Source organism: Aliivibrio wodanis (assembly GCF_052920805.1).
Window position 1 is genome coordinate 2364524 of sequence record NZ_JBREXA010000002.1, and the last position, 57671, is coordinate 2422194.

At 42.2% G+C, this 57671-nt stretch carries 37 protein-coding genes, 7 tRNA genes, 10 rRNA genes and 2 pseudogenes (1 of these 56 cut by a window edge); 32 read left to right on the forward strand and 24 right to left on the reverse strand.

What is annotated here, in order from left to right; all coding sequences use genetic code 11:
* A protein-coding gene (locus ACU5DF_RS18875; RefSeq protein WP_045103226.1) for a F0F1 ATP synthase subunit epsilon crosses the window boundary here: on the forward strand, nucleotides 1–115 show its end. 308 nt of this gene lie to the left of the window's left edge; only the last 115 of its 423 coding nucleotides appear in the window; its start codon lies beyond the left edge, outside the window; it ends in the stop codon at nucleotides 113–115.
* A 237-nt stretch (nucleotides 116–352) separates the two neighbouring features.
* Nucleotides 353–1714 carry a bifunctional UDP-N-acetylglucosamine diphosphorylase/glucosamine-1-phosphate N-acetyltransferase GlmU gene (gene glmU / locus ACU5DF_RS18880; protein ID WP_446713865.1) on the forward strand — a complete coding sequence of 454 codons (1362 nt, stop codon included), beginning with the start codon at nucleotides 353–355 and terminating at the stop codon, nucleotides 1712–1714.
* Nucleotides 1715–1872: 158 nt separating this feature from the next.
* On the opposite strand, the gene cspE is transcribed toward glmU, so the two are convergent.
* The 5 genes and pseudogenes from cspE to ilvG form a co-directional block, all read right to left on the reverse strand.
* The gene (gene cspE, locus ACU5DF_RS18885) at nucleotides 1873–2082 is read right to left on the reverse strand and encodes a transcription antiterminator/RNA stability regulator CspE (RefSeq protein ID WP_045103224.1); all 210 of its coding nucleotides are present in this window, start codon (nucleotides 2080–2082) and stop codon (nucleotides 1873–1875) included.
* Between the two features lie 276 nt (nucleotides 2083–2358).
* Nucleotides 2359–3892: pseudogene (ilvA, locus tag ACU5DF_RS18890) on the reverse strand (threonine ammonia-lyase, biosynthetic).
* A 4-nt stretch (nucleotides 3893–3896) separates the two neighbouring features.
* On the reverse strand, nucleotides 3897–5753 hold the full coding sequence (gene ilvD, locus ACU5DF_RS18895; protein WP_446713866.1) for a dihydroxy-acid dehydratase: 1857 nt from the start codon (nucleotides 5751–5753) through the stop codon (nucleotides 3897–3899).
* A gap of 26 nt (nucleotides 5754–5779) precedes the next feature.
* Complete coding sequence (gene ilvM / locus ACU5DF_RS18900) at nucleotides 5780–6025, reverse strand: acetolactate synthase 2 small subunit (protein ID WP_045103221.1); 246 nt, start codon at nucleotides 6023–6025, stop codon at nucleotides 5780–5782.
* Nucleotides 6025–7672, reverse strand: a pseudogene (ilvG, locus tag ACU5DF_RS18905) (acetolactate synthase 2 catalytic subunit). The gene ilvM and the pseudogene ilvG overlap by 1 nt, the downstream one beginning before the upstream one ends.
* A 406-nt stretch (nucleotides 7673–8078) precedes the next feature.
* Between ilvG and ACU5DF_RS18910 the strand changes: the two are divergent.
* Nucleotides 8079–9605 carry a YifB family Mg chelatase-like AAA ATPase gene (locus tag ACU5DF_RS18910; protein WP_446713867.1) on the forward strand — a complete coding sequence of 509 codons (1527 nt, stop codon included), beginning with the start codon at nucleotides 8079–8081 and terminating at the stop codon, nucleotides 9603–9605.
* A 99-nt stretch (nucleotides 9606–9704) separates the two neighbouring features.
* Nucleotides 9705–10562, forward strand: coding sequence for a 1-acylglycerol-3-phosphate O-acyltransferase, YihG family (yihG, locus tag ACU5DF_RS18915; protein ID WP_446713868.1), 858 nt, complete (start codon nucleotides 9705–9707; stop codon nucleotides 10560–10562).
* Nucleotides 10563–10626: 64 nt separating this feature from the next.
* Here yihG and ACU5DF_RS18920 read toward each other — a convergent pair whose 3' ends face one another.
* From ACU5DF_RS18920 to ACU5DF_RS18940, 5 genes are all read right to left on the reverse strand, one after another.
* Nucleotides 10627–11226, reverse strand: a complete 600-nt coding sequence (locus ACU5DF_RS18920) for a thiol:disulfide interchange protein DsbA/DsbL (RefSeq protein ID WP_446714279.1) — start codon at nucleotides 11224–11226, stop codon at nucleotides 10627–10629.
* Nucleotides 11227–11270: 44 nt separating this feature from the next.
* Nucleotides 11271–12254, reverse strand: coding sequence for a serine/threonine protein kinase (locus tag ACU5DF_RS18925; protein ID WP_446713869.1), 984 nt, complete (start codon nucleotides 12252–12254; stop codon nucleotides 11271–11273).
* Between the two features lie 58 nt (nucleotides 12255–12312).
* Complete coding sequence (gene ccoG, locus ACU5DF_RS18930) at nucleotides 12313–13731, reverse strand: cytochrome c oxidase accessory protein CcoG (RefSeq protein WP_446713870.1); 1419 nt, start codon at nucleotides 13729–13731, stop codon at nucleotides 12313–12315.
* 210 nt (nucleotides 13732–13941) lie between these two features.
* Entirely contained in the window at nucleotides 13942–14205 is a 264-nt protein-coding gene (locus ACU5DF_RS18935) for a YihD family protein (RefSeq protein WP_045103215.1), read from the reverse strand.
* A gap of 93 nt (nucleotides 14206–14298) precedes the next feature.
* Entirely contained in the window at nucleotides 14299–14466 is a 168-nt protein-coding gene (locus ACU5DF_RS18940) for a hypothetical protein (RefSeq protein ID WP_099047754.1), read from the reverse strand.
* A 243-nt stretch (nucleotides 14467–14709) separates the two neighbouring features.
* On the opposite strand from ACU5DF_RS18940, the gene ACU5DF_RS18945 reads away from it, so the two are divergent.
* Nucleotides 14710–15498, forward strand: coding sequence for a sporulation protein (locus ACU5DF_RS18945; protein WP_446713871.1), 789 nt, complete (start codon nucleotides 14710–14712; stop codon nucleotides 15496–15498).
* Between the two features lie 98 nt (nucleotides 15499–15596).
* Entirely contained in the window at nucleotides 15597–16244 is a 648-nt protein-coding gene (gene trhA, locus ACU5DF_RS18950; RefSeq protein WP_045103213.1) for a PAQR family membrane homeostasis protein TrhA, read from the forward strand.
* 74 nt (nucleotides 16245–16318) lie between these two features.
* On the opposite strand, the gene ACU5DF_RS18955 is transcribed toward trhA, so the two are convergent.
* From ACU5DF_RS18955 to def, 5 genes are all read right to left on the reverse strand, one after another.
* Nucleotides 16319–17764, reverse strand: a complete 1446-nt coding sequence (locus ACU5DF_RS18955; RefSeq protein ID WP_446713872.1) for a TrkH family potassium uptake protein — start codon at nucleotides 17762–17764, stop codon at nucleotides 16319–16321.
* Nucleotides 17765–17766: 2 nt separating this feature from the next.
* Nucleotides 17767–19143: a Trk system potassium transporter TrkA gene (trkA, locus tag ACU5DF_RS18960; protein WP_446713873.1), complete on the reverse strand. Its 1377-nt coding sequence runs from the start codon at nucleotides 19141–19143 to the stop codon at nucleotides 17767–17769.
* 24 nt (nucleotides 19144–19167) lie between these two features.
* Nucleotides 19168–20448 carry a 16S rRNA (cytosine(967)-C(5))-methyltransferase RsmB gene (rsmB, locus tag ACU5DF_RS18965; RefSeq protein WP_446713874.1) on the reverse strand — a complete coding sequence of 427 codons (1281 nt, stop codon included), beginning with the start codon at nucleotides 20446–20448 and terminating at the stop codon, nucleotides 19168–19170.
* 105 nt (nucleotides 20449–20553) lie between these two features.
* Nucleotides 20554–21501 (reverse strand): methionyl-tRNA formyltransferase, encoded by a 948-nt coding sequence (gene fmt, locus ACU5DF_RS18970; protein ID WP_446713875.1) that lies wholly within the window; start codon nucleotides 21499–21501, stop codon nucleotides 20554–20556.
* 65 nt (nucleotides 21502–21566) lie between these two features.
* Nucleotides 21567–22076 carry a peptide deformylase gene (def, locus tag ACU5DF_RS18975; protein WP_446713876.1) on the reverse strand — a complete coding sequence of 170 codons (510 nt, stop codon included), beginning with the start codon at nucleotides 22074–22076 and terminating at the stop codon, nucleotides 21567–21569.
* Between the two features lie 117 nt (nucleotides 22077–22193).
* Between def and ACU5DF_RS18980 the strand changes: the two genes are divergently transcribed.
* From ACU5DF_RS18980 to ACU5DF_RS18995, 4 genes are read left to right on the forward strand one after another with little or no spacing between them, the layout of a single operon-like run.
* Nucleotides 22194–23264: a LysM peptidoglycan-binding domain-containing protein gene (locus tag ACU5DF_RS18980; protein ID WP_446713877.1), complete on the forward strand. Its 1071-nt coding sequence runs from the start codon at nucleotides 22194–22196 to the stop codon at nucleotides 23262–23264.
* Nucleotides 23265–23269: 5 nt separating this feature from the next.
* Nucleotides 23270–24379 (forward strand): DNA-processing protein DprA, encoded by a 1110-nt coding sequence (gene dprA, locus ACU5DF_RS18985; protein ID WP_446713878.1) that lies wholly within the window; start codon nucleotides 23270–23272, stop codon nucleotides 24377–24379.
* 2 nt (nucleotides 24380–24381) lie between these two features.
* Complete coding sequence (locus tag ACU5DF_RS18990; protein WP_446713879.1) at nucleotides 24382–24855, forward strand: DUF494 family protein; 474 nt, start codon at nucleotides 24382–24384, stop codon at nucleotides 24853–24855.
* A gap of 12 nt (nucleotides 24856–24867) precedes the next feature.
* Nucleotides 24868–25440: a DNA topoisomerase family protein gene (locus ACU5DF_RS18995; RefSeq protein ID WP_446713880.1), complete on the forward strand. Its 573-nt coding sequence runs from the start codon at nucleotides 24868–24870 to the stop codon at nucleotides 25438–25440.
* A gap of 52 nt (nucleotides 25441–25492) precedes the next feature.
* Here ACU5DF_RS18995 and ACU5DF_RS19000 read toward each other — a convergent pair whose 3' ends face one another.
* A complete protein-coding gene (locus ACU5DF_RS19000; RefSeq protein WP_446713881.1) occupies nucleotides 25493–26605 on the reverse strand; it encodes a 5-(carboxyamino)imidazole ribonucleotide synthase in 1113 nt (370 codons plus the stop codon).
* 2 nt (nucleotides 26606–26607) lie between these two features.
* A complete protein-coding gene (purE, locus tag ACU5DF_RS19005) occupies nucleotides 26608–27093 on the reverse strand; it encodes a 5-(carboxyamino)imidazole ribonucleotide mutase (protein ID WP_446713882.1) in 486 nt (161 codons plus the stop codon).
* Between the two features lie 200 nt (nucleotides 27094–27293).
* Between purE and tsaC the strand changes: the two genes are divergently transcribed.
* The 3 genes from tsaC (at nucleotide 27294) to ACU5DF_RS19020 (ending at nucleotide 29009) form a co-directional block, all read left to right on the forward strand.
* Nucleotides 27294–27851: an L-threonylcarbamoyladenylate synthase type 1 TsaC gene (tsaC, locus tag ACU5DF_RS19010; protein WP_446713883.1), complete on the forward strand. Its 558-nt coding sequence runs from the start codon at nucleotides 27294–27296 to the stop codon at nucleotides 27849–27851.
* Nucleotides 27852–27924: 73 nt separating this feature from the next.
* The gene (gene aroE / locus ACU5DF_RS19015) at nucleotides 27925–28746 is read left to right on the forward strand and encodes a shikimate dehydrogenase (RefSeq protein ID WP_446713884.1); all 822 of its coding nucleotides are present in this window, start codon (nucleotides 27925–27927) and stop codon (nucleotides 28744–28746) included.
* The gene (locus ACU5DF_RS19020; RefSeq protein WP_446713885.1) at nucleotides 28746–29009 is read left to right on the forward strand and encodes a DUF1488 family protein; all 264 of its coding nucleotides are present in this window, start codon (nucleotides 28746–28748) and stop codon (nucleotides 29007–29009) included. The genes aroE and ACU5DF_RS19020 overlap by 1 nt, the downstream gene beginning before the upstream one ends.
* Here ACU5DF_RS19020 and ACU5DF_RS19025 read toward each other — a convergent pair.
* Complete coding sequence (locus ACU5DF_RS19025; protein WP_446713886.1) at nucleotides 29002–29547, reverse strand: gamma carbonic anhydrase family protein; 546 nt, start codon at nucleotides 29545–29547, stop codon at nucleotides 29002–29004. The genes ACU5DF_RS19020 and ACU5DF_RS19025 overlap by 8 nt on opposite strands.
* Nucleotides 29548–30061: 514 nt before the next feature.
* Between ACU5DF_RS19025 and ACU5DF_RS19030 the strand changes: the two genes are divergently transcribed.
* The 17 genes from ACU5DF_RS19030 (at nucleotide 30062) to rrf (ACU5DF_RS19110) (ending at nucleotide 46778) form a co-directional block, all read left to right on the forward strand.
* Nucleotides 30062–31604, forward strand: a 16S ribosomal RNA gene (locus tag ACU5DF_RS19030).
* Between the two features lie 329 nt (nucleotides 31605–31933).
* Nucleotides 31934–34824, forward strand: a 23S ribosomal RNA gene (locus tag ACU5DF_RS19035).
* Nucleotides 34825–34948: 124 nt separating this feature from the next.
* Nucleotides 34949–35064: ribosomal RNA gene (rrf, locus tag ACU5DF_RS19040) — 5S ribosomal RNA — on the forward strand.
* Between the two features lie 402 nt (nucleotides 35065–35466).
* Nucleotides 35467–37009, forward strand: a 16S ribosomal RNA gene (locus tag ACU5DF_RS19045).
* Between the two features lie 96 nt (nucleotides 37010–37105).
* Nucleotides 37106–37181 (forward strand) — tRNA-Glu (locus tag ACU5DF_RS19050).
* 2 nt (nucleotides 37182–37183) lie between these two features.
* A tRNA-Lys gene (locus ACU5DF_RS19055) sits at nucleotides 37184–37259 on the forward strand.
* Nucleotides 37260–37290: 31 nt separating this feature from the next.
* A tRNA-Val gene (locus ACU5DF_RS19060) sits at nucleotides 37291–37366 on the forward strand.
* Nucleotides 37367–37648: 282 nt separating this feature from the next.
* Nucleotides 37649–40539, forward strand: a 23S ribosomal RNA gene (locus ACU5DF_RS19065).
* Nucleotides 40540–40663: 124 nt separating this feature from the next.
* Nucleotides 40664–40779 (forward strand): 5S ribosomal RNA (gene rrf, locus ACU5DF_RS19070).
* 401 nt (nucleotides 40780–41180) lie between these two features.
* Nucleotides 41181–42723 (forward strand): 16S ribosomal RNA (locus ACU5DF_RS19075).
* Between the two features lie 96 nt (nucleotides 42724–42819).
* Nucleotides 42820–42895: transfer RNA gene (locus ACU5DF_RS19080), tRNA-Glu, on the forward strand.
* A 2-nt stretch (nucleotides 42896–42897) separates the two neighbouring features.
* Nucleotides 42898–42973: transfer RNA gene (locus tag ACU5DF_RS19085), tRNA-Lys, on the forward strand.
* A gap of 31 nt (nucleotides 42974–43004) precedes the next feature.
* Nucleotides 43005–43080 (forward strand) — tRNA-Val (locus ACU5DF_RS19090).
* 282 nt (nucleotides 43081–43362) lie between these two features.
* A 23S ribosomal RNA gene (locus tag ACU5DF_RS19095) occupies nucleotides 43363–46253 on the forward strand.
* 136 nt (nucleotides 46254–46389) lie between these two features.
* Nucleotides 46390–46505, forward strand: a 5S ribosomal RNA gene (gene rrf / locus ACU5DF_RS19100).
* Nucleotides 46506–46568: 63 nt separating this feature from the next.
* A tRNA-Thr gene (locus ACU5DF_RS19105) sits at nucleotides 46569–46645 on the forward strand.
* A gap of 17 nt (nucleotides 46646–46662) precedes the next feature.
* Nucleotides 46663–46778 (forward strand): 5S ribosomal RNA (gene rrf, locus ACU5DF_RS19110).
* Together the 16S, 23S and 5S rRNA genes with 7 tRNA genes alongside form the textbook arrangement of a ribosomal RNA operon.
* Nucleotides 46779–46829: 51 nt before the next feature.
* Here rrf (ACU5DF_RS19110) and ilvY read toward each other — a convergent pair.
* Nucleotides 46830–47714, reverse strand: a complete 885-nt coding sequence (gene ilvY, locus ACU5DF_RS19115; RefSeq protein WP_446713887.1) for an HTH-type transcriptional activator IlvY — start codon at nucleotides 47712–47714, stop codon at nucleotides 46830–46832.
* A gap of 126 nt (nucleotides 47715–47840) precedes the next feature.
* On the opposite strand from ilvY, the gene ilvC reads away from it, so the two are divergent.
* On the forward strand, nucleotides 47841–49325 hold the full coding sequence (ilvC, locus tag ACU5DF_RS19120; RefSeq protein ID WP_065593248.1) for a ketol-acid reductoisomerase: 1485 nt from the start codon (nucleotides 47841–47843) through the stop codon (nucleotides 49323–49325).
* A 243-nt stretch (nucleotides 49326–49568) separates the two neighbouring features.
* On the opposite strand, the gene ubiK is transcribed toward ilvC, so the two are convergent.
* The 4 genes from ubiK to ACU5DF_RS19140 all read right to left on the reverse strand — a co-directional run bounded on the left by ubiK (nucleotide 49569) and on the right by ACU5DF_RS19140 (nucleotide 54703).
* Nucleotides 49569–49820 (reverse strand): ubiquinone biosynthesis accessory factor UbiK, encoded by a 252-nt coding sequence (gene ubiK / locus ACU5DF_RS19125; protein ID WP_045103195.1) that lies wholly within the window; start codon nucleotides 49818–49820, stop codon nucleotides 49569–49571.
* A gap of 108 nt (nucleotides 49821–49928) precedes the next feature.
* Nucleotides 49929–53000, reverse strand: a complete 3072-nt coding sequence (locus tag ACU5DF_RS19130) for a multidrug efflux RND transporter permease subunit (RefSeq protein ID WP_446713888.1) — start codon at nucleotides 52998–53000, stop codon at nucleotides 49929–49931.
* A gap of 11 nt (nucleotides 53001–53011) precedes the next feature.
* On the reverse strand, nucleotides 53012–54118 hold the full coding sequence (locus ACU5DF_RS19135) for an efflux RND transporter periplasmic adaptor subunit (protein WP_446713889.1): 1107 nt from the start codon (nucleotides 54116–54118) through the stop codon (nucleotides 53012–53014).
* An 18-nt stretch (nucleotides 54119–54136) separates the two neighbouring features.
* Complete coding sequence (locus ACU5DF_RS19140; RefSeq protein ID WP_446713890.1) at nucleotides 54137–54703, reverse strand: TetR/AcrR family transcriptional regulator; 567 nt, start codon at nucleotides 54701–54703, stop codon at nucleotides 54137–54139.
* A gap of 189 nt (nucleotides 54704–54892) precedes the next feature.
* Here ACU5DF_RS19140 and rep point away from each other — a divergent pair, with 189 nt between their 5' ends.
* Nucleotides 54893–56908 (forward strand): DNA helicase Rep, encoded by a 2016-nt coding sequence (rep, locus tag ACU5DF_RS19145; RefSeq protein WP_446713891.1) that lies wholly within the window; start codon nucleotides 54893–54895, stop codon nucleotides 56906–56908.
* An 80-nt stretch (nucleotides 56909–56988) separates the two neighbouring features.
* Here rep and ACU5DF_RS19150 read toward each other — a convergent pair whose 3' ends face one another.
* Nucleotides 56989–57396 carry a c-type cytochrome gene (locus ACU5DF_RS19150; RefSeq protein ID WP_446713892.1) on the reverse strand — a complete coding sequence of 136 codons (408 nt, stop codon included), beginning with the start codon at nucleotides 57394–57396 and terminating at the stop codon, nucleotides 56989–56991.
* Between the last annotated feature and the right edge of the window lie 275 nt (nucleotides 57397–57671).

The window sequence follows — 57671 nt, forward strand, 5'->3', positions numbered from 1 at the left end:
TGAGGAAAATATTAAGAATCAGCATGGCGACATTAACTTCGCTCAAGCGGCCAGTGATTTGGCTAAAGCGATCGCACAGCTTCGAGTTATCGAGCTGACAAAACGTTCGCGTTAATCAAGCACCATTAGAAAGAAGGCGACCTATTTAGGTCGCCTTTTCTTTTTAAAGGCTTACAACTTTGATGTGTTTCTTACCTACTTAAATGCTTTTTAGCATATAATATCAATCCAAATATTCATCCCATTAGCAACTGTTCATTAGATAAATGATATAAGTTGATAATGGATTTAGTATTTAATTATTCAATAAAGCTAGTAAGTTAAGCTAGCGTATAAATGAAATAGGCTTTTTATGAACTTTAGTGCAGTAATTTTGGCGGCGGGTAAAGGCACTCGTATGTACTCAAACAAACCTAAAGTACTTCACACTTTAGCTGGTAAGCCAATGGCTAAACATGTGATCGATACGTGTGAGGGACTTGGTGCTCAAAATATCCACCTGGTTTATGGTCATGGTGGTGATCAAATGCAGGCTGAGCTGTCTCAAGAGAATGTTCATTGGGTTCTTCAAGAAAAGCAATTAGGTACCGGTCATGCGGTTAACCAAGCTGCACCAGAATTTGCTGATGATGAGAAAGTTTTAGTCCTTTATGGGGACGTACCTTTGATCAGTGCTGAAACAGTAGAAAATCTATTAGATGCTCAGCCAACAGGTGGTATTGCATTATTAACTGTTGTGCTAGATAACCCTATGGGTTATGGCCGTATTATTCGTCGTAATGGCCCTGTAATTGCGATTGTAGAGCAGAAAGATGCAACGGAAGAGCAAAAGCTTATTAAAGAAATTAACACTGGTGTAATGGTTGCTACAGGCGGCGATTTAAAGCGTTGGTTATCTGCTCTTAAGAATGAAAATGCTCAAGGTGAATACTATTTAACAGATATCATTGCAGCAGCACACAGTGAAGGTCGCGCAGTAGAAGCGGTTCACCCTGTAAGCCCTATTGAAGTTGAAGGGGTTAATGATCGTGCCCAGCTTGCTCGTTTAGAAAGAGCTTATCAATTTGCTCAAGCAACAAAATTATTAGAACAAGGAGTCATGCTTCGAGATCCGAACCGCTTCGATCTTAGAGGATCATTACAGTGCGGTATGGATATTGAAATCGACGTAAATGTGATTATTGAGGGTAATGTAACTCTTGGTGATAACGTAATGATTGGTGCGGGTTGTGTTCTTAAAGATTGTGAAATTGATGACAATACGATTATTCGTCCATATAGCGTTATTGAAGGCGCTACGGTTGGTGAAGAGTGTACGGTTGGCCCATTTACTCGTCTACGTCCAGGTGCAGAGCTGTGTAATGATGCGCATGTTGGTAACTTTGTTGAAGTGAAGAATGCTCGTCTAGGTGAGGGTTCTAAAGCAAACCATTTAACGTATCTTGGTGATGCTGAGATTGGTAAGCGTGTAAATGTTGGTGCTGGTGTAATTACGTGTAATTACGATGGTGCAAATAAGTTTAAGACAGTAATTGGTGATGATGTGTTTGTTGGCTCTGATTGTCAGCTTATTGCTCCAATTACGATAGCGAATGGCGCGACTGTAGGAGCTGGTTCTACAGTAACTAAAGATGTGGCTGAAAATGAACTTTACATTAGTCGAGCTAAAGATCGTCGTATTGCTAATTGGCAACGTCCAACAAAAAATAGTTAATATATAAATACTTATACCTATTTTATCGGTATTTGGTCATAAAAAAAGAAGCGATAACTGCTTCTTTTTTTGTATCTGAAATCTAATACCAATTAAATGACAGATAAAAAAAATGCCGACCGAAGTCAGCATTTAAAAATTTTATTCGAAAATTCGAATTAAGCTGGAGTAACGTCTGCAGCTTGTGGGCCTTTTTGACCTTGTTCAACTGTGAAAGTTACCGCTTGGCCTTCTTTCAGAGTTTTGAAACCTTCAGTTGCGATAGCACGGAAGTGAACGAATACGTCAGCGCCGCCGTTATCTTGAGTAATGAAACCGAAACCTTTCTCTTCGTTAAACCACTTAACGATACCAGTTGTTTTAGACATAATATATCCTAATTTTTTTAATTAAATAATTCGCATAATGCGAAGTTGTAGCCATAAAGAATTATTTATTGAGGTAAAACATATGTATAAAAAGCTTCAAGCATAACTGGTAAAGCAGTATAACGAAGGTTTCAAAATCATAATATTACAGATAAATAGGTCTGTTTACAGGCCAGACAAAATAATAGCACTTTTTAACCGATTGTATAGCATAATTTTAAAATTGAATGAAAATAAGGCTAAAAATGAATTAGCCTTACTTGATACTATGTGTGTTCAAGATAAAAAGAATTGATAGGCAGGATTTGTTGTTTCGTCAGTCCATTGATAGCCTAATTCTGCAAGATGTTTTGAGAAATCAACAAGATCAGAATCATCCAATTCAAAACCACATAACACTCGACCATAATCGGCACCATGGTTACGATAATTGAATAAACTGATATTCCAATGAGTGCCTAAAGTGCTTAGAAATTTAACTAATGCACCAGGGTACTCAGGAAATTCGAAGCTATATAAACGCTCTTTCAATGGTTTAGAGGGTTTTCCTCCAATCATATAACGAATATGGAGTTTAGCCATTTCATTATCAGAAAGGTCAACGACTGGATAATCACCTTGCTGTAAGTCGTTGATAATACCGTCAAGCTCTTCTTGCCCTTCCTGTAGGCGTACCCCGACAAAAATATTGGCTAGTTTGTCATCGTTATAGCGATAGTTAAACTCAGTAACAGCTCGCCCTCCAATAAGGTTACAGAACTCGAAGAATGCCCCTTGACGTTCAGGGATGGTGACTGCTAACAGACCTTCTCTTTTTTCACCGAGTTCGCAACGTTCTGAAACATAACGTAAACCATGGAAATTGGTGTTTGCACCAGAAAGAACAGTGCCAAGTTGTTTATCTTGTAGTTGGTTTTGATCTGCGAATTTTTTTAGTCCAGCTAACGCTAATGCGCCTGAAGGTTCAGCTATTGCACGCGTGTCTTCAAAGATATCTTTGACAGCAGCGCAAATCTCATCGCTAGAAACGGTAATATGTCCATCAATGTACTGTTGGCATAAACGGAATGTTTCATCTCCAATGCGCTTTACGGCAACGCCATCAGCAAACATACTTACTTGATTAAGTACGACTGGCTCGCCAACGTCTAATGCAGCTTTTAAGCAGGCAGAGTCTCCAGGTTCTACAGCGATAATTTTTATTTCAGGCATTAGTTGTTTAATTAGAACAGCAACCCCTGCGGCTAAGCCACCACCACCAACAGGAACAAAAATATAATCTAAATGCCCATTTTGTTGTAGCATTTCCATTCCAATTGTTCCTTGACCTGCAATCACTAATGGGTGGTCAAAAGGAGGAACAAATGTATAACCGTGAAGTTCTGCTAATCGCTCTGCTTCTGACTTTGGCTTCGTCAAAGTTACTGCCATGAAGTACAACATTACCGCCAAACCCTTTCACAGCTTCTACTTTGATATCAGGCGTGGTTCGTGGCATGACTATGGTGGTTTGAATACCAAGTTTAGTGCCAGATAGAGCCATTCCTTGCGCGTGATTTCCGGCTGAGGCTGCGATAACGCCTGCTTTCTTTTGCTCTTCAGTCAGGCTTGAAACCATATTGTAAGCGCCGCGAAGCTTAAATGAGTGAACAGGTTGACGATCTTCTCGTTTTAATTGAACTCGGTTTTTAAGTCGCTCAGATAAACGAGGCATATCTTGAAGTGGCGTTACTGTTGCCACATCATAAACAGGTGCTCGTAAGATCTGACGCAGGTACTCTGCGCCAGTTTGATAAGAAGGTGTTGTCATAAATTTATCCTTCTAACTTAGATCTATCACGTACCGCGCCTTTATCTGCACTCGTCGCCATCATTGCATAGGCTTTTAGTGCAAAAGAGACTTCACGTTGACGATTAACAGGCTTCCAACCTAACTTATCTTGCTCTGCACGACGCTCGCTTAATTCAGCTTCTGGTACATCAAGAGTGATAGAACGGCTTGGAATATCAATAGTGATAATATCCCCTGTTTTGACTAATCCAATAGTGCCACCACTTGCGGCTTCTGGAGAAGCGTGACCGATAGAAAGACCTGAAGTACCACCAGAGAAACGGCCATCAGTAAGAAGAGCACACGCTTTACCAAGTCCCATTGATTTTAGGTAAGTGGTTGGGTATAGCATTTCTTGCATACCCGGGCCACCTTTAGGGCCTTCGTAGCGAATAACAACCACATTCCCTGCTTTTACTTGCCCGCCTAAAATACCTTCTACTGCGGTATCTTGGCTTTCAAATACAATCGCAGGACCTTGGAATTTAAGGTTACCTTCATCAACACCAGCTGTTTTTACAATACAGCCGTCAACTGCGATATTACCCGAAAGAACCGCTAGACCACCTTCTTGGCTAAAGGCATTTTCTTTTGTTCTGATACAGCCATTTTCACGGTCATCATCAAGACGATCCCAGCGACAATCTTGTGAAAATGCTTTTGTGGTTCGAATACCTGCAGGACCGGCACGGAAGAATTTAAGCACGGCTTCATCTTCAGTTTGCATGATGTCGTATTGAGCTAACTGCTCTTTCATCGTTAGGCCAAGTACTGTATTGGTATCACTATTAAGTAGATTTGCTCGATCTAGCTCACCAAGGATAGCCATTACACCACCGGCACGGTGAACGTCTTCCATGTGATATTTAGGTGTTGAAGGTGCTACTTTACATAGATGAGGTACTCGACGAGACATCTCATCAATATCATCCATATCAAAATCGATTTCGCCTTCTTGAGCGGATGCTATTAGGTGAAGAACCGTATTACTTGAACCACCCATTGCAATATCAAGTGCCATGGCATTTTCAAATGCGGCTTTGTTGGCAATATTACGTGGTAGTGCTGAGTCATCACCTTGCTCGTAATAGCGTTTTGTTAGAGTCACGATGCGTTTACCTGCATTGATAAACAGCTCTTCACGATCGGCGTGAGTAGCAAGCATTGAGCCATTACCCGGTTGAGATAGCCCTAATGCTTCGGTTAAACAGTTCATTGAGTTAGCAGTAAACATACCAGAACATGAACCACAGGTTGGACACGCAGAACGTTCTACTTGCTCACTTTGCTCATCTGAAATCGTTGGATCGGCGCCTTGGATCATCGCATCAACAAGATCAAGCTTGATGATTTGATCTGAAAGCTTAGTCTTACCTGCTTCCATTGGGCCACCAGAAACAAAGATCACCGGAATATTAAGACGCATTGCTGCCATCATCATTCCAGGAGTTATTTTGTCACAGTTAGAAATACACACCATCGCATCTGCACAGTGAGCGTTAACCATGTATTCAACTGAGTCGGCAATAAGTTCACGTGATGGCAGAGAATAAAGCATACCGCCGTGACCCATTGCAATACCATCATCAACCGCAATGGTATTAAATTCTTTCGCGATACCGCCGGCTTTTTCAATTTCACCAGCAACCAATTGTCCCATGTCTTTTAGGTGAACATGACCAGGAACAAATTGGGTAAATGAGTTAACCACTGCAATGATTGGTTTACCAAAATCTTCTTCTTTTACGCCTGTTGCGCGCCATAGTGCACGAGCTCCAGCCATATTACGACCATGAGTGGTGGTGGCTGAACGGTATCTGTTTTTAGGTGATGTAGGCATTGTCATTAATCCTTTAAATTTTTATCTTATGCGCGATTCAATGTAGAGACATGAACTGCGGTAATATCCCAAAGTTTTTCAATTTGATTAGTCAGAAGACTGATTGGACGATCACTTTCGACGATAATCTCAACCGCAGCGATACCACTTGCTTGGTTTTGAGTCGCCAATACTTGCTTAATCGCAAAGCCTCGGTGACGAATAACACGCAATACGCGCTCCAGTAATACTGGCTTATCTGTTGCTTCAATTTCTAAAATATAACGTTGCATTATTCCCCCTCCACCATGTCTTGATTTGCGGCGCCTGGTGGTACAAGCGGCCATACATTTTCTTCTTCAGAGATCAACACGTGTAATAGATAAGCGGTTTCGCTTTCAAGCATCTCTTTTAATGCAGGTTCCACTTCTTCTTTGGTTGTAATCGTTTTTCCGGGGATCCCAAATGCTGCAGCGAGAGCTACAAAGTCTGGATTATCATCTAAAATGGTTTCACTGTGGCGGCCGTCAAAAAACAGAGATTGCCATTGGCGAACCATACCTAAACGTTGGTTATTAAGTAGCACCATTTTTACTGGAATTTGTTTACGTTTAATAGTACCTAGTTCCTGAACGTTCATCATGAATGAACCATCACCAGAGATAAGAATTGATTGGTCATAAGGACGAGCGACCTTAGCACCTATTGCGGCTGGTAAACCAAAGCCCATAGTACCAAGACCAGCTGAGGTTAAATAATTCTCAGGCGCTCGAGGTTGAATGTGTTGAGCTGACCACATTTGGTGTTGGCCTACATCGGTAGCTACAATCGAGCTATCTGGCATCATGTCTGATAACTGTTTTAATAGCAGTGGAGCATAGATAAGCTCTCCAGGATGGTCGTAACGCCATTTAAATTCGCTACGTAAGGCGGTCACATTCTCTAGCCAAGGCGTGAGATCTTGAGAGGTACTAAGTTGCGGTAAGATAACATTGATATCGCCACGTAGTGTTGAATGTGCATGGCGAAGCTTATTAAATTCAGCAGCATCAATGTCAATATGAATGACTTTGGCGTGTGGTGCGAAGCTTTCTAATTTACCCGTTACTCGGTCATCGAAACGTGCGCCAACCACAATTAATAGGTCAGAGTCTTGCACAATAAGGTTGGCAGCTTTAGTACCGTGCATTCCGACCATACCTAGGTAATGAGGATCATGACGTTCAATCGAACCTAGACCTTTTAAGGTACTTACCTGACGGCATAGGGTTTCGTTGTAAAAATTCACGAACTGAATCAGTAGCATGGGCTAATTGAACGCCACCACCGACATATAATACGGGTTTATTACTGGCTTTTAGAATGGCTTCTGCCGCTTCTATACTTTCAGGTGAAACAGTAGGAATTGCAGGCGGTTCAAAATGAGGGAGTACAGTAACAGGAGCTTCTGCTACCTGAACATCTTTAGCTATATCGATTAAAACAGGACCTGGACGACCTGTTTTTGCGACTTCAAAGGCCTCTGCAATTACAGGGGCTAAGTCATCAATATCGGTAACAAGGTAACTGTGTTTAGTACAAGAGAGAGACATACCAATCACATCCATTTCTTGGAAGGCATCAGTACCAATTAAATGGCTAGCAACCTGACCTGTGATAGCAACAAGAGGGATAGAATCAAGCATGGCATCAGCAAGACCTGTTATAAGGTTAGTTGCTCCTGGTCCCGAAGTAGCAAGACAGACTGCTACATCTTTTGTTGCTCTTGCCATCCCAATAGCAGCCATTGCAGCCCCTTGTTCATGGCGACATAAAATGTGTTCGACACCACCATCATACAAGGCATCATAGATCGGCATTATTGCCCCACCAGGATAACCAAAGACTGTTTTAATTCCTTCGTCTCTTAAGGCTTTTACTACTAATTGTGAGCCATTCATACCCTTTCGCTCCCTGCGTGAGTGGTTGTCTTTTTATTCTTGCACATCATGTGCTCCCATTTTCTTCCTGAATTCATAAAAAAGCCCCCTTGCTGATGTGCTTGGGGGCTTTAAGTGTGCGTTGCTATTGCGACTTTTTGCTCACTCATCCCCGCGCGGTGACCAAAATCACCACGAGAATGTTAATAATTAGAATATTTAGTTGAGCAAGCAAGGTCATTTCATCTGTCCGTAAACGTGTTTTTTATGATAATTCGTTACATTAACTTAGTGGTAACACAGACATGGCTCTCATGACAAGAAAAAATTCTCATTTAATTCACAATTCCTATTCATTTAGCGCTTATATATAACAAATCAATAAAAAGCGTAGAAATACTAGGCTTATCAATAAATGGGTAGGGAAATGGGATTAGCTATCATACATAGCAGGGCTTGTGTTGGTGTTGAAGCACCTCCTGTCACCGTTGAAGTGCATATTAGTAATGGAATGCCAGGATTCAGTTTAGTTGGCTTGCCGGAAACTACAGTAAAAGAAGCAAAAGATAGAGTAAGAAGTGCCATTATTAATGCTAATTTTGAATTTCCATCAAAGCGGATCACAGTGAATCTAGCTCCGGCGGATTTACCTAAAGAGGGAGGCCGTTTTGATCTACCAATCGCTCTTGGTATTTTGGCTGCGTCTGATCAGGTCCCTGAAATAAAATTGGCAGGACACGAATTTGTGGGAGAGCTTGCTCTTTCTGGAGAGTTACGTCGAGTGAAAGGCGTGTTACCCGCAGCATTAGCCTCATTGAAGTCTAATAGATGCTTAGTGGTGCCTGATGAAAATGGCGATCAAGCGGCATTAGTAGGCAAAGATATTCATAAATCTGCACCTCACTTGTTGTCGGTGTGTGGTTTTTTATGTGGTCAGCAGCAATTGGGATTATTAACCTCTGAAAAAATCGAACAAGAAGTCGAGGGTATGGATCGAGACTTACAAGATATTATTGGTCAGCAACAAGGTAAGCGTGCGTTAGAAATTGCAGCGGCTGGTGGGCACAATTTATTGTACCTAGGTCCACCAGGAACAGGAAAGACTATGTTAGCTTCTCGTATGAGTGACTTATTACCTAAAATGACGAGCGATGAAGCGCTTGAAACCGCGGCAGTTGCCTCATTAACCCATCAGCATATAGATGAATCTAATTGGCGTTCTCGCCCTTTTCGCTCCCCTCATCACTCTAGCTCTATGGCTGCATTAGTGGGTGGTGGTTCGATACCTAGACCCGGAGAGATTTCTCTTGCTCATAATGGCATTCTTTTTTTAGATGAGATGCCGGAGTTTGAAAGAAAGGTGCTTGATTCACTGCGTGAGCCATTAGAGTCTGGAGAGATTGTCATTTCTCGAGCAGCAAGTAAAACTCGATTCCCTGCCCGTTTTCAATTGGTTGGAGCATTAAATCCAAGTCCTACTGGATATTACGAAGGCAATAACACGAGAACCAATCCTCAATTAATTCTGCGATATTTAAGCCGTATTTCAGGGCCATTACTCGATCGATTTGATATGTCTTTAGAGATCCCTTTACTGCCTAAAGGCACTTTAACGGAAGGGGGAGATCGAGGTGAATCTACTCAAGAAGTAAAAGAAAGAGTCTTACTAGCGCGTTCACGAATGCTAGAAAGAAATGGCAAAATTAATGCATTATTAGGCAGCAGAGAAATAGATAAGTATTGTCCGTTAGCTAAAGAAGATGCCGCTTTCTTAGAGAATACACTCCATCAATTAGGTCTTTCTATTCGGGCTTATCATCGGATCATTAAGGTTGCGAGAACCATTGCAGATTTGAACGGTGAAGATAAGATCCTACGTATTCATCTAGCGGAAGCTGTGGGTTATAGGGCTATGGATCGCCTCTTAAAGCAATTAACCGCTCAAGCGATTTAGTGCCTTTTTATCTAGACGGAAATAAAGTTTCTTAACAAAAAAAAGTAAGGCTTGTTATTATATGGACAATTTTTACCCTGTTAACGAATGAAGACCCTTATGTTTGTGAATATCCGACTGGTTGCTAGCGTTTTGCTTGTGATGCTCAATACGGCATTGACCTCTTTAATTATCAGTTTTTTTGCTGTAATTAAGCTTATTTTCCCTTTTTCGGTGGTAAAAAAGATCACCGTTTCAATGGCAAATAAAACATTATGGGGCTGGGCGACAATAAATCTTCGTATGTTGAATTTGAATAATAATATCGAATGGGTCATTGAAGGCGGAGAGGATCTTTCTCAAGATAATTGGTACTTACTTCTTTCTAATCACGTAAGCTGGGCTGATATTGTTATTTTATCTTCGGTAATGAAAGATAAAATACCGATGACGAAGTTCTTTTTGAAGTATGAGCTACTTTTCGTTCCTTTTGTCGGTTTGGCGTGTTGGGGAGCTGATATGCCATTTATGCGCCGAGACCCAGATCGTCGAGATGATGATTTTAAAGCGATTCAAAAATCGTGTGAAAACTTTCGAGCAGTACCAACGACAGTGGTTAATTTCGTTGAAGGAACACGTGCAACACCTGAAAAACTAAAAGAAGCTCGCACACCCTATCAACACCTGTTTAAACCAAAAATTGGTGGTATCGCTTTTACGCTATCTGCGATGGGTGAATTGTTTGATGGTATTGTTGATGTGACTCTTGCGTATCCAGAGAATCAAGATTCGCCGTTTATTGATATGTTGCAAGGTAAATTAACCAAGGTAGTGGTGCGTATTAATCTTTATCCAAATGATGAGAAGGTGAATGGCGATTACTTTGGTGATAAAGCTTTTAAGCGTGGCTTTCATAAATGGGTAAATGATTTGTGGAAAGAGAAAGATGAGTATCTGCAAGGTGTATTAAAGAAGTGATATAAAAAGGGAGCGAATTATCGCTCCCTTTTAGTTTCTATTACTTTTAAAACGAGACTGTTTATTACTTCTTCAATAACCAGTTAACCAGCTCGTAGTACTCTTCTGCACTTTTAATTTTACCGGTTTCAACAAGGTATTTGTTGTTAACAATAAGAGCAGGAACGCCTGTTAGGCCGCTATCTTGAAACGCTTTATCAAAACGGTTAACCATAGAGTTAATGGCAAAACTATTGTAAGTACCATCAAACTCATCAGCGTTAACGCCTTCATCAAGGAAGATTTGACGAATTTCTTGCTCATTACGTGGTGGCTTGTTCATGGTATGAATACGATTGAAAAAAACAGGAACCAGTTTATCTTCAACACCAAGAGAAACCATCGTAGCGTAAGCTTTACTCATTGATAGGCCCATTTTGCCACCCATGAAAGATACGTGTGTTTTCTTAAAAGTTGCATTATCTGGTAGTGTTTTCTTTAAGCCCTGAATTAGAGGTTCAAAGCTATTACAATGTGGGCAGTAGAAAGAGAAGAACTCATTTACTGTCGGTGTTTTTGATTCAGGAAGGTCGAGTACTTTGTAGTAGTCACCTTCAGTAAAGTTTGCTGCGTTTACAGAAAAACTTAGAACTAAAGCACCAAATAGTGCCATCATTTTCTTCATCATGTGTAACTCTCTCCAATCCATTTGTGTTTGTTTTATTGTTATTACCATTGAGGCATTAATTCTAAAGGTGCTTCGTTTAAAGCGGCTATTTGTTCTTTAAACCCAAGCACTTGGCTTTCCCAGTATTTTGCGTCAGCAAACCACGGGAATGCAATAGGAAACGCAGGGTCTTGCCAACGTTTTGCTAGCCATGCCATGTAGTGTACCATTCGTAGACCACGTAATGGCTCAATTAGTTTCAGTTGATTGTGGTCAAAATCGCAATATTCAGAATAAGCTTCAACCAGAATATCTAATTGAACCAATTTATCTTGACGGTCACCATTTAAAAGCATCCAGATATCTTGAGCAGCAGGGCCGTTTCTCGCGTCATCTAAATCCACGAATAATGGCCCATCACGCCATAAAATATTACTTGGATGACAATCGCCATGTAAGCGAATTGCTTTACTTGGTTGCCAATGTTGCTCAATTTTTCCAATCAACATATCAAGATCAGAGAAAAAGCTATTCTCTAAATAAGATGGAATGAATGAACTGTTTTCTAATAATTTTTTTGGTTGGTATAAGTATTCATCAAGTCCGATAGTTGGGCGATGAGTAAATAACTCAGACTCTCCTACCTTATGTATTCTACCTAAGTAGCGCCCTACCCATTCAAGTTGATCTAAATTATCTACTTCAAATGTACGGCCACCTAAACTGTCAAATAAAGCAAACCAATAGCCTTTAGCAAAGTGAAGTGTTTTGCCATTTATTTCTATTGGTGCCGCAACTGGTATATCTTGTTGTACAAGCTGTTTAGCAAATAAGTGTTCTTCTAAAATTTGAGCCTCGGACCAACGCTGAGGGCGATAGAATTTTACAACATAGCGGCGCTTTTCTTCGTCACTGAATTGATAAACACGGTTCTCATAACTATTTAGCGCTAGAAAGCCAGACTCCGCTCTTACGCCTATCTCAGCAAGGGCATGCCACAATAAGTCAGGGGTAAGCGTACTGAAGTTAAAGGCGTATTCAGACATAATGTTTTCTCAAATAAAAAGGGCTCATTATGAGCCCTTTGAGTCAATAATAGAGTGATTATAGCGGTTTAAAGAAACGGCTTTCTGCTTTTATCACTTGTTGGTCATTATTTTTTATTTCAAAAGTAATAGTGGTAATTGGTGCAGATAACTCATCACTATTTGCCCCTAGGCTAATTGGTAAACTCAATACTTCACCAGGTTCTACATTTACATTTTGAGAACCATACCAAGTCACCTCTTCAAGGCCAGTCACCGACAATAGATAGTTTTGCTCTTGCTGCGTTTTATTGATAATTTTCAAGGTGTAAGTATTTTCAATAAGGCCAGTATTGTTGATACGTGATAACTGGTTTCTATCTCGTAATACATCAAGTCCCATTGGTTCAACAGTGGCTATTTGGGCAATGAACAGACCGACCATTAAGATCATTACGATGCCATAGCCGATGAGTTTAGGGCGCATGATATGAGTTTTATGACCTGCTAACTTATGTTCTGTTGTGTAGCTGATTAAATCCTTTTCATAGCCCATTTTACCCATGGTTTCATTACAAGCATCAATACAAGCACCACAGTTAATGCATTCGTATTGTAGGCCATCACGAATATCAATACCCGTGGGGCAAACTTGAACACATAAATTACAGTCAATACAGTCGCCTAATCCGAGCTCTTTAGGGTCTTTTTTACGAGACCTTGGACCTCGAGATTCTCCGCGTTTTGGATCGTAGCCAACGATATAGGTATCTTTATCAAACATCGCAGATTGGAAGCGAGCATAAGGACACATATGCAAGCAGACGATAGAACGCATCCATCCTGCATTACCATAGGTGCAACCTGCAAAAAATAGTACCCAAAAGGCAGGTAAGAATTCACTATTAAAAGTGAAAAAATCGACTATTAATTCTTTTACCGGTACAAAATAACCAACAAAGGTTAGGCCTGTCGCAATGGCAATAGCAATCCAAGCGAGGTGTTTTAAGGCTTTTCTGGCAAGCAAGTTTGATGTCATCTTTAGCTGATCTTGCTTGCGTCGTTTGTTTGCAGGACCTTCTAATTTTTCTTCAAACCAGATATACATAAATGTCCAAACGGTTTGAGGGCAAAGGTAACCACACCATACTCGGCCTAAAAAGGTAGTAATAAAAAAGAGCCCGAATGCGGCGATGACAAAAAGAAGTGCCAATAAAGTGAGATCTTGAGGAAATAAGGTTGTGGCAAAGAAATTAAATTGCTGACTACCAATATCTAATAAAATCGCTTGTCTGTCGCCAAATGAAATCCATGGGGTAAGAACAAATAACGCTAATAAAAACCACCCACCATAGCGGCGTAGTTTTTGGAAAGTTCCTTTGCTTTGACGAACATAAATTCCTGAATTTGGATTAAAACGGTCACTGCTAGATTTATGTGTTTTTGGGTTAAATTGTTTTGGAGTCACATCTTTGATGTCGATCTTATCCTGACTCATTATTCTTCCTAATTATTTTTATGAGGTATCCCAACGATGGTTTTATTGAGCTGAACCATTTCGTGGTTGGTGATGTAGATATTGCGGCTGAATTATAGCTTGATGAGTAGTTAGAATACGTAGGAAGGTTCAAAGTTAGTTAAAAAAGTGTGCTTTATTTGAGAAAAATTCGATCTGATTCTTTATAAATCAGATCGCTATTGTCGATTCTTATAGAAGTCCGCGTGCTTTTAGAATGGCAGTTTTAAAATCGTTTTCTTGATCTTTTGCTAAGCCTGGGATCATTTCATCTTTTTCGCTGTTGCGCATTTTTAGATGATAGATAAGAACATCGTCCGTAAGATCTTCTAATTTACCTTCATATTTAGTCTCTTCTGCAAGTTTCATAATGAACTGCATAAGATTAAGTTCAGGTTCTTTTTTCCATTCTGGGTGGATCAATTCGATAAGTTCATTAACGCGATGGCATTTCATTGAGCATTCTCCCTATTATTATTAAGGGCAAGTATATCGAAGTTATATCAGATATTAAAAGAAAAAGCGTAACCCAAAGGCTACGCTTTTAAATTATGCCGCACAGGAAACTTCAGTTGGAGTTTCAGTTTTTGTTGAAACTACTAGAGTCATTTCTGGTACGTTCTTTTTCGTTACCGCCACTTTTACAAAGTGGCTGCGACGACGATCCACACTATGCGTTGAAGCAGAGCGTGAGAACCTGACAGTCATAGGACGCATGTTTATCTCTATAGTCAGGCACTTCCTTGGCCAAATTAATGACCTAACGATTTATGAGTTACATCAAAATGAGACTCTTTTTAGCTTTCGCTAGTCCAAATAAATCGTCAGGATTGAGTGTTTATAAAACACTCACTGAGAGTATCATAAACTGCCAATTAGTCGAGGTACATCTCAGCGAAATGATATAAATTGAGCAATACTAATAGACTGAAATGCATGGATGAGTCAGGGAGAGTTAACATGTCTTTTTTTAAGAAAACACTGGCATCGTTGGGTATTGGTTCTGCAAATGTAGATACGATTATTCATCATGAAGTTCTGATCCCAGGTCAAAAAGTACAAGTGACTATTGAAATTACGGGAGGAGCTACTGAGCAGCATATTGAAAATATTGATTTGAAATTATGCTGTCAGTATAAAAAAGAAATGGTGCATAATGATGAAAAGGGAACACGTAGAGAGATTATCAGTCAAACTCATGTATTAGTCGATTGGGGATTACCTTACGCATTTACCATAGAACCTAAACAAGAGCGAAAATTTGATGTTGAGTTGGATCTGCCATTAAATACACCAGTGACAATTGGTGATGCAAAGGTATGGGTACAAACTGGGCTAGATATTTCTCTAGGGTTAGACCCGACAGATAAAGATCCGATTACTGTTCGTCCAGAGCCATTACTTGATGGGGTGTTAACAGCATTAGAAACGGAAGGTCTGCGTATTCGTCAGGTTGAGTGTGAACATGTGGAAGGATTTGAGTTACCTTTTGTTCAAGAATTTGAATTTGTTCCTTTTGATGGCCCATACCACGGTCGTTGGCGTGAACTTGAGTTAATTGCACATAGAAATAGTGACGAATTAGAGTTGTGGTTTGAGGTTGATAGAAGGCATAAAGGAGGAGTATTGGGCTTATTATCTTCAGTGTTAAGCAATGGAGATTTAAAGCGTAATCTAGTGCTCTCAACAAAATTATCTCCAGAAGATGCAGGTCAGCAAGTTATTGATTTTTTAAATCAAACGACATAGTAAATAGATATAAATGAAAAACCTCACATTTAAGCTTACAAGTGTACGCTTAAATGTGGCATACTTCCCTTATCGAGTAATCACTCTATGGGATAATTATGTCTACCTCTACAACATATTCAAAAAAAGAAGAATTAGCCAATAGCTTAAGCCATGGTCTAGGGATGGTTTTTGGTGTCGTTGCTTTAATATTATTATTAGTAAAAGCAAACTCGGTTGATGCTGATTGGTTAACAATAACAAGTATGTCTGTGTATGGCGCCAGTATTATTTTGTTGTTTCTCGCTTCTACGCTATATCATTCAATTGCCGCACCTAAAGCAAAACGAGTATTAAAAACCCTTGATCACTGTGCCATTTTTTTGCTTATCGCTGGTAGCTATACTCCTTATCTTCTCGTTAGCTTACGTACGCCATTGGCTTATTGGTTAATGGGGGTTATTTGGGCGATTGCGTTAATTGGTATCATAGGCAAGATTATTTTTGTTTATCGATTTAAGAAATTGTCATTGATTACTTATCTTATTATGGGGTGGTTGTCGGTGATTGCGGTGTATCAATTAGTGATACATATTGATATTAATGGTGTGATTTTACTTGGTCTTGGTGGTGTTATTTATTCTCTTGGCGTTATTTTTTATGTCGCGAAGAAGATCCCATATAACCATGCAATTTGGCATCTGTTTGTACTTGGTGGTTGTGTTACCCAGTTTTTATCTATCTATTACTACGTAAAACCCGTTTAAATACGATTTCCTGATGACAAAAAATGGCCTAGTGCGTAAACACTAGGCCATTTTTTATATTACGGTAATAGGTATTAACCCTTCCAAAATGCAGGGAAGAATAGGACTAATACTGTCAGTATTTCTAAGCGTCCCATCAACATACCAATACTTAATATCCATTTTGCGGCATCAGGTAATGTGGCAAAGTTTCCGGTTGGACCGACAATGTGCCCCATTCCCGGACCCACGTTAGCAACTGCTGTTATCGCACTGGTAATGCTTGTAACAGGATCAAGACCTAAGCTGCCTAATAATGCAGATATAATGATGATAGTTAAGAAGAAGGTGAATACCAAAGCAACTACTGAACGTGCGATATCATCGGTCACTGGGCGGCCATTGTAGCGTTGGACAAAAATACCTGATGGGTGAATCAGTTTCATCATCTGTTTATTAAGCATGGTGGCTGCAATTTGGAAGCGGAAGATTTTAATCCCGCCAGCGGTAGAGCCAGAACAGGCCCCTGCCATCATGACGAATGCAAAAATAATCGCTGGGAATGCGCCCCATGCGGTGAAGTCGTCTAAGCCAAACCCAGTGGTCGTGATTACTGAGATAATATTAAACACAGACACTCGCAATGCATCCATAACCTCATAATCGTTATGAATGACTAACCATGTCGCCACAAATAAACTTGTAATCAAAACGAGCTTTAAATAGCCAACGACCTGAGCATCTTTAAATAAAACCTTGGGATCTCGTTTTTTCAGTACTTGAATGAATAATAAAAACGGCAAACCGCCAGCAAACATGAAGAAAGAAGCGACCCAATGAGTACTGTTAGAGAAGCGATTCATTGAGCTGTCAGACGTTGAATATCCACCAGTAGATAACGTGGTAAAGGCATGGTTTATTGCCTCAAACGGTGTCATCCCAGTAACCAAGTAACTTAAAAAACATAACAGTGTTAAACTTAAATAGACACTTACTATATATTTGGCGACGTATTTGGTTCTTGGTGCACTTTTATCTGACCAGTCGGAAGACTCTGTTTGGAATAGACGCATACCACCAACATTAAGCATTGGAAGAATAGCTACCGCCATTACAATGAATCCAACCCCACCAAGCCATTGCAGGGTCGAGCGCCATAGTAGAATACTTGGTGCCATATCATCTAGTCCGCTGAGAACCGTTGAACCTGTCGTCGTTATGCCAGACATTGTTTCAAAGTAAGCGTCAGTAAAGCTAATATGGTTGATGAACACAAAAGGCAGTGCAGCAAAGGCGCTGGCAATCGTCCAGACAAGTGTGGTGATAAGAAACATATCCCTCACGTTCATCTTAAACTGTTTACTACGGCCAAAAGTTAAACAAGCAAATGCCACTACGTGAGTAATAGCAACCGCTTGTCCAAACTCAAGAAAGCCAGCTGTACCAGTAAAAAGAGCAACAAGAGTTGGGATATACATAAACAGGGCTAGCTTTGAAAGCACTAGCCCTATTACAAATAAGATCGGTTTGTAGTTAACCATAATTACAAGAAGAACGGGCTCGGTTGGAATAAGCGTTCAACATCCTGAACGTATTTTTTATCCACTAGGAACATAACAACGTGATCATCCTGCTCGATCACAGTCTTATCGTGTGCGATGAGAACTTCTTCGCCACGAACAATCGCACCAATAGTGGTACCTGGTGGAAGTTTGATGTGTTGTACTTCTTTACCAACAACTTTAGAGGTAGTTTCATCACCATGAGCAATCGCTTCAATTGCTTCTGCTGCTCCACGACGAAGAGAAGATACGTTTACGATATCGGCACGACGAACATGGGTTAAGAGTGCTGAAATAGTCGCTTGTTGAGGAGAAATAGCCACATCAATTACGCCGCCTTGAACTAAATCGACATAAGCGCCACGTTGGATTAGTACCATTACTTTTTTAGCGCCCATGCGTTTTGCAAGCATGGCGGACATGATGTTTGCTTCATCTTCGTTGGTTACTGCAATAAAGACATCGACTTGGTCAATGTGCTCTTCACTGAGTAATTCTTGATCGGCTGCATCACCACAGAAAACAATGCTGTCTTCGAGCAGTTCTGATAACTGCTCTGCGCGTTTCATATTACGCTCAATGAGTTTAACGCTGTAGTTTTTCTCTAAACGTCTTGCAAGACCTGCACCGATATTACCGCCACCAACAATCATAATTCGTTTGTATGGACGTTCTAGACGTTGTAACTCACTCATTACAGAGCGAATGTGGTTACTTGCCGCAACAAAGAATACTTCATCATCCGCTTCAATAACTGTTGTACCTTGAGGTCTAATTGGGCGACCTTGACGGAAAATAGCAGCAACACGAGTATCAATGTGAGGCATATGATCACGAAGTGCAGAAAGTGCGTTTCCGACAAGTGGGCCGCCATAGTAGGCTTTTACTGCTACCAAGCTGACTTTTTTCTCAGCAAAGCTAGCAACTTGAAGTGCACCTGGGTATTCAATTAGACGCTCAATATAACCAGTCACTAATTCTTCTGGTGCAATTAGGTGATCAACCGGAATAGCATCTGATTGGAATAAGCGCTCTTTTTCTTTTAGGTATTCAGGAGAACGAATACGAGCAATACGGTTAGGAGTATTGAAAATGGTAAATGCGATCTGACAAGCAATCATATTGGTTTCATCAGAGTTGGTTACTGCAACCAACATATCAGCATCTTGTGCTCCAGCTTCTCTTAAGGTATCTGGGTGACTTGCAAACCCTTGAACTACGCGTAAGTCGTATTTATCTTGTAACTCACGCAGTCGTTCAGAACTCTTATCAACAACCGTAATGTCGTTGTTTTCGCCAACCAAGTTTTCAGCTAATGTGCCGCCAACCTGCCCTGCACCTAAGATTATGATTTTCATACCGCTTGCTCGCTCGTATATAGATTATGCTTTCTGTAGAACAGCGTAGTAGAAGCCGTCCATATTTTCTTCACCAGGAAGAATTTGACGCCCAGGTTTTGCTGGATCAGTATTATCGATTAAAGAGGCATTTTCTGTGCGTTCTAAAAAGGCTTTTACTTGATCGCAGTTTTCTTGCGGTGTGATTGAACACGTCGCATACACCATGGTGCCGCCAGATTTTAATTGTAGCCACATAGCATCAAAGATTTCACTTTGCAGTTCAGCAAGCGCTTTAATATCCTCTGAACGACGTAACCATTTGATGTCTGGATGACGACGAATAACACCCGTTGCAGAACAAGGCGCATCTAATAAAATGCGGTCAAACTGTTCGCCTTCCCACCATTGTTCAGGATAACGAGCATCACCACAAATTACTTTTGCGGTTAAGTTAAGGCGCTCTAAGTTTTCGTACACGCGAGTTAAGCGTGTTTCATCACAATCGATAGCAACAACGTTTGTATTTTTAGTTCGTTCTAAAATATGTGCGGTTTTACCACCAGGAGCGGCACAACAATCAAGAATGAGTTCGCCATCTTGTGGTTGTAAATACTCGGCAGATAATTGAGCGGCAGCATCTTGAACCGATACCCAACCTTGTTCAAAACCAGGAAGAGTAAATACATCACGCGCTTTATCTAATAATAAAGCATCTGTTGCTTGGCTGTGTGGTGTAACTTCGATCTCTTCTTTTTCAAGTAGAGCGATGTACTCATCACGTGTGTGGTGTTGGCTATTTACTCGTAGCCACATTGGTGCTTTGTTGTTGTTGGCTTCAACAATCGATTCCCATTGCTCTGGATATGCTTCTTTCAGCATTTTTAGCAACCAACCTGGGTGACCATATTTACCCGAGTCGTGACTGATTGATTTAGCATCCAGTTCTTCTTGATTACGTTGATAGCTACGAAGAACGCCATTAATTAAGCCACGAAGTTTTGGGCCTTTTAGGTTCTTAGTACCTTCAACGGTTTCGCCAACCGCAGCATGAGCAGGTATGCGCATGAAGCTTAATTGGTAAATACCGACTAAGATCAGATGGTGAAAAACACGTTGTTTTCCTTTTAATGGTTTATCCATTAGCGATTGAGCAACAGATTCCAAACGAGGAAGAAAGCGCAGTACGCCATAGCAAATCTCTTGCAGTAAAGCTTGATCGCGAGGTTTTATCTCGGCTTGAGCTTTTGGAAGTGCAGAAGAGAGAGAATGACCCTGATCGACAACTTGATAAATAACTTTTGCTGCCGCAGCACGAACGTTCATGTCATCACCTAAAATATGATTGGCAAAAATAAAATGGCAAATACAATATTTGCCATTTAAAAAAGTAAGGTGGCGATTATGCCACCTTTTTATATTTTGAAGAACTTAGTTAAGTGTATTACCCACTTCGAACCATTCTTTGCGAGAATTCAAGATATCTTGAACGCCCATCGCTTTTTTTCCAGGAACTTGCAGTTGTTCAAGTACAATCGCGTTTGAACCCGTTGCAACATAGATACCTGTTTTATCTGCTTGAATAATAGTGCCTGGCGTTGCATTCCCTGTGTATGTTTCTACACGAGATTGCCATACCTTAATCGCTTTATCTTCAACAGAGAAATGACTCATCGGCCAAGGGTTAAAAGCACGAACACAACGTTCAATGGCGTCTGCATCCATAGTCCAATCAATCTTAGCTTCTTCTTTGCTAAGTTTCTTCGCGTAATTAGCTAGTTCATCATTTTGCTTTTCAGCAACAGCAGTACCGTTCGCAATCGTAGATAAACAATTAACTAAAGCAACAGGACCAAGTTCAGCTAACTTGTTATACATTGATGCGCTGGTATCTGTTGCTTCAATTGGTAGCGTTGCAATGCTTAGCATGTCGCCAGTATCTAAACCGATGTCCATTTGCATAATGGTTACGCCAGTTTCAGCATCGCCAGCCCAGATTGAGCGTTGAATTGGAGCAGCGCCACGCCAACGAGGTAAAATTGAACCATGAACGTTAATACAGCCTAATTTAGGTGTATCAAGTACCGCTTGTGGTAATAGTAGCCCATAAGCAACCACAACCATTAAATCTGCATTTTGCTCGGCAAGTACTTGCTTTGCTTCGTCAGTTTTAAAGTTTTCTGGTTGGAACACGGGAATGTTGTGTTCAAGAGCCAGCTCTTTTACTGGGCTCGCCGTCAGCTTTTTACCACGACCCGCAGGACGATCCGGTTGAGTATATACGCCTATCACTTCATGGTGAGAATCGATAAGTGCTGATAAATGGCGAGCGGCAAAATCGGGCGTGCCCGCAAAAATAATGCGTAATGGTTTATTCAAGTTGACCTCGGTATCTCTAATATCAATCCAAATAAGTAGCTTAGTAATTATTTGGATTGTTATGGCTAGTTTTTAGCGTTGAATTTTTTGATCTTCTCTAGCTTTTCTTTGATGCGTTTACGCTTTAACGGCGATAAGTAATCAACAAAAAGTTTGCCATCAAGGTGATCCAATTCGTGCTGAACGCAAATTGCTAATAAGTCATCAGCATCAAAGCCAAATTCTTTACCATCGCGATCAAGAGCGGTTACTGATACTTCAGCAGAGCGAGGAACCATCCCTTTTGCGCCAGGAACAGATAAGCAACCTTCTTCAATGCCATCATCGCCACTTTTTTTCGTGATAACAGGGTTAATTAATACCATTGGTTCATCACGAGTGTCAGAAACATCGATCACAACAATACGTTGGTGAAGATCAACTTGTGTAGCAGCAAGGCCAATGCCTTCTTCGTCGTACATGGTTTCAATCATGTCATCGATGAATTTTTGGATTTCAGGTGTTACTGCTTCTACCGGTTTTGCTACGGTACGTAGACGATCGTCCGGGAACGTTAAAACTTCTAATACAGACATAATTACTCTAAATGTTGAACTGCGCCGAAAACGGCATAAACCTAATAGCTCCAATTCTAGACATTTTATTAAGCAAATGACAGCATCGGTTCAAATGTCTGATAAGGAAAGCGGACCATGTTTAAAAAATTACTCATATTAACCTCGTTAACGGCAACGATGGTATTTTCATCTTCAGCTATTTCTAGCGAAGATAAGCTTATGCTAAAGAAAGATTACCCAACAAATTATACGGTTAAAAAAGGGGATACTTTGTGGGATATCTCAGCACTATTTTTAGATGATCCATGGTTTTGGCCTAAATTGTGGAAAATTAATCCAAGTATTAATAACCCTCATCTTATTTATCCAGGAGATAAACTAAGTTTAAGTTGGCACAATGGTAATCCTGTTCTTAGTGTTAAACCGCTGAAAAAATTATCACCTAAAGTTCGAACTCAGATTAAAGAACCAGTTCCAACACTTGCCCCCAGCCTGGTCGTCCCTTATTTACAGTCAGATAAGTTGATTGATAGTACTAACTATCAAAGTGCTTATCGAGTCTTGGGGACTAGTGATGGTAGAAAATTCTTAAGTGCTAATGAGCGCGTGTATGTAGATGCTGAGTTGTCGCATAAAGAGTGGGGAATTTATCGAGTTGTTAATGAGTTTACTCGTAATGACAAAAAACAGATGTCTTATGCTCTTCGATCGGTTGGAAGGGCTGAATTAGCAGAAAGCACGAATAAGATAAGTGGCTTAAGAGTGATTAAACAGCAACAAGAAATTGGGATAAACGATATAGTTTTGCCTTTAGGTAAGAATGATATTGAACCTGAATTAACAACAACATTTTATCCATCTACAGCCCCAATTGACTTACAAGCTGCTATTTTAGGCTCAATTGATGGCGGTCAATATTTAGCGGTTAATCAGGTTGCTGTTATTAATAAAGGGAGTGAAGATGGCGTAATACAAGGAAGTATGTTCACGCTAAAAGAAAGTGGTCACGTTGTTCAAGGGGATAAAGGCGAATATCAATATGCAATTGATAAGGCAAGTAAAAAAGGCATTCAGTTACCACAAACAAATGTTGGAGAGTTGATTGTTATTCGACCTTATGAGTATTTTAGCTTAGCGCTTATTACCAAAAGTGAAGCGCCAATACATAAGAGTATTATTGCCGTCTCTCCACAAGGTAATCATTAATATTTATGTCTACTTCTGAGTCACATTTATCTGCATGGTTGACGTTATGTTTTTGCCCTAGAGTCGGAGGGAAAATTATGACCCGACTGCTTGCTGTTGACTCTCCTGAAAATATACTGCAATACAGCAGCGATAAACTTCGCTCTCTTGGTTTGTCCTCGGCACAAATTACTTATCTACAAAAACCAATGAATGCAGAGGTTGAAAAGTGTTTAGAGTGGCAAAATGACAGTGATATTAATACTATTTTACCGCTAACTAGCTCTTTATATCCCAAGTTACTTTCAGAAATTAGTGCGCCGCCACCTGTGATATTTGTTAAAGGAGATCCGCTTACGTTATCAGAGCCTCAAGTTGCTATTGTTGGTAGTCGTAATGCTAGTTTGGAGGCGCTTGATTGTGCTAAGCAATTTGCAGGGGCTATTGTTCAACATAATTATGTGGTGACGAGTGGTTTGGCACTTGGTGTCGATGGATATGCTCATCATGGAGCTATTGAGGCAAAAGGAAAAACAATTGCAGTGCTAGGTTCAGGGCTAGATAAAACATACCCAGCAAAACATCGCTCATTAGCACAACGTATTATTGAACATGGTGCTCTTGTTTCTGAATTCCGACCGGATACCCCGCCAAGAGCAGAGAACTTTCCAAGGAGAAATCGAATTATTAGCGGTTTGTCTACCGGTGTTCTTGTTGTTGAGGCGGCAGAGCGTTCAGGGTCGCTGATTACAGCAAGGTATGCAAATGAGCAAGGACGTGAAGTTTTTGCTCTTCCTGGATCAATACAAAACCCGACAGCGAAAGGAACAAATGGGTTAATAAAGGCAGGAGCAAAATTAGTCTCTTCTCCAGATGACATTTTTGATGAAATTGGAGCATTAACTGAGTGTGCAATATCTCACCAACCATCATTGTTTGAGCAAGAAGTTATCACAGAACAATTGCCATTTCCCGAAGTGTTCGCTACCGTAGGCAGTGAGGCGACGCCTGTTGATATAATCGCAGAGCGATGTCAGACGCCTGTACATGAAATCATGATGCAATTGCTTGAATTAGAGTTGCAAGGTTTCATCACTGCAGTCCCAGGGGGTTACATTAAAAAGCGGAGGGGCTAGCCATGATGGATGTTCTTATGTATCTATTTGAAACATATATCCATAGTGATGTTGAACTGAGTGTAGACCAAGAAAAATTAGAAGACGAATTACTTAAAGCTGGCTTTCATCAAGATGCGGTATATAAAGCATTAGATTGGCTGGAAGATTTAGCGCGCTTACAAGAAGACGATTCTTATACACACATAGAGCAAGGTACATCAACCTCTATGCGAATATACACGCAACTAGAAATTGATGGGATCGATACTGCTTGTCGTGGTTTTTTACTTTTTTTAGAGCAAATTAAAGTATTGACGAGTGAAACTCGAGAAATGGTTATCGAGCAAGTGATGGCTTTAGAAACAGATGAATTATCACTAGATGACCTGAAGTGGGTTGTGCTGATGGTGCTATTTAATGTTCCTGGTCAAGAGAGTGCTTATACGCAGATGGAAGAATTACTTTATACTGCAGATGTTGGTATCACGCATTAAGGTCTCATTTGAATGTCTGGAAAAATTGATAAACAGTTATTTAAAGCTCATGAGCACGCTTTAGAGCATGAAAGCTGTCCTCAATGCAGCGGTGAATTAACGATTCGCTATGGTAAAAGAGGTCCGTTTTTAGGGTGCCAAAATTATCCAACATGCGACTATATTCGACCATTAAAAAGTAATGATGGGCATATTGTTAAAGAATTAGGGATCCCTTGCCCTGAGTGTGAAAGTGAATTAGTACTAAGGCAAGGCCGCTATGGAATGTTTATTGGTTGTTCCTCTTATCCTGAATGTTCGCATATTGAATCTTTAGAGCAAAAAAAAGAAGACGAATCGAAAGAATTAATTGAGTGTCCTAGCTGTAAGAAAGGCTTATTGCATGAGAAAAAATCACGTTTTGGCAAGGTTTTTTATGCATGTGATGGCTACCCTACTTGCCGGTTTGCTGTTAATCAAGAACCAGTAAAAGGGAACTGCCAGAAATGCAATTTTGCTTTATTACTAAAAAAAGAAATGGCCTCAGGAACTAAGATTGTTTGTGCAGATAAAAAGTGTGGCGTAACACAAGATAATAAAGAGTAACTCGAATTCCATTTATTAAAATAGAGAGAGTTACTCTTTAGATTCTACACTCTTACGAAAGAACTCGGAAAACCTCACTATCTAATATGCTAGATAGTTTGATTAGTTCTTTTTGTAACTCTTCAGAAGATGAGGCACACACATTAATGTGGCCCATTTTTCTTCCTGCTCTTTTTTCTTTTCCGTACCAATGAATATGGCAGTTAGGCATGGTCAATAACTCAGAGGGCAAAGTATCCTCACCTAAGATATTAATCATTGCCGTAGAGCGTAATAATGTAGAGCCTATCAATGGAAGATTACAAACCGCACGAATATGCATTTCGAATTGACATACATCTGCACCTTGTTGTGTCCAGTGACCTGAATTATGAACGCGTGGAGCAATTTCATTAACCAGCAACTTACCTTCGACGTCGAAAAACTCAATAGCCAGCACACCGATATAATCTAACTCATCAGCAATTGCTGAAAACATACGATCGGCTTGTTCTTGTAATTCACTCGTACCTTCTAATGCAGTAGATAGAGCAAGTACGCCGTCCACGTGAACATTTTCAGTAAGAGGATAAGTAACCAGTTCCCCATTTTTATTACGAGCGCCAATGAGAGATACTTCACGATTGAAAGGAATAAATTGTTCGGCAACCATGGCTTGATTTGGTGTGCTCTGGATTAATTCATTCATTTCTTCCCAAATTTGTTCTATTTGAGATTGCTCTTTTAAGCGCCATTGCCCTTTGCCATCATAACCACCGAGTGCACTTTTTAATACCATTGGGATCCCAACAGTATCGATTGCATCTAGGAAATCTTGTTTTGAATTTATGATGTGGTATTTCGCATTGCTTACTTCAGCATTATCTAACAGAGACTTCTCTAATCGGCGATCTCCCCCTGCTTTAATTGCATTAGGGTTTGGTTGGAACTTACCACTTTGACTGCATGTATTTAAAATATCATGTGGGATGTGTTCGAACTCAGCAGTAATGACATCAACGTCGTTAATCGCTTGTTCTAATGATAAATCAATTACCTGCTGAGTTAGAGGGTGAACAATTTGTTTGTTATTCACATCATAAGCAATAATATCAATATTTAATGGTGCGCTAGCCAGTGACATCATTCGAGCTAATTGTCCTGAGCCTAAAACAAGAACTTTCATGATTAATCCTCTGATGGATCTGGATTTTCTAATACCATTTCAGTCTGTTCTTTACGGAACGCTTCTACTTCCGCCATTACTTCTTCATTGTATGTACCAAGAATTTGAGCAGCAAGAATACCTGCATTTGCAGCGCCCGCTTCACCAATAGCAAGCGTACCAACAGCAATTCCTTTTGGCATTTGTACAATTGAAAGAAGTGAATCCATACCTTTTAAAGCACGAGATTGCACTGGAACACCAAGAACAGGAATACTTGTAAATGCAGCAGCCATTCCAGGGAGATGAGCCGCACCACCAGCGCCTGCAATTATTACTTTAATACCACGATCTTTTGCTTGTGTAGCATAGTCAGCAAGCAGTTGTGGAGTTCTGTGAGCCGAAACCACTTTTGTTTCATAAGGAACATTAAAGCGATCAAGCATCTCTGCGGCTAGTTTCATTGTAGGCCAGTCTGATTTTGAACCCATGATAATACCGACTTTCATTGTGAACTCCTTGGATAAAGATATTGGCAATATAGAAAAAGTTGTAGGCATTATACGGTTATTTTTTGTTAAGGAAAACGTTTGCGTCAGTAAAAATACAAGTTATTCACGATTGTTGACAATTCAAAAAAGGAAAGCAGTTGTTTGATTTGAGTAGATCAATAGAATAGAAGATATATAGATAGAAGAGTGGTGTAAATGTGAAGAATCTAAATCAAGTCGTAGAAGCTCTAAAACGTGGTGATGTGATTGCTTATCCTACCGAAGGAGTTTTTGGGGTCGGTTGTGATCCAGATAATGAGCAAGCTCTTTTAAAGTTATTAGAGGTAAAAAAGAGACCACAAGAAAAAGGGTTGATTTTAATTGCGGGATCTATGGAGCAACTTGAACCATATATAGAGTTAGATGATCTTAGTTTAGATCAAATCAATGTAATTAAAGAATCATGGCCGGGGCCAGTGACTTGGATTGTCCCTGTTAGTTCTAAAACTTTACCTTTAGTGACTGGGCAATTTAGTAGCATTGCTGTGCGAGTAACAAATCATCCGCAAGTGAAAGCGATTTGTTCTGCTTTTGGAAAACCGATCACATCAACCAGTGCAAATTTATCCGGCCTTGAACCTTGCCGTAGTGTTGATGAAGTGGAATATCAATTAGGTGATAGCGGAGTTGTTATTTTTCAAGGTGAGATTGGTAATAGAACTCAACCAACAGAAATTCGAGATGCTAAAACAGGCAATACCTTACGCCAAGGCTAATGCATCAAATCTTTCTTTAAGGTAAGGTGAAATTAATTTTTACTTTCGTCATTATTTAAGAGGGAATTACGACATGGATAAGTATGCGGTTTTTGGTAACCCGATAAAACACAGTAAATCTCCATTTATTCATACCTTATTTGCTCGTCAAACAATGCAAAACTTAGAGTATCAAGCAATCGAAGCGCCAATTGATAACTTTGTTGAGACAGTCACTGACTTTTTCTCTCACCAAGGAAAAGGATGCAATGTCACTGTGCCTTTTAAAGAAGAGGCATTTCGTTTTGCAGATCAACTTACAGAAAGAGCAAAATTGGCAGGCGCTGTTAATACACTAAAAAAACTGGATGATGGGATTATTCTGGGAGATAACACCGATGGCGAAGGATTAGTCCAAGACTTACTGCAATACCAAGTATTACTTAAAGATAAGCGAATTTTGCTTTTAGGTGCTGGTGGAGCTGCTCGAGGTGTAATTCTTCCTTTATTAAAGCAAAACCCTACATCTATTACTGTCGTTAACCGTACTTATGAAAAAGCCCAAGAGCTTGCTGAATTATTTTCTCCTTACGGTGAGATAGAAGCGGCGATGATGAGCGAGGTTAATCACTCATTTGATGTTGTTATTAATTCCACATCAGCGAGCCTTTCTGGTCAGCTTCCCCTAATCAATCCAAGTATCTTTTCTAATAATACGATTAGCTATGACATGATGTATGGTTCAGGGAAAACGGTCTTTAGTCAGTGGGCATTGGATAATAATGCTTATCAGGCTTATGACGGTTTAGGTATGTTAGTTGGTCAAGCCGCAGAGAGCTTTACTGTTTGGAGAGGACTGCGTCCTGGAAGTAAGCAAATCTTACGAGAATTAAGAAAGAACTTAGAAGGTATGTAATGAATCAATCTATTATTTTCTCTGATGACTTATTAGTAGAGCAAGAAAAGCAGCAAGTTGTTTTTTCTGCTCAGCAAATGGGAAGCCTAATTAAGTGCTCGGTATCTTTTTTGTGGCTAACAGAAGAAAGCGGAGAAACAGTAAATACAAGTCAGCAAGCAGAAGAGGCATTTCTTCAGTTGCGTTTTGATATAGAAGATAAAGCAGAAGCATTGATAGAAGATGAAGAATTCAATGCTTCTGGTGGTATAGATATCAGTTAGTTTCTTCTTCTATATAGTCATTCTTAAATGAGACATAATTCATTGCCGATTTTTTAAGTGATGCTATTTCCTCTATAGATAGAGGGCGAACCTGTTTTACTGGGCTACCTATATAAAGGTGGCCTTTTTCTAATTTTTTATTTGGTGGAATTAAACTACCTGCACCAATCATGACGTCCTCTTCTATTCGTGCATTGTCTAAAATAATACTTCCCATACCAACTAGTACGCGATCTTCAATGATGCAACCATGAAGCATTACTTTGTGACCAATAGTGACATCATTACCAATGATTAAAGGTGCGCCTTTTGGGTTGTCTGTATTTTTATGAGTAACGTGAAGAACAGAACCATCTTGAATATTTGTTCGATCACCAATTGAAATATGATTCACATCCCCCCTTGCAACAACTAACGGCCAAACACTTGAATCTTCACCAATAGTAATGTCACCAATTAAAACACTCGATGAATCTATATAAGCAGTAGAAGAAACAGCAGGAAAGGTAGATTTATAGCGACGTAACGACGATTTCATATGATCTCTCTTAAAAATGATAACTTACTGTTAATAAAATGAAGGGAAAAAGCTAATTTAGCATTGATTTGTACGTACTTTAACCATAAAAACATAAATATCAAATAATCTTGAAAAAGAGCTTGCCAATGTGATCGAACTCTCTATAATGCGACCTCACTGACACGGAGAGCCCATCCCATAAGGGGTTAGCAATCAGAGTTAGTAAAGCGGTTTAGAATTAAGTTTTAAATAAGTGCTTGACACTGAGGCTTAAATCGATAAAATGACCGTCCTCTTCACAGAAAAGCGAAATCGCTTTGAAAGTAGAAGAAAAGCTCTTTAACAATTTGAAACCTATTAATCTGTGTGGGCACTTGTGAGTTGATAATCACTAGTTTGCTTTTACTTTTCGAAGTGAATTCAAACAAAAATAATCAATGAACTGAGTGACTACACAAAATTACTTTTATGTAAGAAATCAGTATTAATCATTGAGTCGATATCCTTTCTGCTGAAAGGTATCAAAAAACTTTAATTGAAGAGTTTGATCATGGCTCAGATTGAACGCTGGCGGCAGGCCTAACACATGCAAGTCGAGCGGTAACAGAAATTAGCTTGCTAATTTGCTGACGAGCGGCGGACGGGTGAGTAATGCCTGGGAATATGCCTTAGTGTGGGGGATAACTATTGGAAACGATAGCTAATACCGCATAATGTCTTCGGACCAAAGAGGGGGATCTTCGGACCTCTCGCGCTAAGATTAGCCCAGGTGAGATTAGCTTGTTGGTGAGGTAAGAGCTCACCAAGGCGACGATCTCTAGCTGGTCTGAGAGGATGATCAGCCACACTGGAACTGAGACACGGTCCAGACTCCTACGGGAGGCAGCAGTGGGGAATATTGCACAATGGGCGAAAGCCTGATGCAGCCATGCCGCGTGTATGAAGAAGGCCTTCGGGTTGTAAAGTACTTTCAGTCGTGAGGAAGGGTGTGTAGTTAATAGCTGCATATCTTGACGTTAGCGACAGAAGAAGCACCGGCTAACTCCGTGCCAGCAGCCGCGGTAATACGGAGGGTGCGAGCGTTAATCGGAATTACTGGGCGTAAAGCGCATGCAGGTGGTTTGTTAAGTCAGATGTGAAAGCCCGGGGCTCAACCTCGGAACCGCATTTGAAACTGGCAAACTAGAGTGCTGTAGAGGGGGGTAGAATTTCAGGTGTAGCGGTGAAATGCGTAGAGATCTGAAGGAATACCAGTGGCGAAGGCGGCCCCCTGGACAGACACTGACACTCAGATGCGAAAGCGTGGGGAGCAAACAGGATTAGATACCCTGGTAGTCCACGCCGTAAACGATGTCTACTTGGAGGTTGTGGCCTTGAGCCGTGGCTTTCGGAGCTAACGCGTTAAGTAGACCGCCTGGGGAGTACGGTCGCAAGATTAAAACTCAAATGAATTGACGGGGGCCCGCACAAGCGGTGGAGCATGTGGTTTAATTCGATGCAACGCGAAGAACCTTACCTACTCTTGACATCCAGAGAATTCGCTAGAGATAGCTTAGTGCCTTCGGGAACTCTGAGACAGGTGCTGCATGGCTGTCGTCAGCTCGTGTTGTGAAATGTTGGGTTAAGTCCCGCAACGAGCGCAACCCTTATCTTTGTTTGCCAGCACGTAATGGTGGGAACTCCAGGGAGACTGCCGGTGATAAACCGGAGGAAGGTGGGGACGACGTCAAGTCATCATGGCCCTTACGAGTAGGGCTACACACGTGCTACAATGGCGCATACAGAGGGCTGCAAGCTAGCGATAGTGAGCGAATCCCAAAAAGTGCGTCGTAGTCCGGATCGGAGTCTGCAACTCGACTCCGTGAAGTCGGAATCGCTAGTAATCGTGAATCAGAATGTCACGGTGAATACGTTCCCGGGCCTTGTACACACCGCCCGTCACACCATGGGAGTGGGCTGCAAAAGAAGTGGGTAGTTTAACCTTCGGGAGGACGCTCACCACTTTGTGGTTCATGACTGGGGTGAAGTCGTAACAAGGTAGCCCTAGGGGAACCTGGGGCTGGATCACCTCCTTAAACGATAGATTACGATTTATGAGTGTTCACACAGATTAATAAGGTTTTAATAAGTTGAAGTGACAGAGCTTTAATTAATGATTTCGATTATTGATTAAAGCTTTTTGCTTTAAGCTCTTTAACAATTTGGAAAGCTGACTGATTTAAATAACTTACGAGTTATTCAAATCAAAATTTAAAAGTTCTTAATATCTTTTGTTTATCTTAGATAAACAAATTAAAAACACATTCAAGTGTTCTTGTATTTTGAATCCGGCGAAAAACCAGAACTCGCAATGACGAGTTCAACCTTGGTTGTTTATGCCATACGAAACCTCTTGGGGTTGTATGGTTAAGTGACTAAGCGTACACGGTGGATGCCTTGGCAGTCAGAGGCGATGAAAGACGTATTAACTTGCGATAAGCCCAGATTAGGTAGTAAAAACCTTTTGAGTCTGGGATTTCTGAATGGGGAAACCCACTAGCATAAGCTAGTATCGCTGCGTGAATACATAGCGCAGCGAAGCAAACCGGGAGAACTGAAACATCTAAGTACCCCGAGGAAGAGAAATCAACCGAGATCCCGAAAGTAGCGGCGAGCGAAATTGGGTTAGCCCTTAAGCTTTTAATGAGACAGGTGAAGCCTCTGGAAAGTGGCGCGATACAAGGTGATAGCCCTGTAACCGACATCTCATAATCAGTGAAAACGAGTAAGGCGGGACACGTGATATCCTGTCTGAATATGGGGGGACCATCCTCCAAGGCTAAATACTACTGACTGACCGATAGTGAACCAGTACCGTGAGGGAAAGGCGAAAAGAACCCCTGTGAGGGGAGTGAAATAGAACCTGAAACCGTGTACGTACAAGCAGTAGGAGCATACTTGTTATGTGACTGCGTACCTTTTGTATAATGGGTCAGCGACTTATATTCAGTGGCAAGGTTAACCGTTTAGGGGAGCCGTAGGGAAACCGAGTCTTAACTGGGCGTTCAGTCTCTGGATATAGACCCGAAACCAAGTGATCTAGCCATGGGCAGGTTGAAGATTGAGTAACATCAATTGGAGGACCGAACCGACTAATGTTGAAAAATTAGCGGATGACTTGTGGCTAGGGGTGAAAGGCCAATCAAACTTGGAGATAGCTGGTTCTCCCCGAAATCTATTTAGGTAGAGCCTCGGACGAATACTACTGGGGGTAGAGCACTGTTAAGGCTAGGGGGTCATCCCGACTTACCAACCCTTTGCAAACTCCGAATACCAGTAAGTACTATCCGGGAGACACACGGCGGGTGCTAACGTCCGTCGTGGAGAGGGAAACAACCCAGACCGCCAGCTAAGGTCCCAAAGTTATAGCTAAGTGGGAAACGATGTGGGAAGGCTCAGACAGCCAGGATGTTGGCTTAGAAGCAGCCATCATTTAAAGAAAGCGTAATAGCTCACTGGTCGAGTCGGCCTGCGCGGAAGATGTAACGGGGCTAAGCTATACACCGAAGCTGCGGCAATGCAATTTATTGTGTTGGGTAGGGGAGCGTTCTGTAAGCCGTCGAAGGTGTGCTGTAAGGCATGCTGGAGGTATCAGAAGTGCGAATGCTGACATGAGTAACGATAAAGGGGGTGAAAAACCCCCTCGCCGGAAGACCAAGGGTTCCTGTCCAACGTTAATCGGGGCAGGGTAAGTCGACCCCTAAGGCGAGGCTGAAAAGCGTAGTCGATGGGAAACGGGTTAATATTCCCGTACTTCTTATAATTGCGATGGGGGGACGGAGAAGGCTAGGTGGGCTTGGCGACGGTCGTCCAAGTTCAAGTGCGTAGGCTAAGAGTTTAGGTAAATCCGGACTCTTGTTAGGCTGAGACACGATGTCGAGCATCTACGGATGTGAAGCCATTGATGCCATGCTTCCAGGAAAAGCCTCTAAGCTTCAGATTATAAGAAATCGTACCCCAAACCGACACAGGTGGTCGAGTAGAGAATACTAAGGCGCTTGAGAGAACTCGGGTGAAGGAACTAGGCAAAATGGTACCGTAACTTCGGGAGAAGGTACGCTCCTAGCGGTGATGAGACTTGCTCTCTAAGCTGCCGGGAGTCGCAGATACCAGGTGGCTGCAACTGTTTATTAAAAACATAGCACTGTGCTAAATCGTAAGATGACGTATACGGTGTGACGCCTGCCCGGTGCTTGAAGGTTAATTGATGGGGTTAGACTTCGGTCGAAGCTCTTGATCGAAGCCCAAGTAAACGGCGGCCGTAACTATAACGGTCCTAAGGTAGCGAAATTCCTTGTCGGGTAAGTTCCGACCTGCACGAATGGCGTAATGATGGCCACGCTGTCTCCACCCGAGACTCAGTGAAATTGAAATCGCTGTGAAGATGCAGTGTACCCGCGGCTAGACGGAAAGACCCCGTGAACCTTTACTACAGCTTGGCACTGAACATTGACCCTACATGTGTAGGATAGGTGGGAGCCTTTGAAACCAGTACGCTAGTATTGGTGGAGGCAATCTTGAAATACCACCCTTGTATGCTTGATGTTCTAACGTTGGCCCCTTATCGGGGTTGCGGACAGTGCCTGGTGGGTAGTTTGACTGGGGCGGTCTCCTCCCAAAGAGTAACGGAGGAGCACGAAGGTGGGCTAAACACGGTTGGACATCGTGTGGTTAGTGCAATGGCATAAGCCCGCTTGACTGCGAGAATGACAATTCGAGCAGGTACGAAAGTAGGTCATAGTGATCCGGTGGTTCTGAATGGAAGGGCCATCGCTCAACGGATAAAAGGTACTCCGGGGATAACAGGCTGATACCGCCCAAGAGTTCATATCGACGGCGGTGTTTGGCACCTCGATGTCGGCTCATCACATCCTGGGGCTGAAGTCGGTCCCAAGGGTATGGCTGTTCGCCATTTAAAGTGGTACGCGAGCTGGGTTTAGAACGTCGTGAGACAGTTCGGTCCCTATCTGCCGTGGGCGTTGGATGATTGAAAGGGGCTGCTCCTAGTACGAGAGGACCGGAGTGGACGAACCTCTGGTGTTCGGGTTGTTACGCCAGTAGCATTGCCCGGTAGCTAAGTTCGGGATCGATAAACGCTGAAAGCATCTAAGCGTGAAGCGAGCCTTGAGATGAGTCATCCCTGATACTATACGTATCCTAAAGGGTTGTTGGAGACTACGACGTAGATAGGCAGGGTGTGTAAGTGCTGCGAGGCATTGAGCTAACCTGTACTAATTGCCCGTGAGGCTTAACCATACAACACCCAAGGGGTTTTGAACGGATTTAAAGTGACAAGAAACAGATTGAATGTGATTAAGAACACAATAGCGGCTTTCCAGATTATTATTTATCTCTTAGTGAGGTAGATAGAAAGAATTTGCTTGGCGACCATAGCGTTATGGACCCACCTGATCCCATGCCGAACTCAGAAGTGAAACGTAATAGCGCCGATGGTAGTGTGGGGTTTCCCCATGTGAGAGTAGGACATCGCCAGGCTTGAATTTGAATAAGTGCCCGTTCAATAGAACGGGCTTTTATTTCGCTCCCAGATTGTCACTGTGAGCCAAGTCAACATAACGTTTTTAAGTCTTTCATAAATAAATGAAAAAGTTGAAAATATTATCTTGACTTTCAAATCAGAAAGCGTATTATACGCAGCCTGAAGCGACGAAGCGGTAACGCTAAGTGGTTGAAAGACAAGCTCTTTAACAATTTAACCAAATCAATCTGTGTGGGCACTTGTGAGTTGATAATCACTAGTTTGCTTTTACTTTTCGAAGTGAATTCAAACAAAAATAATCAATGAACTGAGTGACTACACAAAATTACTTTTATGTAAGAAATCAGTATTAATCATTGAGCCGGTTTTGTTTCTGCTGAAACAAACCAAAAAAACTTTAATTGAAGAGTTTGATCATGGCTCAGATTGAACGCTGGCGGCAGGCCTAACACATGCAAGTCGAGCGGTAACAGAAATTAGCTTGCTAATTTGCTGACGAGCGGCGGACGGGTGAGTAATGCCTGGGAATATGCCTTAGTGTGGGGGATAACTATTGGAAACGATAGCTAATACCGCATAATGTCTTCGGACCAAAGAGGGGGATCTTCGGACCTCTCGCGCTAAGATTAGCCCAGGTGAGATTAGCTTGTTGGTGAGGTAAGAGCTCACCAAGGCGACGATCTCTAGCTGGTCTGAGAGGATGATCAGCCACACTGGAACTGAGACACGGTCCAGACTCCTACGGGAGGCAGCAGTGGGGAATATTGCACAATGGGCGAAAGCCTGATGCAGCCATGCCGCGTGTATGAAGAAGGCCTTCGGGTTGTAAAGTACTTTCAGTCGTGAGGAAGGGTGTGTAGTTAATAGCTGCATATCTTGACGTTAGCGACAGAAGAAGCACCGGCTAACTCCGTGCCAGCAGCCGCGGTAATACGGAGGGTGCGAGCGTTAATCGGAATTACTGGGCGTAAAGCGCATGCAGGTGGTTTGTTAAGTCAGATGTGAAAGCCCGGGGCTCAACCTCGGAACCGCATTTGAAACTGGCAAACTAGAGTGCTGTAGAGGGGGGTAGAATTTCAGGTGTAGCGGTGAAATGCGTAGAGATCTGAAGGAATACCAGTGGCGAAGGCGGCCCCCTGGACAGACACTGACACTCAGATGCGAAAGCGTGGGGAGCAAACAGGATTAGATACCCTGGTAGTCCACGCCGTAAACGATGTCTACTTGGAGGTTGTGGCCTTGAGCCGTGGCTTTCGGAGCTAACGCGTTAAGTAGACCGCCTGGGGAGTACGGTCGCAAGATTAAAACTCAAATGAATTGACGGGGGCCCGCACAAGCGGTGGAGCATGTGGTTTAATTCGATGCAACGCGAAGAACCTTACCTACTCTTGACATCCAGAGAATTCGCTAGAGATAGCTTAGTGCCTTCGGGAACTCTGAGACAGGTGCTGCATGGCTGTCGTCAGCTCGTGTTGTGAAATGTTGGGTTAAGTCCCGCAACGAGCGCAACCCTTATCCTTGTTTGCCAGCACGTAATGGTGGGAACTCCAGGGAGACTGCCGGTGATAAACCGGAGGAAGGTGGGGACGACGTCAAGTCATCATGGCCCTTACGAGTAGGGCTACACACGTGCTACAATGGCGCATACAGAGGGCTGCAAGCTAGCGATAGTGAGCGAATCCCAAAAAGTGCGTCGTAGTCCGGATCGGAGTCTGCAACTCGACTCCGTGAAGTCGGAATCGCTAGTAATCGTGAATCAGAATGTCACGGTGAATACGTTCCCGGGCCTTGTACACACCGCCCGTCACACCATGGGAGTGGGCTGCAAAAGAAGTGGGTAGTTTAACCTTCGGGAGGACGCTCACCACTTTGTGGTTCATGACTGGGGTGAAGTCGTAACAAGGTAGCCCTAGGGGAACCTGGGGCTGGATCACCTCCTTAAACGATAGATTACGATTTATGAGTGTTCACACAGATTGATTAGGTTAAAAAAGTAAAAAGCAATGGAAGGTGCCCAACACCTTCAAAATATCCAGTGTCCCGTTCGTCTAGAGGCCTAGGACACCGCCCTTTCACGGCGGTAACAGGGGTTCGACTCCCCTACGGGATACCATTGGGTCGTTAGCTCAGTTGGTAGAGCAGTTGACTTTTAATCAATTGGTCGCAGGTTCGAATCCTGCACGACCCACCATTCTTTCTCACGAAGGAATTAAAACTTTCGTGGGCGATTAGCTCAGTTGGGAGAGCACCTCCCTTACAAGGAGGGGGTCACTGGTTCGAGCCCGGTATCGCCCACCATCTTTAAGCGTTCTTAAGGTAAATAAGCCTTTGAGAGTCTTTAAAAATGGTTTCGAAAGAAACATTGCTCTTTAACAATTTGGAAAGCTGACTGATTTAAATAACTTACGAGTTATTCAAATCAAAATTTAAAAGTTCTTAATATCTTTTGTTTATCTTAGATAAACAAATTAAAAACACATTCAAGTGTTCTTGTATTTTGAATCCGGCGAAAAACCAGAACTCGCAATGACGAGTTCAACCTTGGTTGTTTATGCCATACGAAACCTCTTGGGGTTGTATGGTTAAGTGACTAAGCGTACACGGTGGATGCCTTGGCAGTCAGAGGCGATGAAAGACGTATTAACTTGCGATAAGCCCAGATTAGGTAGTAAAAACCTTTTGAGTCTGGGATTTCTGAATGGGGAAACCCACTAGCATAAGCTAGTATCGCTGCGTGAATACATAGCGCAGCGAAGCAAACCGGGAGAACTGAAACATCTAAGTACCCCGAGGAAGAGAAATCAACCGAGATCCCGAAAGTAGCGGCGAGCGAAATTGGGTTAGCCCTTAAGCTTTTAATGAGACAGGTGAAGCCTCTGGAAAGTGGCGCGATACAAGGTGATAGCCCTGTAACCGACATCTCATAATCAGTGAAAACGAGTAAGGCGGGACACGTGATATCCTGTCTGAATATGGGGGGACCATCCTCCAAGGCTAAATACTACTGACTGACCGATAGTGAACCAGTACCGTGAGGGAAAGGCGAAAAGAACCCCTGTGAGGGGAGTGAAATAGAACCTGAAACCGTGTACGTACAAGCAGTAGGAGCATACTTGTTATGTGACTGCGTACCTTTTGTATAATGGGTCAGCGACTTATATTCAGTGGCAAGGTTAACCGTTTAGGGGAGCCGTAGGGAAACCGAGTCTTAACTGGGCGTTCAGTCTCTGGATATAGACCCGAAACCAAGTGATCTAGCCATGGGCAGGTTGAAGATTGAGTAACATCAATTGGAGGACCGAACCGACTAATGTTGAAAAATTAGCGGATGACTTGTGGCTAGGGGTGAAAGGCCAATCAAACTTGGAGATAGCTGGTTCTCCCCGAAATCTATTTAGGTAGAGCCTCGGACGAATACTACTGGGGGTAGAGCACTGTTAAGGCTAGGGGGTCATCCCGACTTACCAACCCTTTGCAAACTCCGAATACCAGTAAGTACTATCCGGGAGACACACGGCGGGTGCTAACGTCCGTCGTGGAGAGGGAAACAACCCAGACCGCCAGCTAAGGTCCCAAAGTTATAGCTAAGTGGGAAACGATGTGGGAAGGCTCAGACAGCCAGGATGTTGGCTTAGAAGCAGCCATCATTTAAAGAAAGCGTAATAGCTCACTGGTCGAGTCGGCCTGCGCGGAAGATGTAACGGGGCTAAGCTATACACCGAAGCTGCGGCAGTGCAATTTATTGTGCTGGGTAGGGGAGCGTTCTGTAAGCCGTCGAAGGTGTGCTGTAAGGCATGCTGGAGGTATCAGAAGTGCGAATGCTGACATGAGTAACGATAAAGGGGGTGAAAAACCCCCTCGCCGGAAGACCAAGGGTTCCTGTCCAACGTTAATCGGGGCAGGGTAAGTCGACCCCTAAGGCGAGGCTGAAAAGCGTAGTCGATGGGAAACGGGTTAATATTCCCGTACTTCTTATAATTGCGATGGGGGGACGGAGAAGGCTAGGTGGGCTTGGCGACGGTCGTCCAAGTTCAAGTGCGTAGGCTAAGAGTTTAGGTAAATCCGGACTCTTGTTAGGCTGAGACACGATGTCGAGCATCTACGGATGTGAAGCCATTGATGCCATGCTTCCAGGAAAAGCCTCTAAGCTTCAGATTATAAGAAATCGTACCCCAAACCGACACAGGTGGTCGAGTAGAGAATACTAAGGCGCTTGAGAGAACTCGGGTGAAGGAACTAGGCAAAATGGTACCGTAACTTCGGGAGAAGGTACGCTCCTAGCGGTGATGAGACTTGCTCTCTAAGCTGCCGGGAGTCGCAGATACCAGGTGGCTGCAACTGTTTATTAAAAACATAGCACTGTGCTAAATCGTAAGATGACGTATACGGTGTGACGCCTGCCCGGTGCTTGAAGGTTAATTGATGGGGTTAGACTTCGGTCGAAGCTCTTGATCGAAGCCCAAGTAAACGGCGGCCGTAACTATAACGGTCCTAAGGTAGCGAAATTCCTTGTCGGGTAAGTTCCGACCTGCACGAATGGCGTAATGATGGCCACGCTGTCTCCACCCGAGACTCAGTGAAATTGAAATCGCTGTGAAGATGCAGTGTACCCGCGGCTAGACGGAAAGACCCCGTGAACCTTTACTACAGCTTGGCACTGAACATTGACCCTACATGTGTAGGATAGGTGGGAGCCTTTGAAACCAGTACGCTAGTATTGGTGGAGGCAATCTTGAAATACCACCCTTGTATGCTTGATGTTCTAACGTTGGCCCCTTATCGGGGTTGCGGACAGTGCCTGGTGGGTAGTTTGACTGGGGCGGTCTCCTCCCAAAGAGTAACGGAGGAGCACGAAGGTGGGCTAAACACGGTTGGACATCGTGTGGTTAGTGCAATGGCATAAGCCCGCTTGACTGCGAGAATGACAATTCGAGCAGGTACGAAAGTAGGTCATAGTGATCCGGTGGTTCTGAATGGAAGGGCCATCGCTCAACGGATAAAAGGTACTCCGGGGATAACAGGCTGATACCGCCCAAGAGTTCATATCGACGGCGGTGTTTGGCACCTCGATGTCGGCTCATCACATCCTGGGGCTGAAGTCGGTCCCAAGGGTATGGCTGTTCGCCATTTAAAGTGGTACGCGAGCTGGGTTTAGAACGTCGTGAGACAGTTCGGTCCCTATCTGCCGTGGGCGTTGGATGATTGAAAGGGGCTGCTCCTAGTACGAGAGGACCGGAGTGGACGAACCTCTGGTGTTCGGGTTGTTACGCCAGTAGCATTGCCCGGTAGCTAAGTTCGGGATCGATAAACGCTGAAAGCATCTAAGCGTGAAGCGAGCCTTGAGATGAGTCATCCCTGATACTATACGTATCCTAAAGGGTTGTTGGAGACTACGACGTAGATAGGCAGGGTGTGTAAGTGCTGCGAGGCATTGAGCTAACCTGTACTAATTGCCCGTGAGGCTTAACCATACAACACCCAAGGGGTTTTGAACGGATTTAAAGTGACAAGAAATAGATTGAATGTGATTAAGAACACAATAGCGGCTTTCCAGATTATTATTTATCTCTTAGTGAGGTAGATAGAAAGAATTTGCTTGGCGACCATAGCGTTATGGACCCACCTGATCCCATGCCGAACTCAGAAGTGAAACGTAATAGCGCCGATGGTAGTGTGGGGTTTCCCCATGTGAGAGTAGGACATCGCCAGGCTTGAATTTGAATAAGTGCCCGTTCAATAGAACGGGCTTTTATTTCGCTCCCAGATTGTCACTGTGAGCCAAGTCAACATAACGTTTTTAAGTCTTTCATAAATAAATGAAAAAGTTGAAAATATTATCTTGACTTTCAAATCAGAAAGCGTATTATACGCAGCCTGAAGCGACGAAGCGGTAACGCTAAGTGGTTGAAAGACAAGCTCTTTAACAATTTAACCAAATCAATCTGTGTGGGCACTTGTGAGTTGATAATCACTAGTTTGCTTTTACTTTTCGAAGTGAATTCAAACAAAAATAATCAATGAACTGAGTGACTACACAAAATTACTTTTATGTAAGAAATCAGTATTAATCATTGAGCCGGTTTTGTTTCTGCTGAAACAAACCAAAAAACTTTAATTGAAGAGTTTGATCATGGCTCAGATTGAACGCTGGCGGCAGGCCTAACACATGCAAGTCGAGCGGTAACAGAAATTAGCTTGCTAATTTGCTGACGAGCGGCGGACGGGTGAGTAATGCCTGGGAATATGCCTTAGTGTGGGGGATAACTATTGGAAACGATAGCTAATACCGCATAATGTCTTCGGACCAAAGAGGGGGATCTTCGGACCTCTCGCGCTAAGATTAGCCCAGGTGAGATTAGCTTGTTGGTGAGGTAAGAGCTCACCAAGGCGACGATCTCTAGCTGGTCTGAGAGGATGATCAGCCACACTGGAACTGAGACACGGTCCAGACTCCTACGGGAGGCAGCAGTGGGGAATATTGCACAATGGGCGAAAGCCTGATGCAGCCATGCCGCGTGTATGAAGAAGGCCTTCGGGTTGTAAAGTACTTTCAGTCGTGAGGAAGGGTGTGTAGTTAATAGCTGCATATCTTGACGTTAGCGACAGAAGAAGCACCGGCTAACTCCGTGCCAGCAGCCGCGGTAATACGGAGGGTGCGAGCGTTAATCGGAATTACTGGGCGTAAAGCGCATGCAGGTGGTTTGTTAAGTCAGATGTGAAAGCCCGGGGCTCAACCTCGGAACCGCATTTGAAACTGGCAAACTAGAGTGCTGTAGAGGGGGGTAGAATTTCAGGTGTAGCGGTGAAATGCGTAGAGATCTGAAGGAATACCAGTGGCGAAGGCGGCCCCCTGGACAGACACTGACACTCAGATGCGAAAGCGTGGGGAGCAAACAGGATTAGATACCCTGGTAGTCCACGCCGTAAACGATGTCTACTTGGAGGTTGTGGCCTTGAGCCGTGGCTTTCGGAGCTAACGCGTTAAGTAGACCGCCTGGGGAGTACGGTCGCAAGATTAAAACTCAAATGAATTGACGGGGGCCCGCACAAGCGGTGGAGCATGTGGTTTAATTCGATGCAACGCGAAGAACCTTACCTACTCTTGACATCCAGAGAATTCGCTAGAGATAGCTTAGTGCCTTCGGGAACTCTGAGACAGGTGCTGCATGGCTGTCGTCAGCTCGTGTTGTGAAATGTTGGGTTAAGTCCCGCAACGAGCGCAACCCTTATCCTTGTTTGCCAGCACGTAATGGTGGGAACTCCAGGGAGACTGCCGGTGATAAACCGGAGGAAGGTGGGGACGACGTCAAGTCATCATGGCCCTTACGAGTAGGGCTACACACGTGCTACAATGGCGCATACAGAGGGCTGCAAGCTAGCGATAGTGAGCGAATCCCAAAAAGTGCGTCGTAGTCCGGATCGGAGTCTGCAACTCGACTCCGTGAAGTCGGAATCGCTAGTAATCGTGAATCAGAATGTCACGGTGAATACGTTCCCGGGCCTTGTACACACCGCCCGTCACACCATGGGAGTGGGCTGCAAAAGAAGTGGGTAGTTTAACCTTCGGGAGGACGCTCACCACTTTGTGGTTCATGACTGGGGTGAAGTCGTAACAAGGTAGCCCTAGGGGAACCTGGGGCTGGATCACCTCCTTAAACGATAGATTACGATTTATGAGTGTTCACACAGATTGATTAGGTTAAAAAAGTAAAAAGCAATGGAAGGTGCCCAACACCTTCAAAATATCCAGTGTCCCGTTCGTCTAGAGGCCTAGGACACCGCCCTTTCACGGCGGTAACAGGGGTTCGACTCCCCTACGGGATACCATTGGGTCGTTAGCTCAGTTGGTAGAGCAGTTGACTTTTAATCAATTGGTCGCAGGTTCGAATCCTGCACGACCCACCATTCTTTCTCACGAAGGAATTAAAACTTTCGTGGGCGATTAGCTCAGTTGGGAGAGCACCTCCCTTACAAGGAGGGGGTCACTGGTTCGAGCCCGGTATCGCCCACCATCTTTAAGCGTTCTTAAGGTAAATAAGCCTTTGAGAGTCTTTAAAAATGGTTTCGAAAGAAACATTGCTCTTTAACAATTTGGAAAGCTGACTGATTTAAATAACTTACGAGTTATTCAAATCAAAATTTAAAAGTTCTTAATATCTTTTGTTTATCTTAGATAAACAAATTAAAAACACATTCAAGTGTTCTTGTATTTTGAATCCGGCGAAAAACCAGAACTCGCAATGACGAGTTCAACCTTGGTTGTTTATGCCATACGAAACCTCTTGGGGTTGTATGGTTAAGTGACTAAGCGTACACGGTGGATGCCTTGGCAGTCAGAGGCGATGAAAGACGTATTAACTTGCGATAAGCCCAGATTAGGTAGTAAAAACCTTTTGAGTCTGGGATTTCTGAATGGGGAAACCCACTAGCATAAGCTAGTATCGCTGCGTGAATACATAGCGCAGCGAAGCAAACCGGGAGAACTGAAACATCTAAGTACCCCGAGGAAGAGAAATCAACCGAGATCCCGAAAGTAGCGGCGAGCGAAATTGGGTTAGCCCTTAAGCTTTTAATGAGACAGGTGAAGCCTCTGGAAAGTGGCGCGATACAAGGTGATAGCCCTGTAACCGACATCTCATAATCAGTGAAAACGAGTAAGGCGGGACACGTGATATCCTGTCTGAATATGGGGGGACCATCCTCCAAGGCTAAATACTACTGACTGACCGATAGTGAACCAGTACCGTGAGGGAAAGGCGAAAAGAACCCCTGTGAGGGGAGTGAAATAGAACCTGAAACCGTGTACGTACAAGCAGTAGGAGCATACTTGTTATGTGACTGCGTACCTTTTGTATAATGGGTCAGCGACTTATATTCAGTGGCAAGGTTAACCGTTTAGGGGAGCCGTAGGGAAACCGAGTCTTAACTGGGCGTTCAGTCTCTGGATATAGACCCGAAACCAAGTGATCTAGCCATGGGCAGGTTGAAGATTGAGTAACATCAATTGGAGGACCGAACCGACTAATGTTGAAAAATTAGCGGATGACTTGTGGCTAGGGGTGAAAGGCCAATCAAACTTGGAGATAGCTGGTTCTCCCCGAAATCTATTTAGGTAGAGCCTCGGACGAATACTACTGGGGGTAGAGCACTGTTAAGGCTAGGGGGTCATCCCGACTTACCAACCCTTTGCAAACTCCGAATACCAGTAAGTACTATCCGGGAGACACACGGCGGGTGCTAACGTCCGTCGTGGAGAGGGAAACAACCCAGACCGCCAGCTAAGGTCCCAAAGTTATAGCTAAGTGGGAAACGATGTGGGAAGGCTCAGACAGCCAGGATGTTGGCTTAGAAGCAGCCATCATTTAAAGAAAGCGTAATAGCTCACTGGTCGAGTCGGCCTGCGCGGAAGATGTAACGGGGCTAAGCTATACACCGAAGCTGCGGCAGTGCAATTTATTGTGCTGGGTAGGGGAGCGTTCTGTAAGCCGTCGAAGGTGTGCTGTAAGGCATGCTGGAGGTATCAGAAGTGCGAATGCTGACATGAGTAACGATAAAGGGGGTGAAAAACCCCCTCGCCGGAAGACCAAGGGTTCCTGTCCAACGTTAATCGGGGCAGGGTAAGTCGACCCCTAAGGCGAGGCTGAAAAGCGTAGTCGATGGGAAACGGGTTAATATTCCCGTACTTCTTATAATTGCGATGGGGGGACGGAGAAGGCTAGGTGGGCTTGGCGACGGTCGTCCAAGTTCAAGTGCGTAGGCTAAGAGTTTAGGTAAATCCGGACTCTTGTTAGGCTGAGACACGATGTCGAGCATCTACGGATGTGAAGCCATTGATGCCATGCTTCCAGGAAAAGCCTCTAAGCTTCAGATTATAAGAAATCGTACCCCAAACCGACACAGGTGGTCGAGTAGAGAATACTAAGGCGCTTGAGAGAACTCGGGTGAAGGAACTAGGCAAAATGGTACCGTAACTTCGGGAGAAGGTACGCTCCTAGCGGTGATGAGACTTGCTCTCTAAGCTGCCGGGAGTCGCAGATACCAGGTGGCTGCAACTGTTTATTAAAAACATAGCACTGTGCTAAATCGTAAGATGACGTATACGGTGTGACGCCTGCCCGGTGCTTGAAGGTTAATTGATGGGGTTAGACTTCGGTCGAAGCTCTTGATCGAAGCCCAAGTAAACGGCGGCCGTAACTATAACGGTCCTAAGGTAGCGAAATTCCTTGTCGGGTAAGTTCCGACCTGCACGAATGGCGTAATGATGGCCACGCTGTCTCCACCCGAGACTCAGTGAAATTGAAATCGCTGTGAAGATGCAGTGTACCCGCGGCTAGACGGAAAGACCCCGTGAACCTTTACTACAGCTTGGCACTGAACATTGACCCTACATGTGTAGGATAGGTGGGAGCCTTTGAAACCAGTACGCTAGTATTGGTGGAGGCAATCTTGAAATACCACCCTTGTATGCTTGATGTTCTAACGTTGGCCCCTTATCGGGGTTGCGGACAGTGCCTGGTGGGTAGTTTGACTGGGGCGGTCTCCTCCCAAAGAGTAACGGAGGAGCACGAAGGTGGGCTAAACACGGTTGGACATCGTGTGGTTAGTGCAATGGCATAAGCCCGCTTGACTGCGAGAATGACAATTCGAGCAGGTACGAAAGTAGGTCATAGTGATCCGGTGGTTCTGAATGGAAGGGCCATCGCTCAACGGATAAAAGGTACTCCGGGGATAACAGGCTGATACCGCCCAAGAGTTCATATCGACGGCGGTGTTTGGCACCTCGATGTCGGCTCATCACATCCTGGGGCTGAAGTCGGTCCCAAGGGTATGGCTGTTCGCCATTTAAAGTGGTACGCGAGCTGGGTTTAGAACGTCGTGAGACAGTTCGGTCCCTATCTGCCGTGGGCGTTGGATGATTGAAAGGGGCTGCTCCTAGTACGAGAGGACCGGAGTGGACGAACCTCTGGTGTTCGGGTTGTTACGCCAGTAGCATTGCCCGGTAGCTAAGTTCGGGATCGATAAACGCTGAAAGCATCTAAGCGTGAAGCGAGCCTTGAGATGAGTCATCCCTGATACTATACGTATCCTAAAGGGTTGTTGGAGACTACGACGTAGATAGGCAGGGTGTGTAAGTGCTGCGAGGCATTGAGCTAACCTGTACTAATTGCCCGTGAGGCTTAACCATACAACACCCAAGGGGTTTTGAACGGATTTAAAGTTGCAAGAAACAGATTGAATGTGATTAAGAACAACTCTTTATATAGAGAAACGGCTTTCCAGATTATTATTTATCTCTTAGTGAGGTAGATAGAAAGAATTTGCTTGGCGACCATAGCGTTATGGACCCACCTGATCCCATGCCGAACTCAGAAGTGAAACGTAATAGCGCCGATGGTAGTGTGGGGTTTCCCCATGTGAGAGTAGGACATCGCCAGGCTTGAATTTTAAAAAGCCATCCAAAGGATGGCTTTTTTTCGATTACAAAAGTAAATAGTTATTTGCTGATATAGCTCAGCCCGGTAGAGCGCACCCTTGGTAAGGGTGAGGTCCCCAGTTCGAGTCTGGGTATCAGCACCATTTACTGACAGATTTTGCTTAGCGACCATAGCGTTATGGACCCACCTGATCCCATGCCGAACTCAGAAGTGAAACGTAATAGCGCCGATGGTAGTGTGGGGTTTCCCCATGTGAGAGTAGGACATCGCTAGGCTCAAATTTTAAAAGGCTTCCCTATGGGAAGCCTTTTTTCGTTTTATTTAGATTAAATAAACGTATTTTCAGCTACTTGCCACAATGCCTGAATGACAGAATCATTTAGTTTTGATTTTTTACAGCATAATCCCAATTTAAAAGGCGCTATAGGCGATATGTTTAAGCGCTGAACTTTATCTTTTACTGGACTGTTATTTATTACTACGTCTGGAGCTATACCTATACCGCAGCCTAACGCCACCATACTCACAATTGCTTCATGCCCTGATACTTGAGCGTAAATTGTGGGTTTGATTTTCTGTTTCTTAAACCATTGATTTGCTCTATTTCTCGCAGTTCCTGATTCTGGCAAAATAAAAGGCAATGACTTCCAATTTGTATTTTCTTTATTAATTTCACTGATGAAGTGATTGTTACCAATTGGAGCAATGATCGAAAGTGGGATTTCACTGATAATTTCAAAGGCAAGTTTATTTGATAAGGTTTCTGGAAGAGCTGATATTGCAATATCGACTTCTGATGTTTCAATCTTATTGATCGCTTGAGCAGGATCACCGGTAGATAGTTTAATGTCTATATGGGGATAGTTAACCTTAAAGTCGTTTAATAATTGAGGTAAATGGCTGTAACTTGCAGTTACTGAGCAAAACAAATTTAATTGTCCTTTAAGAGTATTATTTACAATATTTGAGCTTGCTTTGTAACCACTCCATTCAGCACAAATATTTAAAGCAATGGGAATAAGCTGCTTAGCTGCCGTTGTTAATTCTACACTTCTGTTATCTCTAATGAATAATGGATGCCCAACGTCATCTTCTAACTTTTGAATTTGTCGACTTAATGCTGAAGGGCTTAAGTGCATTGCTTTTGATGTTTGAGTAAAACTATGACTTTCACAAAGGTGTAGGAAAGTTTGTAGGAGTTTTATGTTCATTTATATTGCCTATATTGCAATCATGTATTGCTAATATATCACTTTTGACAATGTTAATCTTTCGTTATTATCTTTTTATACACAAGATCATCCTAATGGATTAAATGATATTTATGGAGTTTTATCATGGCTAATTACTTTAACACACTTAATTTACGCGAGCAGTTGGATCAACTTGGTCGTTGTCGCTTTATGGACCGTGAGGAATTTGCAACAGAAGCTGATTACCTTAAAGGAAAGAAAGTGGTTATTGTAGGTTGTGGTGCTCAAGGTCTTAATCAAGGTCTTAATATGCGTGACTCAGGCTTAGATGTAGCATATGCACTACGTCAAGCTGCGATTGATGAACAGCGTCAGTCGTATAAAAATGCCAAAGAAAATGGCTTTGAAGTTGCTAGCTATGAAAAACTAATTCCTCAAGCAGATCTTGTGGTTAACCTAACGCCTGATAAGCAACATACAAATGTTGTTGAAACTGTAATGCCTCTAATGAAAGAAGGCGCTGCACTAGGTTACTCTCATGGCTTTAATGTTGTAGAAGAAGGGATGCAGATCCGTAAAGATATAACAGTTGTTATGGTTGCTCCTAAGTGTCCAGGTACAGAAGTACGTGAAGAATATAAGCGTGGTTTTGGTGTACCTACATTGATAGCTGTGCACCCTGAAAATGATCCAAAAGGTGAAGGCTGGGATATTGCAAAAGCATGGGCTGCAGGTACTGGTGGTCACAGAGCTGGTTGTCTTGAGTCTTCTTTTGTCGCTGAAGTAAAATCTGATTTAATGGGCGAGCAAACAATCCTTTGTGGCATGCTACAAGCTGGTTCAATTGTATCTTATGAGAAAATGATCGCTGATGGCATTGAACCTGGTTATGCCGGTAAATTGCTACAGTTTGGTTGGGAAACAATTACCGAAGCACTTAAGTTCGGTGGTGTTACTCACATGATGGATCGTCTATCTAATCCTGCAAAAGTGAAGGCATTCGAACTATCTGAAGAACTAAAAGAGTTAATGCGTCCTCTATATAACAAACATATGGATGATATTATTCAAGGTGAATTCTCTCGTACAATGATGGCTGATTGGGCCAATGATGATGTGAACCTATTAGGTTGGCGTGAAGAGACAGGCCAAACAGCATTTGAAAATTACCCTGAGTCAGATGTAGAGATTTCAGAGCAAGAATATTTTGATAACGGTATTCTACTTGTTGCTATGGTTCGTGCTGGTGTTGAATTAGCCTTTGAAGCAATGACTTCATCAGGTATTGTTGATGAGTCTGCATATTATGAATCACTACATGAATTACCGTTAATTGCTAATACAGTTGCTCGTAAGCGCTTGTATGAAATGAATGTAGTAATTTCTGACACGGCTGAATATGGTAACTATCTATTTGCTAATGTAGCAACACCACTACTTCGTGAGAAGTTTATGCCATCAGTTGAAACTAATGTAATTGGTCGTGGCTTAGGTGAGACATCAAATCAAGTTGATAATGCAACGCTAATTGCTGTTAATGAAGCAATTCGTAACCACCCAGTAGAGTATATTGGTGAAGAGCTACGTAGCTATATGAGCGATATGAAACGTATTGCAGTTGGTGGTTAATTAATACCAAATGAATATAAAAATGGCTTAACCAGTGATGGTTAAGCCATTTTTTTATGTGTAAATTATGAATCTATCGAATTATACCAATCGTAGTAAATAACTGGTCATCCTAGCTAGTTAAAATACTTGATAACTGCGTTGAAATTTTTGATTGTAGAATAACTACTTATCGAAAAATTCGCCCTGTTCTCAATCATTTTCCCTGCGCTATTTCTGTTCACTTACTTACAGTGATTGGCATTATTTTTCTGATAGCTTTTCTTCTAATTCAGCCAACTTTTGTTCCATTGCTGTTAGCTTTTGACGAGTACGTAATAGAACTTGAGTTTGAACATCGAATTCCTCTCTACCTACCACATCAAGCTTATTTAATTGACCTTGGATTACTTGGCGAACTTTTTGTTCAACATCGGTGCCTAGTTCTTTTACTGGCTGCGGCATTGAGTCATGAATTTGTTTTGCTACTTGTTCTAGTTTCTTTGGATCAAACATAATTATCCTTAGTTGAATACTTTTCTTTATTCTAAGTAAAGCCTTGTCAATTGTCGCTATTGAAATAAAAAAAAGGCTACCGAAGTAGCCTTTAATAACTATTTACCATTAAGATTCTTTGATCTCTTTATCTTCTTCAAAAACAGGTAATGGTTTATGTTCACTTGCTAAGTAACTATAAATTACAGGTAGTACGAACAGCGTAAACAACGTCCCAATCGCTAGGCCTGCTACGATTACAATACCAATACTAAAGCGCTGAGCAGCGCCAGCACCACTTGCATACATCAATGGGATAAGACCCGCGATCATTGCTGCTGTAGTCATAAGGATTGGACGCAAACGCACTTTCGCTGCTTCTGTTACCGCTTCCATACGATTCTTCAGATTATGTAATTGTTCTTCTTTTGCGACTTCACAAATTAAAATACCATGCTTAGTAATTAGTCCAACCAGAGTGATCAGACCTACTTGAGAATAGATATTCATTGTCGCAGCACCCCAAGCAAGAGCAATTAAGGCTCCACAAATTGCTAGTGGAACTGAAACCATTATTACCAATGGATCTCGAATAGATTCAAATTGAATCGCAAGTACTAAGAAGATAATCGCCAATGCTAAACCAAACGTTGCGTATAGGGCGCTACCTTCAGTTACATACTGGCGTGCTTCACCCATATAGTCATGGTTATAACCACTTGGTAACTTGTTGTTTGCGATATCTTCAAACCAAGTGATCGCATCACCCATTGCAATACCTGGAGATGGAACAGCACCAACCGTTGCTGAGTTTAGTTGGTTGAAGTGAGGCAGTGAACGAGGTTCAGCAATAACATCAATTGAAATTAGGCTACCTAAAGGAACCGCTTCACCACTTGCTGAACGAACATAGTAATTGTTCATTGATTCAGGGTTTAGACGATATTTACGCTCTACTTGAGGGATTACCTCGTATGAGCGTCCATTAAGGTCAATGCGGTTTACATAACCATCAGCCATCATAGTACTTAGTGTGATACCAATATCTTGCATGGTTACACCATAAGCACCTGCTTTATCTTTATCAATATTGATTTTCATCGTTGCTGAATCATAATTTAAATCAAGATCGGAATAAACAAATAGAGGGCTACCCTTTACCTCTGTTAATACCTCTGTTGCTATTTGGAATAAGCTTTCGAAGCTGTTTGGTGTAGTAATAACAAACTGAATAGGTAGGCCTGAGCCTGCACCAGGAAGTTCAGGCATTTGGAATGCTGTTACTGCCATACCTGGAACATCTTTTATTAAGCTACCTACACGCTTTGCGACTTCAGCTTGGCTTGTTTCACGTTCGCTCCAAGGCACCATAGATGCAATACCAAAGGCTTGGTTTGCGTTTGGTACGCCCGTAAATACTTGAGCAAAAGAAACTTCTGGTTGTTCAGAAAGAATGCTATTCACATCATTCATTGTATTTTGCATGTAATCAAGGTTTGCATTTGATGGGGCGGTACCCATTAGCATAATAACCCCTTTATCTTCCGAAGGCGCAAGCTCACTAGGGATGAACTTAAACAGCAAAGGTAGACTTGCAAAAACAATAATAGAGAAACCAATAATTACTGGGCGACGAGTCATGATCACATTTAGCATGCGCTCATAACGTTCACTCATTCCATCTAGAATGTGATGGACTTTCTTCTCAAATTTATTTGGTTCCTCATTGGCAATAAGCATTTTTGAACACATCATTGGTGAAAGTGTTAATGCAACGATACCAGAAACAAATACAGCACCTGCTAGGGTTAATGCAAATTCTTTAAATAGAGAACCAGTAATACCACCCATCATTGCGATTGGAGCATATACCGCACCAAGCGTTAATGTCATTGCAATAACAGGAACCGCAATTTCACGAGTACCTATAATCGCAGCCCGGAAAGGAGTTTCACCCAATTTAATATGACGGTCGACATTTTCAAGAACAACAATGGCATCATCAACTACCAAACCGATCGCTAGAACCATCGCAAGTAGTGTCATTAAGTTCCATGAGAACCCCATCGCCTGCATAACCATTGCTACACCAATAAGTGATAATGGAATGGTGACGATTGGAATGATTACCGCTCGGAATGAACCTAAGAATAAGGTAATCACTACTAATACGATTAATGCAGCTTCAATGATGGTTTTGATTACTTCATGGATAGACTCGTTGATCGCAATCGTAGAGTCATACATGATGTTCATCTTGATATTAGTTGGTAAGTTCTTCTCTAGTTGTGGCAATAAATCAAGAACATCAGCCGCAATATTGATTGGGTTTGCACTTGGTGCAGCGTTAATTGCAGCAACAACCGCCTCTTGGCCATTGGCACTGGCTCGGTATACATCGTGACTTTTTTCTAAAGACACTTTAGCAATATCACTTAAGCGCACGACTTCGCCTTTACCCGTTCTAATGACTAGATTTTCTAGCTCTTCTACATTAGATACTTGAGTATCTGCACTACCATTATATAAAACAAACTCACCTGTAGCTTGTCCTGCCGCAGATTGGAAGTTATTAGCATTAAGAACACTCATAACATCAGTTGCCGTCATATCGATAGCAGCCATACGTGCAGGGTCTAACCAAATACGTAGAGCATATTTCATCCCACCATATAGGTCGACTTTAGAGACACCATTAACCGTAAATAGTTGAGGGTTAACAACTCGTTCTAGATAATCGGTAATTTGGCTTGATACTAGTTCATCACTGGTAAAACCAATATAAAGTACCGCAGTCGTTGAACCGGTAGACATAGTAACTGTTGGGTCTTCAGATTCTTTAGGAAGCTGAGATCGAACAGAGTTAGTCTTTGCCAATATGTCAGAGAGAGCAGCGTTAGGGTCAGTATTTAATTTCATCGTCACGGTAATAGTCGATTTACCCATTACCGATTGTGAAGTCATGAAATCAATATTATCAGCCTGTGCGACTGCTTGCTCTAATGGTTGAGTGATAAAACCTTGGATAAGATCCGCACTCGCACCGTAATAACTTGTTGTTACTGTTACTACCGTATTCGTCATTTCAGGGTATTCACGAACCTGCATTTTGAAAATTGCTTGAATACCAAGCAAGGCAATCAAAAAGCTGATTGATACCGCTAAAACTGGACGTTTAATGAAAACATCAGTAAAGCGCATAATTTCTCCGATTAAAGCATTGGTGTTTGAGCTGGTGGTGTTGTCGCATCACTTTCTACGATACGAACTTTTGCACCATTACTTAAACGAACTTGACCTGTTGTTACAACAGTATCACCTGCTTTTACACCTTCAAGGATGTGAGCAATCTCTCTCGCTCGTTCACCTACTTTTACTACATGTTGTTGTACACGTTTCTCACCATCAACGTCAGATACGATATACACATTGTCACCATACAGAGTAAATGTGATTGCGGTTTGAGGGATTACAACTTGGTTTTCTTGAGTTGGAAGAATAATTTCTGCACGAGCAAACATACCACTACGTAATTTGCCACCGTTATTTGGAATATCGGCTTGTACTTGAATTAAACCACTTTGGATATTTACAGCTGGTTCAATTGCACTAATAGAACCTTTAAAAGTATCGTTCGGGTAAGAATCAACGGAAATATCGATGTCCTGACCAATGTTAATACGAGAGATGTCCGTTTGAGGGACGGTAAAGCGTAAACGCATCACACTTGAATCTTCTAAACGTACAATATCAGTGCTTGGTTGCAAATATTGGCCTAGGTAAACATTACGAATACCAACAATACCAGAGAACGGTGCTTTGATTTCACGACGCTCAATTGACGCTTTCATACTTTCAATATCAGCAGAAAGAGAATAATAGTTTGCTTCAGCTTCGTCGTAAGCTTCTTTTGAAATAGACCCTTTTTTATAAAGGCCTTTATAACGCTTATATTTTGCTTCAGCAGCAGGTAAGCGAGCTTGAGTACTCTTCAAGTTAGCTTTTTCTACTTTAGAATCAAGAGAGATCAATAATTGACCTTCTTTAACTTGGCTGCCTGAATCAAATGAAATCTTATCAATAACGCCATTAACTTCAGTTGTTAGAGTCACACCTTGGTTTGGTTCAATAAAGCCGATAGCTTCAATTGTTGGCGTCCAATTTGATGGATTAATAGTCTCAACCGTAATTGGGAATTCCGGTTCAGGTCGATTAGCCATATATTCAGCAATTTTTTGTTGTTTGATCATGTTAAAGCCAATTACGCTACCAAACAGAAGTAGGGCAAGAAGCAACATAAAGAAAGTCCACTTTTTCATTCTAATTAGAACTCCAAATTAGTGTTTAATAATAGCGTCCCAACTGGCTTCAATTGCCGCGTTGAGATCTTCGTCGGTTAATGTAAAAAAACCTTGGGCATGTTTTCGAGCCAAACATACGCTTGCCTCTAAACTGAGTCCGGTTAGTATTTCTATACTAAGTGGTTTAAATACGCCTTGCTCAAGTCCATCTACAAAGAGTTGATTAACTTGGGCAAACATTTCTTTTTCTAGTTCCCTAAATTTAGCCAAATCAGTAGCAGGAAGAGCTTCATATTGGTTTCGATTTAAAAAAGTATTTTTTTCAGATTTAGAAAAATACCAAATATTTAACCACATGGTACGAAAACGAGTTTTTATTGGATCGGAATCATTCACGTCTTTTTGAATAGCAAATGCTACACGTTGCATAATATTTAGTTTTATTTCTTGGATTAACGCTTCTTTATCATCAAAGTAACGATAAATTGTCCCAGCAGCAACTCCAGCTTGATTCGCGACTTTTTGCATAGACAGGCCGCTAAATCCATCAGTTGCTAATAGTTGTTCAGCAGACTCAAGAATGAGTTGATGCTTTTCCTTCATAAATAATCACCCTTATGAAATGAATGAACGTTCATTCATTATTTTAGGCCACAATGTGTAAAATGTAATCTGTTTTTATGTCAAGAAACGTAAATATTACATTTTTTCATTGTTAGTTTGCGTGGTATTCACAACTAGACCGCTTTATTATAGATACAAATATTTCATTATTGATTTTATAGGTGATTCATGAGACTTAATCCACAGCAAGATGAGGCAGTAAAATTTGTCTCAGGGCCATGTTTGGTATTAGCTGGTGCAGGGTCAGGTAAAACACGTGTAATCACAAACAAGATAGCTTATCTCGTTCAGCAATGCGGTTATAAAGCGCGTAATATTGCAGCAGTAACCTTTACTAATAAAGCTGCACGTGAAATGAAAGAGCGTGTAGGGCAAACGTTAGGTAAACAAGAATCTAGAGGATTAATGGTATCTACATTTCATTCCCTAGGATTAGATATTATTCGTCGAGAGTACAAAGTACTTGGTTTAAAAGCAGGATTTTCCTTATTTGATGACCAAGACCAATTAGCACTTTTAAAAGAGTTAACTGAACAGCAAATAGATGGTGATAAAGATTTATTGCGTCAACTGTTGAGTTGTATTTCTAATTGGAAAAATGACATGCTGACGCCAACACAAGTCAAAGGCATTGTTCGTTCAGAACAAGAGCAGCTTTTTGCCTTCTGTTATGAAATGTACCTTAATCAAATGAAAGCGTATAACGCATTAGATTTTGATGATCTAATATCATTACCTGTTTTACTGCTTAGAACCAATCAAGAAGTACGTGAGCGTTGGCAAATGAAACTTCGTTATTTATTAGTTGATGAATATCAAGATACCAATACTAGTCAGTATGAATTAGTTAGATTACTCGTTGGTGAAAGAGGTCGATTAACTGTTGTTGGTGATGATGATCAATCGATTTACTCATGGCGCGGTGCGAAGCCTCAAAATTTAGTTCTTTTAAATGAAGATTATCCAAATTTACGAGTGATTAAATTAGAGCAAAATTACCGTTCAACTAGCCGAATTCTTCGTGCCGCAAATATCTTAATCGCAAATAATCCACACGTATTTGAAAAGCGACTCTTTTCTGAGATCCCAGATGGTGAGCTAATTAAAATTCTTACAGCAAAAGATGATGATCATGAAGCAGAGCGTGTTGTTGGTGAGATTATTGCCCATCGCTTTTTAAATCGAACGGACTATAAAGATTATGCCGTGTTATATCGTGGTAACCATCAATCACGTTTGATCGAAAAATCGTTAATGCAAAACCGAGTACCTTATAAGATTTCAGGTGGTACCTCTTTTTTCTCTCGTGCTGAAATTAAAGACATTATGGCGTATCTGCGCTTGCTAACTAATCCTGATGATGACAATGCTTTTTTGCGTGTAGTGAACACACCGAGGCGTGAGATTGGCCCTGTGACGTTAGAGAAGTTAGGTACCTACGCTAATATGCGTGGAAAAAGTTTGTTTGAAGCCAGTTTTGAAATGGGTCTAGAACAAACATTATCAGGGAGAGGTTTAGAATCATTACGTCGTTTTAGCCATTGGATTGTGTCTATTTCAGAAAACGCTGAGCGTGGTAATACCGTTGAAGCAGTTAGATCTCTAGTGAAAGATATTCACTATGAAGATTGGTTGTATGAAACATCAACTAGTGCAAAAGCAGCAGAAATGCGAATGAAAAACGTCTCTGACTTATATTCATGGATTGTTGCTGATCTTGAGGGTGATAACTATGACAAAGAAGAAAAGACACTAAAAGAAGTGGTTCAGCGTTTAACATTGCGTGACATGATGGAGCGAGGTGAAGATGAAGATGGTGCAGACCAAGTTCAATTAATGACGCTACATGCATCAAAAGGCTTAGAGTTCCCCTATGTTTTTCTAATTGGTGCAGAAGAAGGAATTCTACCTCACCAAGTGAGTATTGATGAAGATAATGTAGAAGAAGAGCGTCGTTTAGCTTATGTAGGGATAACTCGAGCGCAAAAAGAGCTGACATTTACCTTATGTAAAGAGCGTCGCCAGTATGGAGAGTTGATCCGCCCTGAGCCTAGTCGATTTTTAGAAGAGCTCCCACATGATGATTTAGATTGGGAAATGAAAAAACCAAAACCGACTCAAGAAGAGAGAATGGAAAAAGGAAAAGCCAATATAGCTAACCTTAGAGCTCTGCTTAAAAAATAAACAGAAATAAAATGCCCACAACATGATGACGTTAGTGGGCATTTTTATTGCTCAAGTAATTAATCTAGTTATGAATTAATTTATAGGCCTTTAATTAAGTGCTCAACAGCCGCAATTACTTCATCATCAGAACAGTTCATACAGCTACCACGAGCAGGCATCGCATTGAAGCCGTTAATTGCGTGGTCTGTTAAAACATCCATGCCTTTAGCGATACGTGGAGCCCATTCAGCGGCATTCTGTGTTTTCGGAGCTCCAGCAGCCCCTGTTGCATGACATGCAATACAGAAAGTACCATAAACTTGCTCTCCTGAACGAGGGCCAGTTGGCTCTTCAACCACAGGAATATCACTTGCTAGGTAAACTTGACCAACGGGCTTAATTCGTTCAGCAATTGCATCATCAGAGTTACCTGCTGCAAATGAGGTAGTTGAAAAAGTTAATGCAGCGACTGTTGCAATAATGATGTTACGAATAGATTTTTCCATAAAGCTCACTTTACACTCCCAGTTATTATTATTGGCCTAAGGCCATTTTATAGTATTTATCGATTTTAAAACGTACTTTGAAAAGTAGCAGAGTTAACTTCGTGTAAATATTGAGTGAGTATATCTGCTTAAATTGTTGCAATAAACCACTAGACCCAAAGAAAATGAGGATAAATGGCAAGGAATTGTCGAAAAAGAGACCAAACGATAAAAAAAGTAAAAAAAACACTAGACGAAGGTGCCTCATATCCGTATTATCCTTCTCCGCCGATAGG

What these genes read in the sequence shown, in the direction of transcription:
- yihG (WP_446713868.1), top strand. Translation starts at nt 9,705, where the DNA reads ATGTTTGTGAATATCCGACTGGTTGCTAGCGTTTTGCTTGTGATGCTC.
- purE (WP_446713882.1), bottom strand. Translation starts at nt 27,093, where the DNA reads ATGAAAGTCGGTATTATCATGGGTTCAAAATCAGACTGGCCTACAATG.
- ilvC (WP_065593248.1), top strand. Translation starts at nt 47,841, where the DNA reads ATGGCTAATTACTTTAACACACTTAATTTACGCGAGCAGTTGGATCAA.
- ACU5DF_RS18995 (WP_446713880.1), top strand. Translation starts at nt 24,868, where the DNA reads ATGTCTGGAAAAATTGATAAACAGTTATTTAAAGCTCATGAGCACGCT.
- ACU5DF_RS19135 (WP_446713889.1), bottom strand. Translation starts at nt 54,118, where the DNA reads ATGAAAAAGTGGACTTTCTTTATGTTGCTTCTTGCCCTACTTCTGTTT.
- def (WP_446713876.1), bottom strand. Translation starts at nt 22,076, where the DNA reads ATGTCTGTATTAGAAGTTTTAACGTTCCCGGACGATCGTCTACGTACC.
- ACU5DF_RS18920 (WP_446714279.1), bottom strand. Translation starts at nt 11,226, where the DNA reads ATGAAGAAAATGATGGCACTATTTGGTGCTTTAGTTCTAAGTTTTTCT.
- ACU5DF_RS19130 (WP_446713888.1), bottom strand. Translation starts at nt 53,000, where the DNA reads ATGCGCTTTACTGATGTTTTCATTAAACGTCCAGTTTTAGCGGTATCA.
- ACU5DF_RS18935 (WP_045103215.1), bottom strand. Translation starts at nt 14,205, where the DNA reads ATGAAATGCCATCGCGTTAATGAACTTATCGAATTGATCCACCCAGAA.
- rep (WP_446713891.1), top strand. Translation starts at nt 54,893, where the DNA reads ATGAGACTTAATCCACAGCAAGATGAGGCAGTAAAATTTGTCTCAGGG.
- glmU (WP_446713865.1), top strand. Translation starts at nt 353, where the DNA reads ATGAACTTTAGTGCAGTAATTTTGGCGGCGGGTAAAGGCACTCGTATG.
- ccoG (WP_446713870.1), bottom strand. Translation starts at nt 13,731, where the DNA reads ATGAGTCAGGATAAGATCGACATCAAAGATGTGACTCCAAAACAATTT.
- aroE (WP_446713884.1), top strand. Translation starts at nt 27,925, where the DNA reads ATGGATAAGTATGCGGTTTTTGGTAACCCGATAAAACACAGTAAATCT.
- cspE (WP_045103224.1), bottom strand. Translation starts at nt 2,082, where the DNA reads ATGTCTAAAACAACTGGTATCGTTAAGTGGTTTAACGAAGAGAAAGGT.
- ACU5DF_RS19150 (WP_446713892.1), bottom strand. Translation starts at nt 57,396, where the DNA reads ATGGAAAAATCTATTCGTAACATCATTATTGCAACAGTCGCTGCATTA.
- ilvY (WP_446713887.1), bottom strand. Translation starts at nt 47,714, where the DNA reads ATGAACATAAAACTCCTACAAACTTTCCTACACCTTTGTGAAAGTCAT.
- ACU5DF_RS18980 (WP_446713877.1), top strand. Translation starts at nt 22,194, where the DNA reads ATGTTTAAAAAATTACTCATATTAACCTCGTTAACGGCAACGATGGTA.
- ACU5DF_RS18925 (WP_446713869.1), bottom strand. Translation starts at nt 12,254, where the DNA reads ATGTCTGAATACGCCTTTAACTTCAGTACGCTTACCCCTGACTTATTG.
- ilvD (WP_446713866.1), bottom strand. Translation starts at nt 5,753, where the DNA reads ATGCCTACATCACCTAAAAACAGATACCGTTCAGCCACCACCACTCAT.
- ilvM (WP_045103221.1), bottom strand. Translation starts at nt 6,025, where the DNA reads ATGCAACGTTATATTTTAGAAATTGAAGCAACAGATAAGCCAGTATTA.
- ACU5DF_RS18910 (WP_446713867.1), top strand. Translation starts at nt 8,079, where the DNA reads ATGGGATTAGCTATCATACATAGCAGGGCTTGTGTTGGTGTTGAAGCA.
- dprA (WP_446713878.1), top strand. Translation starts at nt 23,270, where the DNA reads ATGTCTACTTCTGAGTCACATTTATCTGCATGGTTGACGTTATGTTTT.
- ACU5DF_RS19025 (WP_446713886.1), bottom strand. Translation starts at nt 29,547, where the DNA reads ATGAAATCGTCGTTACGTCGCTATAAATCTACCTTTCCTGCTGTTTCT.
- ACU5DF_RS18945 (WP_446713871.1), top strand. Translation starts at nt 14,710, where the DNA reads ATGTCTTTTTTTAAGAAAACACTGGCATCGTTGGGTATTGGTTCTGCA.
- ubiK (WP_045103195.1), bottom strand. Translation starts at nt 49,820, where the DNA reads ATGTTTGATCCAAAGAAACTAGAACAAGTAGCAAAACAAATTCATGAC.
- ACU5DF_RS18990 (WP_446713879.1), top strand. Translation starts at nt 24,382, where the DNA reads ATGATGGATGTTCTTATGTATCTATTTGAAACATATATCCATAGTGAT.
- ACU5DF_RS18955 (WP_446713872.1), bottom strand. Translation starts at nt 17,764, where the DNA reads ATGGTTAACTACAAACCGATCTTATTTGTAATAGGGCTAGTGCTTTCA.
- trhA (WP_045103213.1), top strand. Translation starts at nt 15,597, where the DNA reads ATGTCTACCTCTACAACATATTCAAAAAAAGAAGAATTAGCCAATAGC.
- ACU5DF_RS19000 (WP_446713881.1), bottom strand. Translation starts at nt 26,605, where the DNA reads ATGAAAGTTCTTGTTTTAGGCTCAGGACAATTAGCTCGAATGATGTCA.
- rsmB (WP_446713874.1), bottom strand. Translation starts at nt 20,448, where the DNA reads ATGAACGTTCGTGCTGCGGCAGCAAAAGTTATTTATCAAGTTGTCGAT.
- ACU5DF_RS19140 (WP_446713890.1), bottom strand. Translation starts at nt 54,703, where the DNA reads ATGAAGGAAAAGCATCAACTCATTCTTGAGTCTGCTGAACAACTATTA.
- ACU5DF_RS18940 (WP_099047754.1), bottom strand. Translation starts at nt 14,466, where the DNA reads ATGCGTCCTATGACTGTCAGGTTCTCACGCTCTGCTTCAACGCATAGT.
- trkA (WP_446713873.1), bottom strand. Translation starts at nt 19,143, where the DNA reads ATGAAAATCATAATCTTAGGTGCAGGGCAGGTTGGCGGCACATTAGCT.
- ACU5DF_RS19020 (WP_446713885.1), top strand. Translation starts at nt 28,746, where the DNA reads ATGAATCAATCTATTATTTTCTCTGATGACTTATTAGTAGAGCAAGAA.